This window comes from Arthrobacter sp. NPDC057259 (assembly GCF_042668995.1).
Classification (GTDB): domain Bacteria; phylum Actinomycetota; class Actinomycetes; order Actinomycetales; family Micrococcaceae; genus Arthrobacter.
Genome location: NZ_JBHUYA010000002.1, coordinates 130950 through 187917 on the forward strand (window position 1 = coordinate 130950; position 56968 = coordinate 187917).

Annotated in this window: 50 protein-coding genes and 2 pseudogenes; 17 read left to right on the plus strand and 35 right to left on the minus strand. The window is 69.2% G+C overall.

Translation table 11 applies throughout. The features are described from left to right. Window positions 1-127 precede the first annotated feature (127 nt). On the plus strand, window positions 128-748 hold the full coding sequence (locus ACFUCU_RS04445; protein WP_377970957.1) for a PadR family transcriptional regulator: 621 nt from the start codon (window positions 128-130) through the stop codon (window positions 746-748). A gap of 13 nt (window positions 749-761) precedes the next feature. Here ACFUCU_RS04445 and ACFUCU_RS04450 read toward each other — a convergent pair whose 3' ends face one another. From ACFUCU_RS04450 to ACFUCU_RS04480, 7 genes are all read right to left on the minus strand, one after another. Further along, window positions 762-2021, minus strand: a complete 1260-nt coding sequence (locus ACFUCU_RS04450) for an ABC transporter substrate-binding protein (protein WP_377970958.1) — start codon at window positions 2019-2021, stop codon at window positions 762-764. Beyond that, window positions 2018-3130 carry a branched-chain amino acid ABC transporter permease gene (locus ACFUCU_RS04455; protein ID WP_377970959.1) on the minus strand — a complete coding sequence of 371 codons (1113 nt, stop codon included), beginning with the start codon at window positions 3128-3130 and terminating at the stop codon, window positions 2018-2020. Before ACFUCU_RS04455 ends, ACFUCU_RS04450 begins: the two co-directional genes overlap by 4 nt. Before the next feature lie 56 nt (window positions 3131-3186). Further along, window positions 3187-4068 (minus strand): branched-chain amino acid ABC transporter permease, encoded by an 882-nt coding sequence (locus ACFUCU_RS04460; protein WP_377970961.1) that lies wholly within the window; start codon window positions 4066-4068, stop codon window positions 3187-3189. Between the two features lie 4 nt (window positions 4069-4072). Beyond that, the gene (locus ACFUCU_RS04465) at window positions 4073-4783 is read right to left on the minus strand and encodes an ABC transporter ATP-binding protein (RefSeq protein ID WP_290257168.1); all 711 of its coding nucleotides are present in this window, start codon (window positions 4781-4783) and stop codon (window positions 4073-4075) included. Continuing rightward, on the minus strand, window positions 4770-5525 hold the full coding sequence (locus tag ACFUCU_RS04470; RefSeq protein ID WP_364138170.1) for an ABC transporter ATP-binding protein: 756 nt from the start codon (window positions 5523-5525) through the stop codon (window positions 4770-4772). The genes ACFUCU_RS04465 and ACFUCU_RS04470 overlap by 14 nt, the downstream gene beginning before the upstream one ends. Window positions 5526-5673: 148 nt before the next feature. Further along, on the minus strand, window positions 5674-5961 hold the full coding sequence (locus ACFUCU_RS04475; protein ID WP_377970963.1) for a MoaD/ThiS family protein: 288 nt from the start codon (window positions 5959-5961) through the stop codon (window positions 5674-5676). 9 nt (window positions 5962-5970) lie between these two features. Next, complete coding sequence (locus ACFUCU_RS04480) at window positions 5971-7089, minus strand: WD40/YVTN/BNR-like repeat-containing protein (RefSeq protein ID WP_377970965.1); 1119 nt, start codon at window positions 7087-7089, stop codon at window positions 5971-5973. Window positions 7090-7411: 322 nt separating this feature from the next. Here ACFUCU_RS04480 and ACFUCU_RS04485 point away from each other — a divergent pair, with 322 nt between their 5' ends. The 4 genes from ACFUCU_RS04485 to ACFUCU_RS04500 all read left to right on the plus strand — a co-directional run bounded on the left by ACFUCU_RS04485 (window position 7412) and on the right by ACFUCU_RS04500 (window position 10964). Beyond that, window positions 7412-7819: a metal-sensitive transcriptional regulator gene (locus ACFUCU_RS04485; protein WP_377970967.1), complete on the plus strand. Its 408-nt coding sequence runs from the start codon at window positions 7412-7414 to the stop codon at window positions 7817-7819. Between the two features lie 93 nt (window positions 7820-7912). Next, the gene (locus ACFUCU_RS04490; protein ID WP_290257162.1) at window positions 7913-8143 is read left to right on the plus strand and encodes a heavy-metal-associated domain-containing protein; all 231 of its coding nucleotides are present in this window, start codon (window positions 7913-7915) and stop codon (window positions 8141-8143) included. Between the two features lie 136 nt (window positions 8144-8279). After that, a complete protein-coding gene (locus tag ACFUCU_RS04495) occupies window positions 8280-10538 on the plus strand; it encodes a heavy metal translocating P-type ATPase (RefSeq protein WP_377971331.1) in 2259 nt (752 codons plus the stop codon). Window positions 10539-10697: 159 nt separating this feature from the next. Further along, the gene (locus ACFUCU_RS04500; protein WP_290257160.1) at window positions 10698-10964 is read left to right on the plus strand and encodes a hypothetical protein; all 267 of its coding nucleotides are present in this window, start codon (window positions 10698-10700) and stop codon (window positions 10962-10964) included. Between the two features lie 69 nt (window positions 10965-11033). On the opposite strand, the gene ACFUCU_RS04505 is transcribed toward ACFUCU_RS04500, so the two are convergent. Further along, complete coding sequence (locus tag ACFUCU_RS04505) at window positions 11034-12047, minus strand: DMT family transporter (RefSeq protein ID WP_377971333.1); 1014 nt, start codon at window positions 12045-12047, stop codon at window positions 11034-11036. A gap of 202 nt (window positions 12048-12249) precedes the next feature. On the opposite strand from ACFUCU_RS04505, the gene ACFUCU_RS04510 reads away from it, so the two are divergent. Next, entirely contained in the window at window positions 12250-12792 is a 543-nt protein-coding gene (locus tag ACFUCU_RS04510; protein ID WP_364138161.1) for a CGNR zinc finger domain-containing protein, read from the plus strand. Window positions 12793-12877: 85 nt separating this feature from the next. Here ACFUCU_RS04510 and ACFUCU_RS04515 read toward each other — a convergent pair whose 3' ends face one another. From ACFUCU_RS04515 to ACFUCU_RS04525, 3 genes are all read right to left on the minus strand, one after another. Beyond that, window positions 12878-13186: a hypothetical protein gene (locus ACFUCU_RS04515; protein ID WP_377971335.1), complete on the minus strand. Its 309-nt coding sequence runs from the start codon at window positions 13184-13186 to the stop codon at window positions 12878-12880. A gap of 117 nt (window positions 13187-13303) precedes the next feature. Then, complete coding sequence (locus tag ACFUCU_RS04520; protein ID WP_377970969.1) at window positions 13304-13897, minus strand: hypothetical protein; 594 nt, start codon at window positions 13895-13897, stop codon at window positions 13304-13306. A 26-nt stretch (window positions 13898-13923) separates the two neighbouring features. Beyond that, window positions 13924-15273 carry an MATE family efflux transporter gene (locus tag ACFUCU_RS04525; protein ID WP_377970970.1) on the minus strand — a complete coding sequence of 450 codons (1350 nt, stop codon included), beginning with the start codon at window positions 15271-15273 and terminating at the stop codon, window positions 13924-13926. A gap of 93 nt (window positions 15274-15366) precedes the next feature. Between ACFUCU_RS04525 and ACFUCU_RS04530 the strand changes: the two genes are divergently transcribed. Next, window positions 15367-16350, plus strand: a complete 984-nt coding sequence (locus ACFUCU_RS04530; protein WP_377970972.1) for an acyl-CoA thioesterase — start codon at window positions 15367-15369, stop codon at window positions 16348-16350. Here the strand turns inward: ACFUCU_RS04530 and dnaB are convergent. Further along, window positions 16347-17732 carry a replicative DNA helicase gene (gene dnaB, locus ACFUCU_RS04535; RefSeq protein WP_290257154.1) on the minus strand — a complete coding sequence of 462 codons (1386 nt, stop codon included), beginning with the start codon at window positions 17730-17732 and terminating at the stop codon, window positions 16347-16349. The two genes, ACFUCU_RS04530 and dnaB, sit on opposite strands and share 4 nt — an antisense overlap. Window positions 17733-18321: 589 nt before the next feature. Between dnaB and ACFUCU_RS04540 the strand changes: the two genes are divergently transcribed. After that, on the plus strand, window positions 18322-18888 hold the full coding sequence (locus ACFUCU_RS04540; RefSeq protein WP_377970974.1) for a hypothetical protein: 567 nt from the start codon (window positions 18322-18324) through the stop codon (window positions 18886-18888). 38 nt (window positions 18889-18926) lie between these two features. Here ACFUCU_RS04540 and ACFUCU_RS04545 read toward each other — a convergent pair whose 3' ends face one another. From ACFUCU_RS04545 to rpsF, 6 genes are all read right to left on the minus strand, one after another. After that, entirely contained in the window at window positions 18927-19553 is a 627-nt protein-coding gene (locus ACFUCU_RS04545; protein ID WP_364138146.1) for an FMN reductase, read from the minus strand. Between the two features lie 111 nt (window positions 19554-19664). Beyond that, the gene (locus ACFUCU_RS04550) at window positions 19665-20519 is read right to left on the minus strand and encodes a PhzF family phenazine biosynthesis protein (RefSeq protein WP_290257150.1); all 855 of its coding nucleotides are present in this window, start codon (window positions 20517-20519) and stop codon (window positions 19665-19667) included. A gap of 145 nt (window positions 20520-20664) precedes the next feature. Further along, a complete protein-coding gene (gene rplI / locus ACFUCU_RS04555) occupies window positions 20665-21117 on the minus strand; it encodes a 50S ribosomal protein L9 (RefSeq protein WP_056736830.1) in 453 nt (150 codons plus the stop codon). A gap of 17 nt (window positions 21118-21134) precedes the next feature. After that, on the minus strand, window positions 21135-21374 hold the full coding sequence (gene rpsR / locus ACFUCU_RS04560) for a 30S ribosomal protein S18 (protein ID WP_003800144.1): 240 nt from the start codon (window positions 21372-21374) through the stop codon (window positions 21135-21137). A gap of 125 nt (window positions 21375-21499) precedes the next feature. Next, window positions 21500-22081 carry a single-stranded DNA-binding protein gene (locus ACFUCU_RS04565; protein ID WP_290257144.1) on the minus strand — a complete coding sequence of 194 codons (582 nt, stop codon included), beginning with the start codon at window positions 22079-22081 and terminating at the stop codon, window positions 21500-21502. A 54-nt stretch (window positions 22082-22135) separates the two neighbouring features. Next, entirely contained in the window at window positions 22136-22441 is a 306-nt protein-coding gene (gene rpsF / locus ACFUCU_RS04570) for a 30S ribosomal protein S6 (protein ID WP_290257143.1), read from the minus strand. 246 nt (window positions 22442-22687) lie between these two features. Here rpsF and ACFUCU_RS04575 point away from each other — a divergent pair, with 246 nt between their 5' ends. Beyond that, complete coding sequence (locus ACFUCU_RS04575) at window positions 22688-23374, plus strand: DUF1345 domain-containing protein (RefSeq protein ID WP_377970976.1); 687 nt, start codon at window positions 22688-22690, stop codon at window positions 23372-23374. On the opposite strand, the gene ACFUCU_RS04580 is transcribed toward ACFUCU_RS04575, so the two are convergent. The 12 genes and pseudogenes from ACFUCU_RS04580 to ACFUCU_RS04635 form a co-directional block, all read right to left on the minus strand. Further along, window positions 23371-24699, minus strand: a complete 1329-nt coding sequence (locus ACFUCU_RS04580) for a M18 family aminopeptidase (RefSeq protein WP_377970978.1) — start codon at window positions 24697-24699, stop codon at window positions 23371-23373. The genes ACFUCU_RS04575 and ACFUCU_RS04580 overlap by 4 nt on opposite strands. Before the next feature lie 77 nt (window positions 24700-24776). Further along, the gene (locus tag ACFUCU_RS04585) at window positions 24777-26207 is read right to left on the minus strand and encodes an amino acid permease (protein ID WP_377970980.1); all 1431 of its coding nucleotides are present in this window, start codon (window positions 26205-26207) and stop codon (window positions 24777-24779) included. A 311-nt stretch (window positions 26208-26518) separates the two neighbouring features. Beyond that, window positions 26519-27421 carry an ABC transporter permease subunit gene (locus tag ACFUCU_RS04590; protein WP_377970982.1) on the minus strand — a complete coding sequence of 301 codons (903 nt, stop codon included), beginning with the start codon at window positions 27419-27421 and terminating at the stop codon, window positions 26519-26521. 3 nt (window positions 27422-27424) lie between these two features. Beyond that, window positions 27425-28369 carry an ABC transporter ATP-binding protein gene (locus ACFUCU_RS04595; protein WP_377970983.1) on the minus strand — a complete coding sequence of 315 codons (945 nt, stop codon included), beginning with the start codon at window positions 28367-28369 and terminating at the stop codon, window positions 27425-27427. Window positions 28370-28506: 137 nt separating this feature from the next. Beyond that, window positions 28507-30009, minus strand: coding sequence for a bifunctional phosphatase PAP2/diacylglycerol kinase family protein (locus ACFUCU_RS04600; protein ID WP_377970985.1), 1503 nt, complete (start codon window positions 30007-30009; stop codon window positions 28507-28509). Window positions 30010-30066: 57 nt separating this feature from the next. Continuing rightward, window positions 30067-30819: pseudogene (locus ACFUCU_RS04605) on the minus strand (MFS transporter); the annotation flags it as partial. 114 nt (window positions 30820-30933) lie between these two features. Further along, a pseudogene (locus tag ACFUCU_RS04610) lies at window positions 30934-31236 on the minus strand (MFS transporter); the annotation flags it as partial. Further along, window positions 31233-32003: a DeoR/GlpR family DNA-binding transcription regulator gene (locus ACFUCU_RS04615; RefSeq protein WP_377970986.1), complete on the minus strand. Its 771-nt coding sequence runs from the start codon at window positions 32001-32003 to the stop codon at window positions 31233-31235. The gene ACFUCU_RS04615 and the pseudogene ACFUCU_RS04610, both read right to left, overlap by 4 nt. 56 nt (window positions 32004-32059) lie before the next feature. Then, window positions 32060-33799, minus strand: coding sequence for an ABC-F family ATP-binding cassette domain-containing protein (locus ACFUCU_RS04620; protein ID WP_377970988.1), 1740 nt, complete (start codon window positions 33797-33799; stop codon window positions 32060-32062). Window positions 33800-33856: 57 nt separating this feature from the next. Further along, window positions 33857-35872 (minus strand): penicillin-binding transpeptidase domain-containing protein, encoded by a 2016-nt coding sequence (locus ACFUCU_RS04625; RefSeq protein ID WP_377970990.1) that lies wholly within the window; start codon window positions 35870-35872, stop codon window positions 33857-33859. A 94-nt stretch (window positions 35873-35966) separates the two neighbouring features. Beyond that, the gene (locus ACFUCU_RS04630) at window positions 35967-36629 is read right to left on the minus strand and encodes a response regulator (protein WP_377970991.1); all 663 of its coding nucleotides are present in this window, start codon (window positions 36627-36629) and stop codon (window positions 35967-35969) included. Further along, window positions 36626-37900, minus strand: a complete 1275-nt coding sequence (locus tag ACFUCU_RS04635; RefSeq protein WP_377970993.1) for a sensor histidine kinase — start codon at window positions 37898-37900, stop codon at window positions 36626-36628. Before ACFUCU_RS04635 ends, ACFUCU_RS04630 begins: the two co-directional genes overlap by 4 nt. A gap of 186 nt (window positions 37901-38086) precedes the next feature. Between ACFUCU_RS04635 and ACFUCU_RS04640 the strand changes: the two genes are divergently transcribed. Together ACFUCU_RS04640 and ACFUCU_RS04645 are read left to right on the plus strand one after the other, a co-directional pair. Continuing rightward, a complete protein-coding gene (locus tag ACFUCU_RS04640; RefSeq protein ID WP_377970995.1) occupies window positions 38087-39178 on the plus strand; it encodes an ABC transporter permease in 1092 nt (363 codons plus the stop codon). A gap of 51 nt (window positions 39179-39229) precedes the next feature. After that, window positions 39230-39925 (plus strand): ABC transporter ATP-binding protein, encoded by a 696-nt coding sequence (locus tag ACFUCU_RS04645; RefSeq protein WP_377970996.1) that lies wholly within the window; start codon window positions 39230-39232, stop codon window positions 39923-39925. On the opposite strand, the gene ACFUCU_RS04650 is transcribed toward ACFUCU_RS04645, so the two are convergent. The 3 genes from ACFUCU_RS04650 to ACFUCU_RS04660 all read right to left on the minus strand — a co-directional run bounded on the left by ACFUCU_RS04650 (window position 39922) and on the right by ACFUCU_RS04660 (window position 43180). Next, a complete protein-coding gene (locus ACFUCU_RS04650; protein WP_377970998.1) occupies window positions 39922-41382 on the minus strand; it encodes a phytoene desaturase family protein in 1461 nt (486 codons plus the stop codon). The genes ACFUCU_RS04645 and ACFUCU_RS04650 overlap by 4 nt on opposite strands. Beyond that, window positions 41375-42850, minus strand: a complete 1476-nt coding sequence (locus ACFUCU_RS04655) for a glycosyltransferase family 87 protein (RefSeq protein WP_377971000.1) — start codon at window positions 42848-42850, stop codon at window positions 41375-41377. Before ACFUCU_RS04655 ends, ACFUCU_RS04650 begins: the two co-directional genes overlap by 8 nt. Before the next feature lie 189 nt (window positions 42851-43039). Next, entirely contained in the window at window positions 43040-43180 is a 141-nt protein-coding gene (locus ACFUCU_RS04660) for a hypothetical protein (protein ID WP_290257125.1), read from the minus strand. Between the two features lie 272 nt (window positions 43181-43452). On the opposite strand from ACFUCU_RS04660, the gene ACFUCU_RS04665 reads away from it, so the two are divergent. Beyond that, window positions 43453-43833, plus strand: coding sequence for a hypothetical protein (locus tag ACFUCU_RS04665; protein ID WP_377971002.1), 381 nt, complete (start codon window positions 43453-43455; stop codon window positions 43831-43833). A gap of 73 nt (window positions 43834-43906) precedes the next feature. On the opposite strand, the gene ACFUCU_RS04670 is transcribed toward ACFUCU_RS04665, so the two are convergent. Further along, window positions 43907-44491, minus strand: a complete 585-nt coding sequence (locus tag ACFUCU_RS04670; protein ID WP_377971004.1) for a histidine phosphatase family protein — start codon at window positions 44489-44491, stop codon at window positions 43907-43909. Then, the gene (locus ACFUCU_RS04675) at window positions 44491-45957 is read right to left on the minus strand and encodes a CCA tRNA nucleotidyltransferase (protein WP_377971006.1); all 1467 of its coding nucleotides are present in this window, start codon (window positions 45955-45957) and stop codon (window positions 44491-44493) included. The genes ACFUCU_RS04670 and ACFUCU_RS04675 overlap by 1 nt, the downstream gene beginning before the upstream one ends. A gap of 219 nt (window positions 45958-46176) precedes the next feature. Here ACFUCU_RS04675 and ACFUCU_RS04680 point away from each other — a divergent pair, with 219 nt between their 5' ends. From ACFUCU_RS04680 to trxA, 5 genes are all read left to right on the plus strand, one after another. Continuing rightward, window positions 46177-46680: an NUDIX hydrolase gene (locus ACFUCU_RS04680; RefSeq protein ID WP_377971008.1), complete on the plus strand. Its 504-nt coding sequence runs from the start codon at window positions 46177-46179 to the stop codon at window positions 46678-46680. A 62-nt stretch (window positions 46681-46742) separates the two neighbouring features. Then, complete coding sequence (gene murJ / locus ACFUCU_RS04685; protein ID WP_377971010.1) at window positions 46743-48866, plus strand: murein biosynthesis integral membrane protein MurJ; 2124 nt, start codon at window positions 46743-46745, stop codon at window positions 48864-48866. A 169-nt stretch (window positions 48867-49035) separates the two neighbouring features. Then, window positions 49036-50592: an ABC transporter substrate-binding protein gene (locus ACFUCU_RS04690; RefSeq protein WP_377971012.1), complete on the plus strand. Its 1557-nt coding sequence runs from the start codon at window positions 49036-49038 to the stop codon at window positions 50590-50592. A gap of 161 nt (window positions 50593-50753) precedes the next feature. Further along, on the plus strand, window positions 50754-51713 hold the full coding sequence (gene trxB / locus ACFUCU_RS04695; protein ID WP_290257118.1) for a thioredoxin-disulfide reductase: 960 nt from the start codon (window positions 50754-50756) through the stop codon (window positions 51711-51713). Between the two features lie 36 nt (window positions 51714-51749). Further along, the gene (gene trxA, locus ACFUCU_RS04700) at window positions 51750-52076 is read left to right on the plus strand and encodes a thioredoxin (RefSeq protein WP_290257117.1); all 327 of its coding nucleotides are present in this window, start codon (window positions 51750-51752) and stop codon (window positions 52074-52076) included. The last annotated feature ends 4892 nt before the right edge of the window (window positions 52077-56968 follow it).

Below are 56968 nucleotides of genomic sequence, written 5' to 3' on the forward strand. Positions count from 1 at the left end.
GGGGGGGCGGGGGCCGGGCCCGGGGGGGGGGCCCCCCCCCCCCCCCCCCCCGGGGGGGGGGGGGGGGGGGGGGGGGGGGGGGCCCCCCCCCCCCCCCCCCCCCCGCCACGCCCGGAAGGAGCACCGTATGAGCCTGCGCTATGCGCTGCTCGCGCTGCTGCGCGTCGGCCCGCTCTCCGGATACGAATTGCAGAAGCAGTTTTCCGCGTCCGTGGGCCACGTCTGGCACGCCCCGGACTCACAGATCTACCCCGAGCTGCGCAAGATGGAGACCGAGGGCCTGATCGAGGGCGAGGAACAGCCCCGCGGCCAGCGCGCCACCCGGCGGCTCTACCACGTGACTGCCGCCGGCGAGGCGGCGTTCCTGGCCTGGATGAAGACCCCGCTGGAGTACGCGCGGGTCCGCGACCCGGCCCACCTGCGCGCGGCCTACCTCGAGGCCGCCTCCCCCGGCGACGCCCGCGCCTTCTTCCGCCGGCACCAGGCCCAGTGGGAGACCGAACTCGCCCAGTGGGAGGGTGAACTGCAGCGGATCGCCGAGGTGGCCAACCCGATGCTGGTCCGCCGCCTCGCCGTCACCGACCCCGGCGACCGGGAACGCACCGTGGCCTTCAAGCGCTTCACCTACGAGGGCCTGGTGGACCGCGCCCGCACCGAGATCGAGTGGGCCCGGCGCGGGCTCCGGCTGGTCGACGAGCTGGAGTCCGCCGGCGGCGCCTGGCCCGGGCCGGGAATCCCGGCCCGGTAGGCGCCGCCTGCGCCTAGCCGAAGTTCTGCACCGTCGCGTAGCCCTTGCCGTCGTACTTCTGCACCAGCACCGAGGACACCGCGGGCTGGCCGTCCGTCGTCGTATCCACCGAGGTGCCGGAGAGCATCAGCGGCGCCTGCAGGCCCTTGACGTTGCGCAGCGCGGTCATGAAGCTGTCCCGCGTGGGCTCGGTCATGGTCTTGAACGCCTGCTCCAGCGTCGCACCCACCATGTAGCTCCACATGCAGTGCGGGAAGGCCGGCATGTCCGGGTACTTCGCGTATTGCTTGAGGTCGGCGAGGAACTTCACGACGTCCGGATCCTTGGCGAACGCCGGGCTCTGCGGGGCCTTGGCGAAGGACACCGAGTAGATGCCCGGGTACGCGGCGGCACCGCCCGGGCCCAGGATCGCGGCCGGGCTGGAGGTGTTCGAGGGCAGGAACCAGCTGGGCTTCCAGCCGAGCTGCTGGGCCTTCTGCAGCGAGGCGATGGCCAGCGGGGTGATGGACATGGCGTCGAAGAACACGTCCGCACCGGAGGAGGCCAGCTGGGTCAGCTGCGCGTCCACGGAGGTGTCCGTGGCCTCGTAGGTCTGCTCGCCCACGACCGAGATGTTCGAGGCGCCCTTGATGGCGTCCTTGAAGCCCTGGACGTAGCCCTTGCCGTAGTCGTCGTTCTGGGACAGGATCGCCACCTTGTGCGGCTGGCCGGAACCGGCGATCAGCTTGCCGAACGCGGCGCCCTCGTTCTGGTAGATCGGGACGAACCCGAGCTGCCAGGGGCTCTGCTTCCGGTCGCTGAACAGCGGGTCGCCGGTCATCACCAGCACCTGCGGGACCTTCTGGCTGATCGCCGCCTCCCGGAATGCCCGGTTGGTGGGGGTGCCGAGGCCCGCGGTGGCGGCGAAGACGTTGTCCGAGACCATCTGCTGGAAGTTGGCCAGCGACTTCTGCGGGTCGTAGCCGTCGTCGTAGGACTTGATGTTGACCGTGCGGGTCTTGCCGTCGCCGAATTTCACGCCGCCGGCGGCGTTGAGCGCGCCGAAGTAGGCGGTGACGCCGGCCACCGTGCAGGTGCCCTGGCCGGCGATCGCGCCGCTGAGTGGGGTGGTGATGCCGAGGGTGATGGAGGAGTCGGTGATTCCGGGCGAGGCGGCGTTGCTGCCGCCGCCCTGGTTGGTGCCCCCGCGGGTGCAGCCCGAGGCGGAGAGCGCAATGACCGCCGCCACCGCCACGATGCCGAGGACCCCGCGAGGCCGGGTGTTCTTTCTCATGCTTGGTCATGCCTCCCTGTCTGGTGCTGGACTGTCTGCTGCTGGTCTGTCTGGTTAGGAATGGCCTGGTGCTCTGTCTGGTCCTGGTCTGCCTGCTTTTCCGCCGCGGCCCCTGCGGCCCCTGCGGGAACGGAGCGCTGCGGGGCGCCGGGCCGGTCCCGGTTCCGGCCGGTGATCCGGCGGATCACCCGGGGCAGGCTGACGAGGCCCTCGGGCAGCAGGAACAGGACGATCAGCAGGATGGCGCCCTGGCTGACGGTGGTGAGGCCGGGGTCCACGGCGTTGGTCAGCAGCGGGACCAGGACGTAGTAGGCCCCGCCGATGAGGGACCCGGCGATGCTCCCGGCGCCGCCGATCACCATGGCGGCCAGGAGGCTGATCGAGTGCCCGAAGCTCAGGGTTTCCGGGGAGGTGTACTGCACGGCGGCGAGGTAGAGGAACCCGCTGGCGCCGCCGAAGATGGAGGCCACGGTGAAGGCCAGGACCTTGGTCCGGTACGGGGAGACGCCCATCGACGCGGCGACGGCCTCGTTTTCCTTGACGACGCCGAACGCCCGGCCGTACTTGCCGCGGACCAGGTTGCGGGCCAGCAGGAAACCGGCGGCTGTCACCAGCAGGATGATGTAGTACTGCCACTGGTCGTTGTAGAGCCCGGACCACTCCGGCGCGTCGGTGAACCGGGCGGAGATGCCCTGAGAGCCGCCGGTGAATCCCTCCAGCCGTTTGGCCAGCGGCACGCCAACGATCGGCAGGGCGATGGTCACCATGGCGATCGCGAGGCCGCCCAGCCGCGCCGCGGCCAGCGCCACCAGCAGCCCCACGATGCCGGCGATCAGGCAGGCCAGGACGAACACCAGCAGGATGTTCCAGCCCTGTTTGACCCCGTAGGCGGTGACGTAGGCGCCGAGACCCACAAAAAAGATCTGGCCGAGGTTGACCTGGCCGGTGTAGCCCATGACGATGTTCAGGCCCAGCACGGCCACCGCGTAGACGCCGATCCGCACCAGGGTCTGGTTGGCGAAGGGCGGCAGGTTCAGCGGCGCGAGCAGCAGCACCACGGCCACCAGGACGAGCACCACAATCCGGACGGTGCGGTTTCCGGTGGCCACGGGTTTTACGGACTGGGGTTCTACGGACAAGGGTTTTGCGGGCAGGCGGTTTCGCATCAGACTCTCACCACGACCTTCCGGCCAAAGAGGCCCTGCGGCCGCAGGATCAGGATGACGAAGATCAGCGCGAACGGGACCGCGATCTTCAGGTCGTGGCCGATGAACGGTACGTACACCGCCACGAGGTTTTCCAGCACGCCGATAGCCCAGGCGGCCACCACGCAGCCGATCGGACTGCTCAGCCCGCCCAGGATCACGGCGGCGAGGGCGTAGACCAGGGCGGTGTCCAGCATGCCGGGGGTCAGGGTCAGCTGCGGGGCCACCAGGACGCCGGCGACGGCGCCGAGCGCTGCGGCCAGTCCCCAGCCGACCATCAGCAGCCGGCCCACCGGCAGCCCGGAGAGGGCGGCCGACGCCGGGCTGTCCGCCACCGCGCGGAGGGCCAGGCCCAGCTTGGTGCGCAGGAAGAGCAGCTGCAGGACCACCATGATGACCACGATCGTCACCGTGGTGGCGAGTGACCGGACGCTGACCACCGCGCCGAGGATGTCGACGCTGGTGAGCGGGAACAGCGAGGGGAAGCCGAGGTTGTTGTAGCTCCAGATCACGGCGATGATGCCGGTGATCAGGGTCAGCAGGCCGATGGTGACGACGACGGCGGTGTCCGGGTCGCCGCGCTCGAACCGGCGGACAAGGAAGCGTTCGGCGAGGGCACCGAGGACGAAGGACAGCGCCACGGCCAGGATGATGGCCACCACGAGCGGCAGGCCCGCCTGCACGAAGGCGTAGGCGACGTAGCCGGAGAGGACCGCCAGGCCGCCTTGGGCGAAGTTGATCAGCCCGGTGGCCTGGTTGACCAGCACGATCGCCAGGGCCAGGGCGGCGTAGATGGATCCGGTCGACAGCCCGTCGACCACCAGCTGGATGAAGGTGCCCACCGGTTCAGCCCCCCAGGTACGCTCGTCGGATTTCGTCCATCCCCTTGAGTTCGGCGGTGGTGCCGGTCAGGGCGGTGCGGCCCGTTTCCAGCACGGTTGCCGTGTCCACCAGGGAGAAGGCGAGGTTGGCGTTTTGTTCCACCACCACCATGGCGATCCCGGACTCCAGCCGGAGCCTGCGGATCGCCTCGTAGACGGTCTTGGCGGTGCCCGGCGCGAGTCCCAGCGAGGCCTCGTCCAGCAGCAGCAGCCGCGGCCGGGCCATGAACGCCCGGCCGACGGCGAGCATCTGCTGTTCGCCGCCGGAGAGGGCGGCCGCCCGGGAGCCGATCCGGTCGCGCAGTTGCGGGAACAGGTCCAGGCAGTAGTCGACGTCGGCGGCGATCGCCTGGCGTCCCTTCCGCAGGTACGCGCCCACCATCAGGTTTTCCCGCACGCTCAGCTGCCCCAGCGTTCCGCGGCCCTCGGGCACGTGCGCGATGCCCAGCGCCGCGACCTGGTCAGGCCGCAGCCCGCGGATGTCGCGGCCCGCGAACCGGATGGTCCCGCCGGCACGGACGGTGCCGCTGATGGCCCGCAGGGTGGTGGTCTTGCCCGCGCCGTTGGCGCCGAGGATCCCGACGGCGCCGCCCTCGGGCACGCTGAGCGAGACGCCGTCGATCACCTGGATCGGCCCGTAGGAGGCGGTCACGTCCACCAGCTCAAGCAGCGTCATCCGCGGCGTCCTTCCCCAGGTAGGCCTCGATCACCCGCGGGTCGGCCTGCGCCTCCGCCGCGGTTCCGGCCATGAGCTTCCGGCCGTGGTCCAGCACCACCACCTGGTCCGTGAGCGCCGAGATGAGGCCCATGTGGTGCTCGACGACGATGATCGTGATGTCCTGTTCGGCGCGGATCCGCCGGACGGTGGCGATCAGCTCCTCCACCTCGGCGTGGGAGAGGCCGGCGGCCGGTTCGTCCAGCAGCAGCAGCGAGGGTCCGGAGAGCAGCGCACGCCAGAGTTCGATCCCCTTGTGCAGGCCGTGGGAGAGTTCGTTGGCCGGGACGTCGGCCGCCCAGCCGAGTCCGGCGCGCTCGAGCAGCCCGCGGGCCTCGGCGCGGATGGAGCGTTCGGCCCGGGCGGTCCGCGGCAGCCGGAGCGCCCAGGAGGCGGGGCCGCCGGGGAGGCGGAGGTGTCCGCCGAGGAGGACGTTCTCCAGCACGGTGGCGTTCAGCAGCAGGGCCGGGTGTTGGAAGGTCCGGGCGAGGCCCAGTCCGGCGAGCCGGGACGGGGCCGAGCCCTGGACCTCGGCGCCGTCGATGGTGATGGTGCCCGCGCTGGGTTTGTAGTGCCCGCTGATGCAGTTGAAGAGGGACGTCTTGCCGGCGCCGTTGGGCCCGACCAACCCGAGGATGACCCCGGGGTCGACGTCGAAGCTGACGTCTTGCAGCACCTTGACGCCGCCGAAGTGGAGGCTCACGTCCGTCAGGCTCAAGGTTGCGGCCACCGGCATCCCTTCCTGTCGCACCATTGCGGGGTGGGGCGCGACCGGCAGGGACGGCCCGGAACCGACGGTACGGATCGCTGACGAAATTGTCAACGATTTTGAGGTCAGAATGCCGCGGAGCTCAGCCGCCGGCGACGGACTGGATGATGAGCACCTCCTGGCCCGGCGAGACCTCGGTCCCGAGGCCCTGCAGGCGGCGGATTTCGACGCCGGAAACGTAGACGTTCACGAAGCGGCGGACGCTGCCGGTCTCGTCCCGGAGGCGCCGGCCGAGCGCGGGGTAGTTGCCGGCCAGCTCGTCGAGCAGCCGGCCCACCGGGAGCGGGCCGTCGGCGGCCATCTCGAGGCCGGACCGGCCGCCCGCCAGGGGTGCCAGGACGCTCGGCAGCAGCACGCTGATCTCAGCCACGGCGGCCCGTCATGCCGGGACCGGGGCGCCGACCACCTGCGCCGCGCGCACGCACAGCACGTCGGGCAGGTGCGAGGCGACCTCGGTGAAGTGCTCACCCTCGTCGGCACTGGCGTAGACGCTGCCGCCGCGGGTGCCGAAGTACACCCCGGCCGGCTCGGCGGTGTCCACGCAGGCCGCATCGCGGAGCACCGCGTTGAATTCGGAGCCGGGCAGGCCCTCGTCCAGCCGCTTCCAGGTGGCTCCGGCGTCGTCCGTCCGGTGCACTGCCAGCTTCCCCTCCGGGGGGATCCGCTCGCCGTCGGCCTTCAGCGGGATCACCCAGGCCGTCCCGGCGCGGTGCGGGTGCGTGAGCATGACGAAGCCGAAGTCCGCAGGCAGCCCCTCCGCGATGGATTCCCAGGTCTCGGCGTCGTCGTCCGTGCGGTAGACGCCGTGGTGGTTTTGCGCGTAAAGCCGGCCGTCGACGGCGGAATCGGCGGCGATCTTATGCACGCACTGGCCGAACTCGGGGTAGGGGTCGGGGTTGAAGTAGGCGGAGATGCCCTTGTTCCGGGCGTCCCAGGACTGGCCGCCATCCTTGGAGCGGTAGACGCCGCCGGTGCTCATGGCCACGTGCACCCGCTCCCCGTCAGGGTGGACGACGATCGAGTGGGCCGCCGCGCCGCCGTAGCCGGAGCCCCACTCGCTGCGGTGCGGGTGGTCCCAGAGGCCGCGGTTGAGTTCGAAGTGTTCCCCGCCGTCGGTGGACTTCCACACCGAGATCGGCTCGCAGCCGGCCCAGACGACGCCGGGCCGGGACTCGGCGTCGGGGTAGATCTGCCAGACCCGCTCCAGGGCGGCGCCGGTGTCCTCGGGGAAGCGGATGGCGCCCTGCTCGGGCTCGGTCCAGCTCGCCCCCAGGTCGTCGGAGTGGAAGACGGTGGGTCCCCAGTGCTCGGAGCGGACGCCGACCAGGATCCGGGTCTTGCCGTCCCGGGTGTCGATGCCGATGCTGGGGATCTCACTCATCAGGAAATGCGGTCCGGACAGGGACCAGGACCGGCGGTCGGGGCTAGTGGCCAGCCACAGCCCTTTTTTCGTGCCGATTGCCAGGACAAAGTTTTCCTCGGATGCCATGGCCCCCATCGAACCACCACGAGTGAAGGCCCGCAATGGTCTTTTCACCTTCGCTTGGAGAAATTCCCCGGGACACCGGCGGCGGCCCGACCGGCCGGGGCACGGGAAACTAAAGCGAAAGTAGTTATCCGAGGTGCTGGCAAAGCCGCCGCGCGCCCCGTAGAGTCGTGGATGTAGGCGGAAGAACGCCTACCCCAATGACTGCTCCGGAGTGCGTATCCCCCAATAACGCACTCCGGAGCTTTTTAACGCCCATTCTCCGGCGGCGTAAACCATCGATACCCCCTGGGGGTACTTGCGCCATACCCACCAGGGGTATATCTTGGTGGCCATGAGCGCATCCGATTCTTCAGTGGCCGCCGCCGGGGACCTGATTCCCGCAGGTGCGGACGCAGATACCGCCGCAGCGACAGACCAGCACGAGGGCCCCCACACCGGCTCCGGCCAGCACGGGTATTCCGCTAACAAGGATGCCTACCTCAAGCGGCTCAAGCGCATCGAGGGGCAGGTCCGCGGCATCGCCCGGATGGTCGATGAGGACAAGTACTGCATCGACATCCTCACCCAGGTCGCCGCCGTCACCAAGGCCCTGCATGCCGTCAGCCTGGGGCTGGTGGAGGAGCACATCGGCCATTGTGTCGTCGGGGCGGCCGCCGAACCGGATCCTGAGCTGCGGTCGGAGGCCATCGACGCCAAGGTCAAGGAAGCCACCGACGCCATCGGCCGGCTCCTGCGCTGACGCCGCGAGCCACGGCCCACCCTGCCACGAACCTTTCAGCACCCACCTTTTCGGCCACCAACAGGGCCGTCCCGGCCCACGAAGGAGAGCACCATGAGCACCGTTTCCACCACCATTGAGGTTTCCGGCATGACCTGCGGCCACTGCGTCTCCTCCGTCACGGAGGAACTCGAGGCCCTGGACGGCGTGGAGAACGTCGACGTCGACCTCAACGCCGGCGGGATCTCCACCGTGACCATCGGCTCCGCCCGGGAGCTCTCCCCCGCCGAGATCGGCGAGGCCGTCGCCGAGGCCGGCTACCTGGTGGTCGCCAACGAAGCCTGACCGGGCGGCAACCAGCCCTGAGCGCCAGAGCGGGCGCCCGCAGCATGAAGGAGCAAGGAAAGAGGCACGTACCGTGGAAAACGCCAAGCTGCTGGACCAGTCCGGGACGCGGGTGGTGGAACTCGATATCGAGGGCATGACCTGCGCGTCCTGCGTGGGCCGGGTGGAGCGCAAACTCGGCAAGCTGGAGGGCGTGGAGGCGGTGGTGAACCTGCCGCTGGAATCGGCCCGCGTGACCGTTCCGGCCGGCATCACCGATGACCAACTCACCGCCACCGTGAGTGCCGCGGGCTACAAGGCCACCGTGAGGACGCCCCCTGCAGCGCGCCCCGCCGTGGACGAGACTTCCGCCGGGGATGGAGCGTCCGACGGCGGCGCAACTGCCGGCGCAACCCGCGGCGCGGCGTCGGCCCTGAAGCCCCGCCTGATCACCGCCGCGGTCTTCACCGTGCCCGTCTTCGTGCTCTCCATGGTGCCGGCCGCGCAGTTCCCGAACTGGGGCTGGGTGGCCGGGCTGCTGGCCCTGCCGGTGGTCACCTGGGCGGCCTGGCCCTTCCACCGGGCAGCGGCGGTGAACGCCCGGCACCTGTCCTCCACCATGGACACCCTGGTTTCGATCGGCGTCACCGCGGCCTACGTCTTCTCCGCCTGGCAGCTGCTGGCCAATCCGCGGCTCACCGAACACCCCGCCATGGCCGGCATGGGACCGGAGGGCCTGTACTTCGAGGTGGCCTCCGTGGTGACCACCTTCCTGTTGCTGGGCCGCTACCTTGAGGCCAACGCCAAGCAGAAGGCCGGGGATGCGCTGAAAACCCTGCTGGATCTGGGGGCCAAGGATGCCACCGTGCTCCGCGACGGCCTCGAGGTCACCGTCCCGGCGGACCGGCTCACGGTGGGCGACGTGATCGTGGTCCGCCCCGGCGGGAAGATCCCGGCCGACGGCGTGGTGGTCGAGGGCAGCTCCGCCGTCGACGCCTCTCTGGTCACCGGCGAATCCGTGCCGGTGGAGGTCGGCCCGGACAGCCCCGTCACCGGCGCCACCATCAACACCTCCGGCCGGATCCTGGTCCGGGCCACCCGCGTGGGCTCGGAGACCACCCTGGCCCAGATGGGACGGCTGGTCTCGCAGGCGCAGTCCGGCAAGGCGCCCATCGCCCGGCTGGCCGACCGCATCAGCGGCGTGTTTGTCCCGGTGGTGCTGGGCATCGCCGTCGTGACGTTTGCCGCCTGGTTGCTGGCGGCCGGACCGGACATCACCGAGGCCGGCCTCCGCTCGGCCTTCACGGCCGCGGTGGCGGTGCTGGTCATCGCCTGCCCCTGTGCCCTGGGCCTGGCCACACCGGTGGGCCTGCTCACCGGCACCGGCCGCGGCGCCCAGCTGGGCATCCTGATCCGAGGCCCCCAGGTCCTGGAGGACACCCGGACTGTGGACACCATCCTGCTGGACAAGACCGGGACCGTGACCACCGGGCACCTGGCCGTCGCGGGCACCATGGCCTTCCCCGGTTTCGAGGCCGAGGCCGTGCTGCGGCTCGCCGGCGCCGCCGAGGCCGCCTCGGAACACCCGATCGCCCGGGCCATCGCGGCGGCCGCCCTGGCCGCCGGGTCCGCGGACCGGCTGCCAGCTGTCGCGGACTTCCACTCCGCCCCCGGCGGCGGCGTCCGCGGCAGGGTCGACGGGCACACCGTCACCGTAGGCCGCTCCAGCTGGTTGGAGGAGAACGGCGTCGCCCTCATCGGCGGCCAGCGCGAGACCCTCGCGGCGGAGGAAGCCGCCGGGGCGAGCGCCATCTGGGTGGCGGTCGACGGCGCACCGGCGGGGATCGTCAGCCTGCGCGACACCCTGAAGCCCGGATCCGCGGCCGCCATCGCCCGGCTCCGCGGGCTGGGACTGCGCCCCATCCTGCTGACCGGAGACAATGCGGCCGTCGCGGCCCAGGTGGCCGCCGCCGTCGGGATCGCCGCGGAGGATGTCTACGCCGGGGTCACCCCCGAGGGGAAGGTGGACGCCGTCCGCGCCCTCCAGGACGACGGCGCCACCGTGGCCATGGCCGGCGACGGCGTCAACGACGCCGCGGCGCTGGCGCAGGCGGACCTCGGCATCGCCATGGGCTCGGGGACGGACGTGGCGATCGAGGCCGCGGACCTGACCGTCATGGGCAACGACCTGGCCCAGGTGGCGCAGGCGATCGAGCTGTCCCGCCGCACGCTGGGCACCATCAAGACGAACCTCTTCTGGGCCTTCTTTTACAACGCCGTCGGCATCCCGGTGGCGGCCCTGGGCCTGCTCAACCCGATGATCGCCGGCGCGGCCATGGCCGCCAGCTCGGTGCTGGTGGTGGCCAACTCGCTCCGCCTCCGCAGCTTCGGGAAGCAAGGGCCGGCCGCAGCCTGAGCGGGGCCAACCCTATGGGCAGGGCTCCATGGGCAGGGGTCCCCATCGACGCTGGCGGAGGCGGCAGGGTAGGTTCTTGGCATAGGAACTTCCGGATCAGCCGGGGGCCGCTGGGGACGCCGAGAGGTTCGGGTCCGACGATCTAAGGAGATTTTTCGCATGGCTATTTGGGGTGCAGATGTTGATCAGCTGAAGGCGCTGGGGTCCAAGCTGCAGGCCGGGTCGCAGGAAATCGATAACCAGAAGTCGATGCTGACCAAGGTCCTGGCCGGCACGCAGTGGATGGGTCCGGACGCGGAGAAGTTCCGCAGCGAGTGGAACGGCGAGCACGTCGCGGCCCTGACCCGGGTGTCCCAGGCGCTGCAGCAGGCCGGCCAGCAGGCGGTCCGCAACGCCACCGAACAGCAGAGCGCCTCCGCCCGCTAAACGCGGCCGCGGAAACAACCCGCCCACTACGCAGCAGGTCCGGACGCACCGCGTCCGGACCTGCTGCTGTTAATCCGCCTTTTGTGACCCCGCCCGGCCTGCCCAGGGGACGGGTTCGACGTCGTTCGCGTGGTCCAGCGGCGCCGGAACCGCGGCGGCCGTCCGCAACTCGTCCAGCCGGACCAGCAGCACCCCGCCCACGATCAGCACGCCGCCCAGCAGCTGCACAGGCCCGGGAAGCTCGCCCAGCAGCAGCCAGGCCCAGAGCACCGCGAACAGCACCTCGGTCAGCGAAATGAAGGACGCCACCTTGGAGCCCAAGGCCCGGGCGGCCACGATCCCGGAGACGTAGGCCAGCACGGTGGCCAGCAGGACCAAGCCGCCGAGGGAGACCCACCACGGCGTCACCCAGGGACCCAGGCGGGTGTCCGCGGTGGAGGCGGCCATGGGCAGCAGACCCGACGCCGCGGCCAGCCACATCACGGCGGCGCCGGTCAGCAGGCCGCCGGAGGCCAGGACGATCGGCGGCAGGGTGTCGTTTTCCTTGGCGGTGATGAAGAAGTAGATGGCCAGGCAGACGGCGGCCGCCACGCCCCAGAGCACGCCGACCAGGTCGATCCGCACCGCCCCCGTGAGGTCCAGGACCAGCACCAGCCCCGCCAGCGAGAGCAGCGTCCCGCCGACGGTCAGCGGCCGGGGCCGGCGTCGACTGGCCACCCAGAGCCAGAGCACGATCATCACCGGGGCAAGGTATTCGAGCAGGAGGGCGACGCCGACCGAGAGCCGGGCGACGGCGTTGAAGTAGAAGAGCTGGCAGGCCGCCACGCCGATCACGCCGAACAGCACCACGGTGAGCCAGTTGTCCCGGAGCTGGTGCCAGCGTCCGCGCAGCGCGAGGGCCGCGGGGACGGCGAGGACCAGGGCGGCGCCGGTCAGGCGCGCGGTGACCGCGGCGCCGGGGCTCCAGCCGGTCTCCAACAGGGACTTGGCGAAGGATCCGGACAGGCCGAAGACCGCCGAGGAGAACAGCGCCACGCCCAGGCCGGAGGCGAGGAACGAGGAGACGCCGGTCCGCGCCGGGATGCCGGCGGCGGTTCCGGCGGCGGGCGTGCCTGGCGTGCCGGCGACGGTGCCGGTGCCCGGGCTGCCGGGGATGGGCCCGTCGTGCGGGGTGCTGGTGGGAGAGCCGGCGGGGCGGCGAGCGGCAGGCAAGGGTCTGCCTCCTGTCAGGAGTAAAGTCGGGTTATGGTCATGACAGTACGTGCGTCGAACGTAAGGAGTCAAGATGATTTTTGCCCCTGACACGGAGATTGCGCTCCGGTCCGTCGTCAACCTGATCAATACCGCGGCGAACGGGGAGGAACATCTCCCGGATCCGGCCGCCCTGGACCGGTTCCTCAGCGCTGAGGGCTTCAGCGGCGCCCGGAGCCGCGACGTGGCCGAACTGGAGAGCGTCCTGCGGTTGCGAACCGAACTCACCGCCCTCTGGCGGGCCGGGGAGTCCGAAGCGGTGGACACCGTGAACCGGCTGCTGCGTGAGGCGCGGGCACTACCGCAGCTGAGCAAGCACGACGGCTGGGACTGGCACCTGCACGCCACCGCGCCGGAGGCGCCCCTGGCGGACCGGATGAGCACGGAGGCGGCGATGGCGCTGGTGGACGTCATCCGCAGCAAGGAAATGGACCGGATGCTGGTCTGCGCCGCGGACGACTGCGACGCCGTCGTGCTGGACCTGAGCCGGAATCGCTCCAAGCGGTACTGCGACACCGGCAACTGCGCCAACCGGGCGCACGTGGCGGCTTACCGGGCACGGAAGGCCGCGTCCTAGGGGGCGGCTGAGGACTGCCTGCGCCGCCGGAGAGGGGACCGGCTAGTGAGCTGGGGCCGGGCTAGTGGAGCCGGACTGAGTGGGCCTAGTGGGCGGGGGTGCCGCCGTCGGACTCTTCCTGCTGCGGGGCCTGCTGGGGGGAGGACGCCGGGCGGCGGGAGCTGAGGTTCACGCCGGAGCCCTTGCCGAGGTGCTCGGCGTTCTCCTTGTAGCTCATGGAGAGCATCGCGGCGATCACCAGGGTGACGATGAAGGCGATGCCGGCGCCGGTGAAGGCCAGGTCAAAGCGGGGGGCCTTGGCGCTGCCGCCGGAGGCGAAGATGAGGACGGCGAAGAAGGCCAGCACCGCGAAGAAGGCGGAGAACATCAGCGGTCCCTTGACCGAAGTCCGCATCGTGCGGCGTTCTCCTGGGTTCTGCTGTGCCAAGGTGCTTTCCTCCTGCCGCCAGCGCCGTGGGGCGTGGCAGTCGCGATCGCGCAAATGTTCTACGCCGGGTAGAACCTGTCCTGTCTAGTTTACGGCCTCGGCGGAAACGCCCCGCGCATCGTGCCGCAGGGTCAGCCCGGCCAGCGTCCACAGCACGCCGCCGATAATGGCGCCGCCGCCGGCCACACCGAGGAGGGCGTGCGGGCCCAGGTCGATGAAGAACGGCAGCCCCACGGCCGTGCCGAGGCCGATGATGCCGGAGGTGATCCAGTCCCGGGCCAGCACCGACCGGCCGCGGGTGGCGATCCCGAGGATCAGCTCGGCCGCGCCGGCCAGTGCCAGGCCCAGGGCGCCGACGACGCCGAAGACCAGGTTGGAGGGCAGCAGCGCCACTGCGGCCCCGGTGCCGGCCAGGATGGCGCCGGCGGCGGCCAGGAGACGCGCTTGCGGGCTGCCGGCGGCCAGGCCGGTCCGGCGGGCGCCCCAGAGCAGCACCACGCCGGTGGCCAGCAGGTAGAGTCCGGCGGTCCAGCCCATCGCCGGGACCGGCGGAGCCGCCCAGAAGACGGTGACGGCGCCGAAGACCAGGGCGACGGCGGCGCGCAGCAGGACCGGCTTCCAAAGGTCCGGGGCGGCGGTCGGGGCGGTCGAGGGGCTCGGGGTGGCGGGGAGAGTCACCCGTCCAGTTTAGGCGCTGGCGGGCCTCAGGCGTCGCCCAGCCGCATCCAGCGGTCCGTGCGGGCCCGGAGCCCCAGGGTCACGGCCCGGGCGCCGAGGTAGCCGAAGGAGAACGCGGCCCAGAGCCAGAGCAGCCCCTCTCCCCCGGCGGCCCCGGAAAGCCGGACCACCAGCAGCAGCGGCAGGTACACCAGCAGATTGACGACGCCGGCCACCGCCAGGTACGTGGCGTCCCCGGCGCCGATCAGCACGCCGTCCAGGACGAACACGTAGCCGGCCAGCGGCTGGCCCGCGGCGAGGACCCACAGCGCCAGCGCCAGGGTGGAGCGCACGCCGTCGTCGGCGGTGAACAGCAGGCCCGCCCACGGGGCAGCCACCGCCAGCAGCACCCCCGTCAGCACGCCGAAGCCCAGGCCCCAGCGGACCATGGTCCGGGTCAGCTCCCGGGCCGCCGCCGGGTGTGAGGCGCCCAATTCCTTCCCGATCAGGGCCTGGGCGGCAATCGCCAGGGCGTCGAGGGCGAAGGCGAGGAAGGTGAAGACGGTCATCGCGAGCTGGTGGGCGGCCAGGTTCACGGCGCCTTGGGCGGTGGCCACGAGCACGGTGGCGAGGATCGCGACGCGCAGGCTGAGGGTGCGCAGCATCAGCCAAGACCCCACCTGCGTCAGGGCGCGGATGCCGAGCCAGTCCGGCCGCAGCGGGACCCCGTGCCGGCGGGCGGTGCGCTGCACCATCACCACATAGACCAGCGCCATGCCCCATTGGGCGATGCTGGTGCCGAGCGCCGACCCGGTGACGGACAGCCCCAGCCCGTAGACCAGGAACGCGTTGAGGCCGATGTTGACGGCGAACCCGGCGGTGGCCACCACGAGCGGCGTCCGGGTGTCCTGCAGCCCCCGGAGCACCCCGGTCCCGGCGAAGATCAGCAGCATGGCGACCAGGCCGGGCATCGACCAGCGAAGGTAGTCCACGGCGAAGGTGCGCACCTCGCCATGGGCCCCCATCAGGTCCAGCAGCGGCCCGGCGGCGAGGGCGCCGGCGGCGGCCAGGGCTGCGCCAAGGAGCAGCGCCAGCCAGAGTCCGTCGCGGCCGGACGCCAGGGCGCGGGCCAGGTCGCCGCGGCCGACGGCGCGGGCGACGGCGGGGGTGGGGGAGTACGCCAGGAACACCATCAGCCCGACGGCGGTGTGCAGGACGGCGGAGGCGAGACCGACGCCGGCCAGTTCCGCGACGCCGAGGTGGCCAACGATCGCGGAGTCGGCGAGCAGGAACAGCGGCTCGGCGATCAGCGCGCCGAAGGCCGGGACGGCCAGGCGCAGGATCTCCCGGCGCTGGTCCGGGCGGGCGATAGTGGTGGTGGTGGGTTGCGCGGGCACGGCTCCACCCTAGCCGTCCCGTGTGGCGCGGGTGCGCGCGAATGTGTCATTGCGCCTGTGTCCGCCCACGGCCGCGTCAGTACACTCGCAGGCATGGATGAGTCCCCCGACAATGCCGTCACCCTCCGCTTCCTGGCCGCGCCCACCGACGTCGGCCACAGCGGCTCCGTGGACGCCGGGACGGTCCTCGAATGGGTGGACAAAGCCGCCTATGCCGCGGCGGTCGGCTGGGCGAAGTCTTATTGCGTGACCGCCTACGTGGGCAACATCCACTTCGCGGACCCGGTCAACAGCGGGGACATGGTGGAGGTGGAGGCCACGATCGTCTACACCGGCCGGTCCTCCATGCACATCCGGACCGTGGTGTCCTCTGGCGATCCGAAGGGCGGCCCCGCCACCATGCGCAGCCAGTGCCTGGTGATTTTCGTGGCCGTGGGCGCGGACGGCAAACCCATCCCGGTGCCGCAGTTCGAGCCCGCCACCCCGGCGGAGATCGAGGAGCGGGACCATGCGCTGGCGCGGATCAAGGTCCGCGAGGAGATCGTCGAGACCATGAACCGGCAGGAATACACCGCCGCCGGCACGGCCGAACGCGTCACGCTCCGCTTCATGGCCGCGCCCACGGACGTGAACTGGGGCGGCAAGGTGCACGGCGGCATCGTGATGAAGTGGATCGACGAGGCGGCCTACGTCTGCGCCTCCCGGTACTGCGGGATGGACACGGTGGCCGTGTTCTCCGGCGGGGTGCGGTTCTACCGTCCGCTGCTGATCGGTCACATCGTGGAGGTCGAGGCGCGGCTGGTGTACACCGGCACCAAGGGCATGCACATCGCGGTGCACGTCCGCTCCGGGGACCCCAAGGGCCACGAACTGAACCTGACCACCTACTGCCTGACCGTGATGGTGGCCCGGGACGCGACGGGCACCTCGGTCCCGGTACGGCAGTGGGTGCCGGCCTCGGACGAGGACCGGCGGCTGCACGCCCACGCCCGGGAGCTGTTGGAGATCCGCGGCCGGGCCCCCGGGAACCGGCTGCCCAACCACCTGCTCCCCGACCGGCCGGCGGGTCCGGCCTAGAAGCCCCCGCCGCCGCCGGCGTCGCCGGCCATGTTGGCGAACCGGGAGTAGTGGCCCTGGAAGGCGACCACGATGTCCTTGGTGGGACCGTTACGGTGCTTGGCGATCAGGATGTCCGCCTCGCCGGCGCGGGGGGACTCCTTGTCGTAGACGTCTTCGCGGTGCAGCAGGATGACCATGTCGGCGTCCTGCTCGATGGAGCCGGATTCACGCAGGTCGGAGACCATCGGCCGCTTGTCCTGGCGCTGTTCCGAGCCACGGTTCAGCTGCGAGAGGGCGATCACCGGGACCTGGAGTTCCTTGGCCAGCAGCTTCAGGGCACGGGAGAACTCGGATACTTCCTGCTGGCGGGATTCGACCTTCTTGCCCGAGCTCATCAGCTGCAGGTAGTCGAGGATGACCAGCTTGAGGTCGTGCTGCTGCTTCAGGCGGCGGCACTTGGCGCGGATTTCCATCAGGGACATGTTGGGACTGTCGTCGATGAACAGCGGGGCGTCATTCATCCGGCCCATCGTGGTGGCGATCTTGGACCACTGTTCGTCCTTGATGGTGCCCTTGCGCAGGTCCTGCAGGCCGATCGTGGCTTCCGCGGAGAGCAGGCGCATGGCAATCTCGTTCCGGCCCATTTCCAGGGAGAACATGACGGTGGCGAGGTTGTTCTTGATCGCGGCCGAGCGGGCAAAGTCCAGCGCGAACGTGGACTTACCGACGGCGGGGCGCGCGGCGATGACGATCATCTGGCCCGGGTGCAGGCCGTGCGTCAGCTCATCGAGCTCGTAGAAGCCGGTGGGGACGCCCACCATGCCCTCGCCGCGGTGGCCTGAGGCCTCGATCTCGTCCACCGTGGATTCCATGACGTCCTTGAGGACCACGTAGTCCTCGGCGGTGCGGCGCTCGGCCACGGCGTAGACCTCGGCCTGGGCCTGGTTGACCAGGTCCTCCACCTCGCCGTCCTGGCCGTAGCCGAGCTGGACGATCTTGGTCCCGGCGTTCACCAGGCGGCGGAGCACGGCGCGTTCGGCCACGATCTCCGCGTAGTACCCGGCATTCGCGGCCGTGGGAACGGTCTGGATCAGCTCGTGCAGGTAGGCGGGCCCGCCGATGCGGTTGATTTCGCCGCGCTTGGTCAGTTCATCGGAGACGGTGACGGCGTCGGCGGGCTCGCCCCGGCCGTAGAGGTCGATGATGGCCTCATAGATGGTCTCGTGGGCCGGGCGGTAGAAGTCCTGGCCGCGCAGGATTTCGACGACGTCGGCGATGGCATCCTTGGAGAGCATCATGCCGCCCAGCACGGACTGCTCGGCCGGAATGTCCTGAGGCGGCTTGCGGCTGCCCTCTGCTCCCCGGGTTCCCTCGATCGAGTCCAGATGCGTAACTGACAAAACTGCCGTCCTTCGTTGTGTGCCGTGGGGCGCCGCCGCCGGCGGCTTCCGTCCCATGCGTCAGGTGTATCAGCGGGCACTGACAGGATGGCGGTGTGGGGCCCGGCTGCCGCTGGTCTCCCGCCACGCTATCCCCCCGGGGGCCTGGCTCCAACCCGGTTGTCCACCGGGGCTGTGGATAAGGTGTGGAGCACCGCCCCCTGCTTGTGCACAGCCTGTGGGAAGTTCTGTGGAAAAGAATATTGTTTCGCTCATACATCGCCTCTGACCTGCGGAAACACTGCGTTCAGGCTGTGGACGCAAAAGAATTTTGGAAAACTTTCATCCACAGCCGCGACGGCTGTGCTGGGGAAACTGCAGCACATTCCGGCCGGAAAACTCCGCACATATGCCTATTCTGTGATGCATATCACCGATTCCGCGCCGCTCCGCCCCCGATCCCGGGTTCCGCCATACGGCGGGCGGAATATGCTGTGGATAACGGTGCGCGACAGTCTACAAACCGCCGGCCCGTCCGGCCCCGACCGGCCTCCGGCCCGCACCCGCATCAAAACCCGCACCCGCACCCCCAAGGATTGGTCCAGAACGTATGGAAGCCCTACTCATCCCCCTTGCCATCCTGGTGCTCGCCGCCGTCGTCGTCATTCTCGTGGCGCGGGCGCTGGGCCGGCGGCGGAACGCCGGGGTGGATTCGGGCCCCACCGGCGCCCCGTCCTCTCCGGAGGCCGCCCGTGCCGCCGCGCAGGGCCTGGACCAGAACCAGCACCGCCGGGTCTACGCCCTCATTGCCCGCGGGCAGGCGGTGGCCGCCATCCAGGCCTACCGGGAGGCGACCGGGACGGGCCTGCGCGCCGCACGTGACGCCGTCGCGGCGCTGGCGGCCCATCCCCAGCCGTTCCGGGAGGCCGCCCCGGCGGACGCGCCGACCGAGGACTCCGAGGCGCCGCAGCACTTCCCCTACCGCTACCGTGCCATCGCCAGCAGGGGCGAGGTCACCCGGGAAGTCAGCAGCACCATGCTCAACGACGAGATCTACGGCCGGATCCGCCGCCAGGCCGCCGAAGGCGACGTCGAGGGCGCCGCGGCGGCGCTCTGCCGCCACTCGGATATCACCCTCGACGAGGCCCGGGAGTTCATCGCCCTCCTGGACGACTGACACCCGGCGCTGACACCCGGTCCGGGCGCCGCTGCTCCCTAGTGTCCGCCCGAGATGCCGGCCAGCAGCTGCTCGAAGGGCAGCGACGCCGCGGGTTCCTGCCGGCGGCCCGGCTGCGGACCCTGAAGCAGGGCCGCGAACTCCCCCGCGGCCCGTTCGATCCGTGACGAGAGGGGCGAGCCGCCGTCGCCCGCGGTCCCCCAGTCCTGGGGGCCGGCGAAGACGCCGGTGGCCGCCGTACGCGTCCGGAGGTAGCTGAAGAGTGGCCGCATGGCGTAGTCCAGCACCATCTGGTGCCGGTCCGTGCCGCCGGTGGCGCCCAGGAGCACCGCCTTGCCGTCGAGGGACTTGGGGTCCAGCACGTCGATGAAGGACTTGAACAGACCGCTGTAGGAGGCGCTGAAGACCGGGGTGACGGCAATCAGGCCCTCAGAGGCCTCGACGCCGGCGATCACTTCCGCCAGCCGCGGGCCGGCGTACCCGGTGACGAAGTTGTTGGCGATGTCCACGGCCAGGTCGCGCAGTTCCACCACGTCGACAGTGACGGCGTAGCCCTCGCGCTCCAGCCTGCCCTTGGCGGCGGCCGCCAGCTGGTCGGCCAGCAGGCGGCTGGAGGAGGGGACGCCGAGTCCGGCGGAGAGGACGGTAATGCGGCGGGTTTCCACGGTGCGCTCCTAAAATCGAGGTACATGCATTTGCATCTACCTATAGAAGCCGGTGCCGTGGCGCTTTATTCCCCTCCGCTTCCCATGCCTCCAATCGTTCAGAGGAGCCGTTCAGAGGAGGACGAATCCCTCGATGCAACTCACGGAGCTTCCGCCAACCCAGATATCGTCACCGGCAGCCTCGATGTGGACGCGCCCGGCACGGCCCAGCACCGTCCCCTGCGCCGCCAGGTAGGAGCTGGGCGCCCGGCCGGTTCCGATCAGCCACTGGGCCGCCCCGGCGTTGAAACTTCCCGTGACCGGGTCTTCAGCGGCCGCGTCTCCGGGGATAAAGGTGCGGACCTCGAAGCCCGGCTCCGATCCGTCCGGGTGGGGGCCGATCACGCCGACCTTCAGCCCGGCCAGCGCGGCATAGTCGGGCCTGATGGCGAGCACCTGCTCCGCGGATTCCAGCAGGACACCGATCCATTCCGGCCCGTTGACCAGCCAGGACGCGTCCAGGAGTTCGTGCCGGGTCAACCGCAACCCGGCCGCGATGCGGCCCAGGTCCGCCTCCGCCACCGGCCCCGAGCGGGTCAGCGGTGGTGCCGCGAAGGCCAGGCGGCCGCCGTCGCGCCTCACGCGCACCAGACCGGCGGCGCATTCCTGCACCAGCTCCCCGTCCCGCCGGGGGATGCCGCCCGCCTCGAGCCAGGCATGGGCAGACCCCAGGGTCGGGTGGCCGGCGAAGGGAAACTCCTCGCTGCCGGTGAAGATCCGGACCCGGTAGTCGGCACGGGGATCCGTGGGCGGCAGCAGGAAGGTGGTCTCCGAGAGATTGGTCCAGTTGGCGAATCTCTGCATGGCCTGGGCGTCGAGGCCGTCTCCGTCGAGCACCACTGCCAGCGGATTCCCGCGGTAGGGTTCGGCGGAGAAAACGTCGACCTGGGCGAAGGGGCGAAGCCGGGGTGCAGGATTATCGGTCACCTGCCGCAGGCTATCACCGCCGCCGGTCCCGGGCGTGCGGCCCGGTCCTCTGCGGGGAGTTAACGCAGAAGGCCCCCGCTCCCGGTTCCCTGAGGGGATCCGGAGGCGGGGGCCTCCCCGTCGTGCAGTCAGTCAGTCGTAAAGACTACTTCCCTGCGACGACGTCGAGTTCGATCACAGCGGAAACGTCGTCGTGGAGACGGACGTTGGCCTGGTAGGAACCGGTCGACTTGATGTGAGCCGGCAGTTCAACCTTGCGCTTGTCGATGCGGCCGAGGCCAGCGGCCTCAACGGCGTCGGCGACGTCGCCCTGCTTGACGGTGCCGAACAGGCGGCCGGTTTCGCCGGCCTTGACGACGAGCTTGACCGGCTTGGCCTGCAGAGCCGCAGCCTGCTTCTGAGCGTCTTCCAGGGAAGCGTGCTCGCGGGCGGCGCGGGCGGCCTTGATGGACTCAACCTGCTTCTCGCCACCCTTGGACCAGGTCAGGGCGAAGTTGCGGGGCAGCAGGTAGTTACGGGCGTAACCGTCCTTGACCTCGACAACGTCGCCAGCAGCACCGAGACCGGTGACTTCGTGGGTCAGAATGAGCTTTGCCATGTTAGTTAATCCCTTCCTTAGCCGCGGCCAGCGCCGGAGTAAGGCAGCAGAGCAACTTCGCGGGCGTTCTTGATTGCCTGTGCGATCTTGCGCTGTTCCTGGACCGTGACGCCGGTGACGCGACGGGCGCGGATCTTGCCGCGGTCGGAGATGAACTTGCGCAGCAATGCTACGTCCTTGTAGTCGATGACAGTGATGTCAGCGGCCTTCAAGGGGTTGGACTTTGGTTTGGGCTTACGGAGTTCAGCCTTAGCCATCGTGGAGCTCCTATTCGATGGAGCCCGTGGATATTGATCCACGGGATGGTGGTGATCCGCCGCCGTTCTCTCGCGGCCGCCCTGGGGCGCCCGTGCGGGTCCGGCGTCGGACCTTTATATGGTGTTTAGAAGGGAGGTTCGGAATCCGGGCCGTTGCCCCAGCCGCCGGCATTGCTGACCCCGGGCGTTGCCCACGGATCATCCTGCGCAGCCTGCTGGCCGCCGCCCCAGTTTCCACCCGAGTTGCCGCCCTGGTTTCCACCAGAGTTGCCACCGAAACCGCCGCTGTTGCCGCCGCCGAAGCCACCCTGGCCGCCGTTTCCGGCGCCACCCCCGCCGGAGCGCTGGGTGCGGTTGACCTTGGCATTGGCGTAGCGCAGGCTGGGGCCGATCTCGTCGACTTCCAGCTCGATAACGGTGCGCTTCTCGCCTTCCTTGGTTTCGTAGGAACGGCTCTTCAAGCGGCCGGAAACAATCACGCGCATGCCCTTGGTCAGGGACTCGGCGACGTTTTCGGCTGCTTCACGCCAGACCGAAGCGCGGAGGAACAGGGTTTCCCCGTCCTTCCACTCGTTGGACTGGCGGTCGAACGTGCGGGGCGTAGAAGCGATGGTGAAGTTCGCTACTGCCGAACCTGACGGGGTGAACCTCAGTTCGGGGTCATTGGTGAGATTACCGATGACCGTAATAGTGGTCTCGCCTGCCATCTACTGCCTCCTTGTTCGTTCCTACGGGGTTAAAGATTGAGGGGTGGAGCTGAATTACTCAGCAACAACCTTCTGCTCTTCGGGGCGGATGATCTTGGTGCGCATGATGGTCTCGTTAAGACTCAGCTGGCGGTCAAGTTCCTTGGCGGTAGCCGGCTCAGCGGTGAAGTTCACCACGGCGTAGATACCTTCGGACTTCTTCTGGATTTCGTAAGCCAGTCGACGACGGCCCCAGATGTCAACCTTTTCGATGGTTCCACCATCGTTGGTGATGACATTCAGGAACTTCTGAAGCGACGGCTCAACGGTACGCTCTTCGACCTCGGGGTCGATGATTACCATCAATTCGTAAGGACGCATATGTGAACCCACCTCCTTTGGGCTAAGCGGTTACGGCATTTCCGTAACAGGAGGTTCATTTGCGGTGACTGCACGGCCGCGCACCCGGAACGGGGGCGTGACGCAGCACAGACTTCAACAGCTTAGTGCATCCGGGGCGTTTTCGGCGACTCTGCACCCACCGTAATCCCCCGCGGGGCGGCGGGGAAGCGGGCCCGCGGCGGTGTGGATAACTTCCGGCCAAGGTCCCTGTGCCATGATCTGCTCATGACCCCGGCCACCGCTCCGCAGTCCACCGGCTTCCCCATCCGCCGCAGCCGGCTCCGTTTCGTCGTCATGCTCGCCGCCGGACTGGCGTCCGGCGTCGCCGCCGGCCTCGGCGGGCGGTGGGTTGAGGCTCCGGCGGTGGGCTGGAGCGTCGCGGCCTTCATCTATGTCGCCTGGGTGTGGATCGTGATCGGACGGCTGGATGCGGCGGGGACGCGGGCCCATGCCACCTCGGAGGACCCCTCGCACCGGGTGACGGACCTGATGATCCTCGCCGCCAACCTGGCGAGCCTCGCAGCGGTTGCCGCCGTCGTCATCGATTCGCACAGCGGCAGCGGCGGATTCCGGCTGGCCGGCGGGCTGCTGGCCCTGGCCTCCACGGCGCTGTCCTGGATGCTCGTGCAGACGCTCTTCACCCTGCGCTACGCCGCCCTGTACTTCAGCACCTCTGCCAGGGCGGGTGCCGCAGTGGGCGGCATCGACTTCAACCAGCCGGAGCCGCCGCAGTACACGGACTTCGCGTACCTCGCCACCAGCCTGGGCATGACCTACCAGGTCTCGGACACCGCGTTGAAGAACCACGCCATCCGGGCCGAGGCCCTCAAGCACAGCCTGCTCTCCTACCTTTTCGGCACCGTGATCCTCGCCGCCACCATCAACGTGGTGATCGGCCTCGCCAGCTCCTAGCCGGCCTGACCGGCGGCGGTGCGGAAGAAGGCGCCCGTGACCGTGGCCAGGCGGTGCGGGTCCTCGACGCCGCAAAGTTCCCGCGCGGAGTGCATCGAGAGCAGCGGGACGCCGACGTCGACGGTGCGGATGCCCAGGCGGGTGGCGGTCAGCGGCCCGATCGTGGAGCCGCACGGCATCACGTTGTTGGAGACGAATTCCTGGTACGGGACGCCGGACTCGGTGCAGAGCCGCGCCCAGAGGGCCGCTCCGGTGGCGTCGGTGGCGTAGCGCTGGTTGGCGTTGATCTTCAGCAGCGGTCCGCCGTTGAGGACCGGCCGGTTGGCCGGATCGTGCCGTTCCGGGTAGTTCGGGTGCACGGCGTGGCCGGCGTCGGCGGAGACGCAGAAGGACGCGGCGAAGGCCTGCCGGCGCTGGCTGGCGGTGGCGCCGAGGCCGTCGGAGATGCGGACCAGGACGTCCTCGAGGACCGGGCCGCAGGCGCCGGAGCGGGAGGCGGAACCGATCTCTTCGTGGTCGAAGGCGGCGAGGACGGCGATCGGTCCGTCCGCCGGGACCGGCCCCGCGGCGTGGTCGATCAGGGCGATGAGGCCGGCGTGCGTGGCGGAGAGGTTGTCGAGGCGGCCGGAGGCGAAGAACTCGCCGCGGGCGCCGAAGACGGCGGGGGGCTGGGTGTCGGCGATGACGACGTCGTAGCCGCCGATCTGCGCGGGGTCCACCGTGGCGCCTTCGACCCGGTCCGCGAGGAGGGCCAGGAGGTCGGAATCTGCCGGGTCACCGAGGCCGTAGACCGGGTTCATGTGCTGCTGCTTGTCCAGGGCGAGACCGTCGTTGACGGCGCGGTCCAGGTGGATGGCGAGCTGGGGGAAGCGCAGCAGCGGGCCGGTGGCGGTGAGGTGTTCGGTGCCGTCGAGCATCACCAGGCGGCCGGCGAGCTGCAGTTCCCGGTCCAGCCAGGAGTTCAGCAGCGGGCCGCCGTAGACCTCGACGCCGGCCTGGAGCCAGCCGAACTTGCCGGTGCTGGGCTTGGGCTTGAGCTTGAAGGACGGCGAGTCGGTGTGGGCGCCGAGGATGTTGAAGCCAGTGACGGGGCCAGCCCCTTCCGGGACTACCCAGGCGATCAGGGCGCCGTCGCGCAGCATGTAGAACCGGCCGGTGCCGGCGTCGGATTCCGCGGCGGTGGGCCAGGGCTGCAGTTCGTCGAGGGCGGTGAACCCGGCCTCATCCAGGCGGCGGGCGGCCTCGTGGACGGCGTGGAAGCTCGACGGGGAGGCGCTGACGTACGCGCCGAGGTCCTGGATGTGCTCTGCTGCGGTGGAAGACATGGCTCCGAGTCTAACCGGAGCCCGTTCCTCCCCCGCCGGCCCGCGGAGACGCGGCGGCGGGGGAGGAACGGCGGGATTTACTTGGCCGGGCCGGTGACGGCGGGCTCGGCGTCGGTGACCTCGGCGGCGTTTCGGGCGGTGGCGTCACCCGCGGGGGCGTGGCCCCGGCCGCGGTAGCGGAAGAGCCCAATACCGACGACGACGGCGGCGAGGGCCAGCGAGAGCAGCAGCGATTCGCGGGTGCTGTCCAGGATCACCATGCCGATCAGCAGCGCCACGATGCTGATGATCGCGGCCCAGGTCAGGTACGGGAAGAGCCACATCTTCAGCTGCAGTTCGCTGGCGGCGGCGCCCATCCGGCGGCGCAGGATCAGCTGCGAGACGGCGATGACGAGCCAGACGAACAGGGCGATCGCGCCGGAGGTGTTGACCAGGAAGAGGAACACGGTGTCCGGGGCGATGTAGTTCAGGCCCACGGTGATGAAGCCGACCACGGTGGAGGCCAGCACGGCGCCGGCCGGGACGCCGCGCTTGGAGATCCGCATCCAGGACTTGGGGGCGTCACCGCGGCGGGAGAGGGAGAAGAGCATCCGGCTGGCGGTGTAGAGGCCGGAGTTGAGGCAGGACAGGACCGAGGTGAGCACCACGATGTCCATGATGGTGCCGGCGCCGGGGATGCCGAAGAGTTCGATCACGGCGACGTACGGGCTCTTGGCCACGGAGGCGCTGTTCCAGGGCAGCAGGGTCACGACGATGGCGATGGAGCCGATGTAGAAGACCAGGATGCGCCACACCGTGGACTTCACGGCCTTCTTGACGGCGTCGACCGGGTTCTCGGATTCGCCGGCGGCGATCGTGGCGATTTCGGCGCCGAAGAAGGAGAAGACGACCACCAGGATGCCGGCCAGGACGGCGCCCGGTCCGTTGGGCATGAAGCCGCCCTTGTTGACCAGGTTGTCCAGGCCCGGGGCGGGGACGCCGGGGATCAGGCCGAGGATGGCGGCGACGCCGAAGAGCAGGAAAAGGACGATCGCGGCGACCTTGATGGAGGCGAACCAGAATTCGAACTCACCGTAGGACTTCACCGAGCCGAGGTTGGTCAGTGTCAGCAGGATCATCAGGGCCAGGGCCCAGACCCACTGGTCGATGCCGGGCACCCAGCGGTGCATGATCGCGGCGCCGGCAGTGGCCTCGATGCCGAGGACGATGATCCAGAACCAGGCGTAGAGCCAGCCGATGCTGAACCCGGCCCAGCGGCCCAGGGCCCTGTCAGCGTAGGTGGAGAAGGAGCCGGTTTCCGGGTTTGCCGCGGCCATTTCGCCAAGCATCCGCATGACGAGGATGACGACGAGGCCGGCGGCCAGGTAGGCGACCAGGATGCCCGGGCCGGCCTGCTGGATGGCGGCGCCGGAGCCGACGAAGAGCCCGGCGCCGATGACGCCGGCGATGGCGATCATCGAGAGGTGCCGGGGTTTGAGGGACTTGGAGAGTTGCTGGTCAGCCTGCATGAAGCGCCGTCCTTTGTGGGTGGTCTAGGTCCGGGCCCGCACGCCGGGCTCAGGGGCCGGGGGGCGTGTGCTGCGGACCACAAGGTCGTTTCACAGTAGACCGGCCGCGGAAGGCGGTGTCCTGTGCAATCCCACAGATTACGGTGCGTGATTTCGGGCGCGATTCCAGCCCGGGCGCCCGGCGGTCAAAGCCTGTTGCCTCTCAGGCAATTCTGAAATGTGCCTGAAACCACTGCTTCAGGCTCTGCCTGGCCCCGCGTCGGAGCTACCCGCGGGTACCCCTGGCGGGGGCACCGGCGGGTAGCCCCGGTTTAGACGTCGCGTTTCTTCAGCAGGAAGCCGGCCAGGACCAGCGGGATGACCACCCAGGCGCCGAGCACCAGCGCGGCCTGCCACGCCTCGAGGGTGTCCGGGAGGTGCTGGGACGCGGTCATCGGGGTCAGGGTGCTGTCCGGGGTGTACTTGCGCAGTTCCTTGACCACGTCGCCCTGGATGATCTGCAGGGCGATCGGCAGCACGAAGAACAGTCCCACCAGGGCCATGATGCCGCCGGCCGAGTTGCGCAGCAGGGCCCCGAGCGCCAGGCCGATGGCGGCGACGGCTGCCACGTAGGCGCTGTTGATCAGCAGGGTGCGCCAGTAGTGGTCACTGGAGACATCCAGGGTGTGGCCGTACTGCTCGAAGATCGGCACCGCCACGACGCCGGAGATGTACAGCGACACCGCGGTGACAACAAACGCGGAGACCGCCACGACGATCAGCTTGGCCACGAAGGCCGGGATGCGGCGCGGTACGGCCGTGAACGTGGAGCGCGCCATGCCGGTGGTGAACTCCGAGCTGATGATCAGGACCGCCAGGGAACCGAGGATCAACTGGGCGAAGGAGATCCCGGCACCCGGGGCCGACGCCGCGATGTCACCCTGGGCGGCCAGTGCGGCGGAGCGCTGGGGATCGGCGCCGGAGGACTGGAGGGCCTGGCCGATGCCCCAGGACGCGAGGGCGCCGATGCCCACGATGACCGCGGCGGTGGCGACCAGCAGGATCACGGTCGAGAGCAGGGAGCGGAACTTGATGAATTCGGCGTTGAGGACCCGCGGGAAGCTGGGGCCGGGTCCGGTGCTGAGGCCGGCGGGGCGTCCGCTGCCGCCGGCGGCGTGGGCCGGGCCGCCGGGTTCGCGGCGGGAGGGCGTGGGGTCGATGGTGGTGGAGCTCATGGTTCAGTTGCCTCCGGCCTGGGCGTGGGCGGTGTCGCCCGTGGTGATCAGCGAGTGGTATTCGACCTCGTCCTTGGTCAGCTCCATGTAGGCCTCCTCGAGGCTGGCGCGGAGCGGGGTGAGTTCGTAGATCATGACGCCGTGCTCCAGCGCGGTCCGGGCGATCCGGCGCGGCTCCAGGCCGGTGACTTCGAGCAGTTCGTTCTCCTGGCCGTCCACGGTGGCGCCGTCGGCGGTGAGCAGGCGCGTCAGTTCGGCGGCCTGGTCGGTCCGGACCCGCACCCTGCCCCGGTCCTTGCCGGTGATGATGTCCTGGATCGGCGCGTCGGCGATGATCCGGCCGCGGCCGATCACGATCAGGTGGTCCGCGGTGACGGCCATTTCGCTCATCAGGTGGCTGGAGAGGAACACCGTGCGGCCCTCCGAGGCCAGGTACTTGACCAGGTTGCGGACCCAGACCACGCCCTCGGGGTCCAGGCCGTTGACCGGCTCGTCGAGGATGACGGTACGCGGGTCGCCCAGCAGGGCCGCGGCGATGCCGAGCCGCTGACCCATGCCGAGGGAGAAGCCGCCCACCTTCTTGCGCGCCACCTCGCCGAGGCCGGTCATCTCGATGACGTCCCGGACCCGCTGCTTCGGGATGCCGTGGGTCGCGGCCATGGCGAGCAGGTGGTTGTAGGCGGACCGGCTGGTGTGGACGGCCTTGGCGTCGAGCAGGGCGCCGACGTCGCGCAGCGGCGCGGCGTGCCGGGCGTACGGGACGCCGTCGACGGTCACGGTGCCCGACGTCGGGCGGTCCAGTCCCATGATCATCCTCATGGTGGTCGACTTCCCGGCCCCGTTGGGGCCCAGGAAGCCGGTGACCCGTCCCGGCTGGACGGTGAAATCAACTCCGGCGACGGCGGTTTTGTCGCCGTAGACCTTCGTCAGGCCTCTGGCCTCGATCATAGAAGCGGTCCTTTGCGTAGCGGTGGCTGTGTGCTCCCCACGCTACCCATGCCGTCCGCCAACCGGACCGGTTTGGCAACGGTTTAAGGGATGTTTCAGGGTCGACTCAGGGTCCCGGCACGGTGCCGGGACCCCCGTCAGTCCTGCTCCCGCGGCGTGTAATAGACCAGGCCGCCGGGCTGGACCGAGAACTCCACGGCCCGGACGCCGGGCATGACCTCCCCGTCGACGGCCAGCACCATGGTGGGTCCGGCGGGTTCCACCCGGATCCGCGTGGCCTCGCGCAGGTGCGTGATGCCGGAGGTCGCCACCGTCCCGGTCAGCACCGCCCAGAGCAGGCGGAGCCGGGCAAAGGACTCGTCCGCGGTGATCATCCGGAGGTCCAGGACGCCGTCGTCGAGCACCGGGCGGACCAGCGGGGCGTGATCGCGCGGGTAGTAGCGGCCGCGGCCCACGTACAGGATCCAGAGCTTGTGCCGCACCCCGTCCACCACCAGGGTGCTGGGCGTTCCGGCGGCGAAGGTCCGGAACATCGCCACGACGCCGGCCAGCGGCTTGCCGAGGGCGGGCTGGAGCTGTTCGCGGCGCCGGACCAGGTTGGGATAGAGCCCGATGCTGGCGGTGTTGAGCATTGTCAGGTGCTGCCGGACCGGGTCGTCCGGGAGGCCGCGTTCCACCGCGACGTGGCCGATGTCGGCGCGGGCGGCCTCGCCCCGGGTCGCGGCGTCGACGGCGGCCTGCAGGGTAGGGGTGCCGGCGTCGCGGGCGAAGTGGTTCAGGGTGCCGCCGGGCAGGACCAGCAGCGGCAGGGAGTGTTCGACGGCGGCGGCCGCGGCGGTGCCGACCGTGCCGTCCCCGCCCCAGACGCCGAGGGCCTTGATCCCCTCCCGCCGGGCCACCGCCTGAATTTCGGCGTCGACGTCCTCGCCGGCCTGGACTTCCTTGATATACGCCTTGGGGAATACTTCCTGGAGGGCGGCGGCGGTCTGGTCGGCGTAGGAGCCTCCGAGGGTGTTCACGGCGATGCCGAGCCCCTCGCCGTCGGGCAGCCGGTTGGCCTCCACGGGGGTGCGTCGGACGGCGGGAAACGGCGGCCGGACCGGCCACCAGCGCCGGGTCACGAGGGCCGCCCCGGCGCCGATCGCGGAGCCGAAGAAGACGTCCGAGGGCCAGTGCGCCCCGGTGTGCACCCGCGAATAGGCCACCCCCGCGGCGACCGGGGCCAGGGCGGCGCCCAGGGCCGGCCGGACCAGGCCCACCCCCACGGCGAACGCCACGGCGGAGGCCGAATGCCCCGACGGCATGGAGGAGCTGGTGGGCTGCGGATTCACGAACCGGAAGGTCGGCAGGTGTTCGGGCAGGGGCCGCTGGCGGGGCAGCAGCGACTTGAAGACCACGTTCGTCACCGCGGACGCCACGCCCTGGGCCAGCAGTCCGTGCAGGGCGGCCCGGCGGGTCTTGCCGGGAACCAGGGCCAGTCCGGCGGCGATCCCGATCCAGAGCTTGCCGTGGTTGGCGGCGGCGGACAGGTTCCGGAAGAAGTCGTCGTGGCTGCCGTGGGGGAGCCGCGAGACCTTCCGCACCAGCCGGCGGTCCAGCTTCTCAAAGTGGCGCGGGGTTTTGGCCAGCATGCTTCGCATCTGCCCACCTTACTGCCGGCCCGGCGGCGGCGTGCCCTACCCGGCGCGGAGCGGCTTCGCGGCGCCCGCCAGCAGCAGCGCCAGCAGGATGGGCGCCCCGATGGCCAGCAGGGCCAGCCTGATGCCGGTCAGGTCGCCCAGGTAGCCGAGCAGCGGAGGCCCGGCGAGGAACGCGACGTAGCCCAGCGTGGACACCACGGAGACCCGGACGGCGGCGCGGCGCGGGTCGTCCGCCGCGGCGGACATCCCCATAGGGAAGGCCAGGGCGGCCCCCACTCCCCAGAGTGCCGCGCCCCCGGCCGCCACCCAGAGGTTGCCGGCGAAGACGAACAGGGCAAGTCCCGCGGCCGCGGCGCCCATGCTGGCGCGCAGCACCGGCACCCGGCCGTAGCCGTCGATCAGCCGGCCGCCGAACAGGCGCATGGCGGTCATGGCGAGGACGAAGACGGCAAACAGCAGCGCCCCCGTCGATTGCGGGGCGCCCAGGCCGTCGACGGCCGCCTTGGCGATCCAGTCGTTGCCGGCGCCCTCGGTCAGGGTGGCGCCGAGGACGACGACGCCGATCAGCACCGTGCGGCCCTCCCGCCAGGCCGAGCCGGCGCGCGGCGCCCCGGCGTCGGCGTCGTGCGACCCGTCCGCTCCCGCCGCATGCGGAAGGAAGTAGCGTGGCGCCGTCAGCGCCGCGACGACCACGACGGCGGCGATGACCAGCAGGTGGCTGGGCAGGCCGATGCCCAGCTGGGAGAGCCCGGCACCGATCAGGGCACCCACGAACGCCCCGCCGCTGAACGCGGCGTGGAACTGCGGCATGATGGTGCGGCCCAGTTGGTGTTCGACGTCGGCGCCTTCGATGTTCTGCGAGACGTCCCAGAGCCCGATCCCGATCCCGAAGAAGAACAGCGAGACGGCGGTCCCGGGGATCGAGACGGCGTTCAGGGAGATGGCGATGCCGGCACCGGCGACGGCCGCGAGCAGCCCGGCGGCCCGGATGGTGTTGGCCGTGCCCAACCGGTTGACCACCCAGCCGGCGGTCGGCAGGGCGATCAGCGACCCGACGGCCACGCAGAGCAGCAGCGTTCCCATCTGGCCCGAGGTGATGCCCAGGATGTCGGTGACCGCGGGGATCCGGGCGGCCCAGCTGGCGAAGACCAGCCCGTTGATGCCGAAGACCAGGAAGGTGGCCGCGGCCGCCGCCCTGAGGGGTTGGCGGGTCTGAAGCTTGCTCATACGGTTACCACTTCCACACAATGACGGGCGAGTTCGGCGCGGTCCGCCGGGGTCAGGTCTTTGTCGGTCACCAGGACGTCGACGGCGTCCAGGGCGGCCACCAGCGCTACGGCTCCGGCGTCCCATTTGGCCGCCGAGCAGGCGGCGATCACGCGACCGGCCGACTCAAGTCCGGCGCGCTTGACGGCGGCATCCTCCAGGTCGTGGGCCAGCAGGCCGTCGCGCAGGCTCACCGCGCAGGGGGTGACGACGGCGGTGTCGAACCGGAGGGCCCGGACGGTGGACTCGGTCAGCGGGCCGCGGAAGGAGAGTTCCCCGGGGCTCAGGCTGCCACCGGGCAACAGCAACCCGGCGCGCCGGCCGGCCGTGGCGCCACCGGCGAGGGCGTTGACGGCGGGCAGGGACATGGGCATGACGGTCAGTTCACGGTGTTGCAGCTGCCGGGCCACCTCGGTGGCGGTGGTGCCGCTGTCCAGCCAGACGTGGGTCCGGTCCCGGAGGAGTCCGGCCACGCCGGCGGCGATCCGCGCCTTGGCCTCCTGGTCCTCGAGTTCGCGCTGGCCGTATTCGGGGTGCTCGCCGCCCGCGACGAGGCTCTGCGCCCCGCCATGGACCCGGCGGAGCACGCCGTTGAGGGCCAGGACGTCCAGGTCGCGCCGGATGGTGGCGCCGGAGGCGCCGCACTCGGCGACCAGTTCCTCCACGCTCACGCGGTCGCGGCCGCGCAGCAGTTCGCCGATGCGGCGGTGCCGCTGCTCAGTGTTCATGAGCAAACAGTAGCGTTAAACGATCAAATGATCACGCGCAACGCTCATGTGCGCATTCAGCGGACCCGGTCGACGCGCTTTTCGTCCCAGACCGGCTCCGCGGATTCGTAGACCTTGCCGTCGGAGCCGAAGACGAGGAAGCGGTCGAAGGTCCGCGCGAACCAGCGGTCGTGGGTGACGGCCAGGACGGTGCCCTCGAAGTGGCCGATGGCGCGTTCCAACGCCTCGGCCGAGTGCAGGTCCAGGTTGTCGGTGGGTTCATCGAGCAACAACAGGGTGGCGCCGGAGAGCTGCAGCAGCAGAATCTGGAACCTGGCCTGCTGGCCGCCGGAGAGGGACTCGTACTTCTGCTCGGACTGGCCCGCCAGGCCGTAGCCGTCCAGCGCGCCGGCGGCGGCCTCGCGGGCCAGGCCGGAGCGGTGTTCGTCGCCGCGGTGCAGGATCTCCAGCAGGGTCTTACCCAGGAGGTCCGGGCGGACGTGGGTCTGGGCGAAGAAGCCGGGCCGGATCCGGGCGCCGAGCTTCACCGTGCCCTCGTGTGGGACCTCGGCGATCTCGACAAGCGGCTGCGGCGAGGGCCCCTCCCCGAGCTTGCGAGGGGTGGGAGCCGCAGGCAGCGCGGAGACGGGCAGGTGTTCGCGTTCCGGGTCGGTGCCGCCGGTCGCCAGCAGACGCAGGAAGTGGCTCTTGCCGGAGCCGTTGGAGCCGAGCACGCCCACCCGGTCACCGAACCAGATCTCGGTGGAGAACGGCTTCATCAGCCCGGTGAGCTCCAGCTTTTCGGCCACGACGGCGCGCTTGGCGGTCCGGCCGCCCTTGAGCCGCATCTGCACGTTCTGCTCGATCGGCAGGGCCTCGGGCGGGCCGGCCTCGAGGAACTTCGCCAGCCGGGTCTGCGCGGCGTGGTACCGGTTGGCCATGTCGGAGCGGAACGCGGCCTTGTTCTTGTACATGTTGACGAGTTCCTTGAGCTTCACGTGCTCCTCGTCCCAGCGCTTGCGGAGCTCCTCGAAGCGGGCGTTGCGGTCCGCGCGGGCCTCTACATAGGAGCCGAAGCCGCCGCCGTGGACCCAGGCGCCGGCGCCGTTGATGCCCGGTTCCAGGGTGACGATGCGGCCGGCGGCGTTGTTCAGCAGCTCGCGGTCGTGACTGATGAAGAACACGGTCTTCTTCGACTCGTTGAGCTTCGCCTCGAGCCAGCGCTTGCCGGGGACGTCGAGGTAGTTGTCCGGTTCGTCCAGCAGCAGCAGTTCGTCCGGGCCGGCGAAGAGGGCCTCGAGGACCAGCCGCTTCTGTTCGCCGCCGGACAGGCTTGAGGCCGGCCGGTGCTGGGCGCGGTCGAAGGGGAGTCCCAGCGCGGCCATGCAGACCTCGTCCCAGACGGTTTCGACGTCGTATCCGCCGGCGTCGCCCCAGTCGACGATCGCCTGGGCGTACTTCATCTGGGTCGGCTCGTCGTCGTGTTCCATCATGGCCAGTTCGGCCTCGTCGACGGCGCGCGCGGCCGCGGCCAGCGCGGGCGGCGCGGCGGAGACCAGCAGGTCCCGGACCGTGGAGTCGTCGCGGACCTGGCCGACGAACTGCCGCATGATGCCCATGTTGCCGGAGCGGCCGATCACGCCCTCGTCCGGCGTGAGGTCACCGGCGATGATGCGGAAGAGCGTGGTCTTGCCGGTTCCGTTGGGTCCGATCAGCGCCGTCTTGGTGCCGTCGGGGACCTTGAAGGTCACGCCGTTGAGCAGCTGGGTGCCGTCGGAGAGGAAGTAGTCGATGCCGGAAACGTCAATATGGGCCACGCTTCCATCCTCGCACGGAGCCCCGCGGTCACGGCCGCGGGGCTCCGTGGTGCCGGCCTAGCCGGCGCCGGTCAGGAACTCCTTGAGCAGCGGCCCGGAGGTGGTAGCACCCAGCCCGCCGTCCTCCACGAAGACGGCGACGGCGAGGTCGCCGTGCGTGGCCACGATCCAGGCGTGGGTCTTCGGCGGGTTGTCCGAGCCAAACTCGGCCGTTCCCGTCTTGGCCCCCACCGGGGCGCCGGGGACGGAGGCGAGGAAGCCGGCGTGCCCGGAGGTGATGACGGCGCGCATCATGTCGGCCAGGGACGCCGCTTCGGCCGGGGTCAGCGGGGTGCCGGAGGCCGTCGGGGCAGCGGTCGCCGTGGAGGTCGCACCCGGCGACCCGCTGGCGGAAGCACTTGAGGCTGCCGTCGCCGCGGGAGACGCGGAGCCGGTGGCGCCCGGCGTGCCGGCGGGTGCATCGGGGTTGGTGACCAGGACCGGCGACACCGGGGCGCCCTTGGCCACGGAACCGGCCATCACGGCCGCCACAAGCGGGGACAGCAGCACCTTGCCCTGGCCGATCATCGAGGCGGCGTGTTCGGTGCCGCCGGCCTGGCCGGGAACGGACCCCAGGAACGCGGCCGCGCCGAGCTTCGGGGCGTCGACGCCCACGCCCAGGGACGCCGCGGTGCTTTCCAGCTGGGCCTGGCTGACCTTGTCCCGGGCGTTGATGAAGGCGGTGTTGCAGGAGTGCGCGAAGGCATCCCGCAGGGCCACCGAGCCCAGCGAGGAGGCAGGGTAGCCCTCCGCGTTCTTGAAGGTCCGGCCGTCCACCTCCAGGGTGGCGGGGCAGTCGACCTTGCTGTCCGGGGTCATGCCGCCGCGGATCAGCGCCAGGGAATCGACGATCTTGAAGATGGATCCGGGGGCGTACTGTCCCAGCATGGCGGTGTCGTAGCCGTTGCTGCCGGGTCCGGAGGCGGCGGCAAGCACGGCGCCGCTGGAGGGCCGGAGCGCCACGATCGCGGACGCCGGTCCCACCTTGGCCAGGGTGTCCTCGGCCAGCTGCTGCAGCTTCGGATCCAGGGTGGTCTTCAGCGGGGCGCCCGGCTTCATGGCGACCTGGAAGAGCATCCGGCGGCCGGCGTTGGGCTGGGCCTGGCGTTGTTCCGGAGTGAGGCCGGGGACCTGGGCGAAGACCTGGACGCCGTCGGTGCCGCGCAGCCGGGCGTCGTACTGCTGCTGCAGGCCGCCGGTGCCGGTGCTGTCCCCGTTCTTGAGCGCGCCGCCGGACTTTTCGATCTGTTCGGCGCTGGCCTCGGCCACGGAGCCGAGGACGGCCCGGGCAAAGGTCCGCGTGGGTGCCAGCGGAAGCGCGTCGGCGATGGCCCGGGCTCCGGGGATCGCGGCGATCTGCTCGTCCGTGACGGTCCGGCCGTCCTGCCGCAGCGTGATGGCGGCGACGAAGGCCTGCGGGCCGGCGGCCTGGACCTGCTGGGTGTACCCGGCCGGGTCCACGCCCACCAGGGCCGCGAGCTTCGCGGCGGAAGCCGCCGGGTCGGCTCCGCCGAGGGTGGTCTTGTCGATGCCGACGTTGACCACCGCGCGGGAGGTCACCAGCGGCACGTCCCCGGCTCCGAGGATGTCGGCCCGCTGCGGCGCCTGCGTGGAGGTGGCCAGCACCTCGATATCGGTCAGCCCCGGGGCCAGCAGGTCCGGCTTCCAGACGGTCTGCCAGGTGTCTCCGGCCTTCTTCAGCTGGGCGGACACGGTGTACTTCCATTCGGATCCACCGATGGTCCAGCTGATGTCCAGCGGGAGGGTGGCGGTGTCCTTGTCCACGGTGAGGTCGCCGCCGTGGACCGTGGGCTTGGCCGGTTCGAGTGCCTTGAAGGCCTCGTGCAGCCGGTCATTTGCGGCGGAGGAGTCCTTGCCCTGGAACGGGACCGCGCCGACGTCGAGCGCGGAGAGGCCGGAGGCGAGCTTGTTGGCGGCGTCCTGGGCCCCCGAGCGGCCGTCGTCGCAGGCCACCAGCGAGGCGGCGAGCACCAGTCCGGTCAGGCCAAAGGTCAGTATGTGTTTTTTCCCCATTCGCGCCATTATGCCCTGAGCCCCGGACATCGCCGTGTCACGCGGCGTTCCCCGGGGTCCCGGCGTTCACCCATGGGGCAATCCGAGGGCAGCGTCACCCGCCGCCGGGGCGGATGATCCGGCGTTGCGTCGCCGTGGCGATGGCCGCCGTCCGGCTGTCGACGCCGAGTTTGGCGTAGATATGCGCCAGGTGGGTCTTCACGGTGGCCTCGGAGATGAACAGTTCCTTGGCGATGGCGCGGTTGGCCAGGCCGGTTGCCAGCAGTTCCAGCAGTTCCAGCTCCCGGGCGGAGAGGGCCGGTTCCGGATTCCGGATCCGGCCGAGCAGCCGCGCCGCAACCTCGGGGGCCAGGGCAGTGCGGCCAGCGGCGGCGGCCAGGACGGCGTCGCGGAGCTGCTCGGGCGGGGCGTCCTTGAGCATGTAGCCGCTGGCGCCGGCTTCCACCGCGGCCAGGACGTCGGCGTCGGAGTCGAAGGTGGTGAGGATCAGGACCGGGGGCGGGGGAGTCCCGGCCGCGCCGGCGCGGATCCGGCCGGTCGCGGTAACGCCGTCCATGCCCGCGCCCATCTGCAGGTCCATGAGGACGACGTCGGCCGGTTCGCCGAGTGTGTGGAGACGGGAGAGTTCGGCGATCGCGGCGGCGCCGTCGGCGGCTTCCGCGGCGACGGTGATGCCCTCGCAGCCGGCCAGCATGGCCCGCAGACCGGCGCGGACCACGGGATGGTCATCGACCAGCAGGACGCGGATGTCGTTCACGCGGCCGCACCGCCCAGCGGCAGGCGGAGCGCCACCACGGTGCCCTCCCCGGGCGCGGACTCGACGGCGAAGGATCCGCCGAGCGCGGCCAGCCGGTCCTGCAGGGAGCGCAGGCCGAAGCCGGAGCCGTCCGTGCGGCCCGCGGTGGCCCGCGGGTCGAAGCCCTGCCCGTCGTCGAAGATGTCCATAGTGACCTCCGTGTCGAGGAATCCGAGCGTGACCACGGCGGTGCCGGCGGCGGCGTGGCGGCGGACGTTGGCCAGGCTGGCCTGGGCGGCGCGCAGCAGGGTGGCCTGGTAGGGCCGGGGCAGCTCAACGGGTGTACCGGTGAGCTCAAGCCGGCAGGCCAGGGGCATTCCCTGCGCGGCGGCCTCGGCCTCCGTACTCTCGCAGAGCCGGCGCAGACTGGTGGGCAGCGACTCGCGTTCCAGGACGGGCGGCTGCAGCCCGCGGACGAAGTTGCGGGCCTCGGCCAGGTTTCCGGCGGCCGTGGCCTGGACCGTGTGCAGCCGCGCGGCGGCGAGGTCTGTATCTCCCGCGGCCAGCGCCTGCTCCGCGGAGCGTCCCATCAGCACGATGCTGGAGAAGCCCTGGGCCAGGGTGTCATGGATTTCGCGGGCCAGCCGGGCGCGTTCGGCGAGGATGCCGGCGTCGTGTTCGCTGCGGGCCAGCTCGGCGCGGGTGCACCGGAGTTCCTCCGCCACGCGGCGCTGCTCCTTCGCCTCGGTGTAGAGCGCCCGGTAGGCAAGACCGGTGACGACGGCGAACGCGGCACCGAAGCTGGGTCCCAGCACCATCGGCAGCTGCAGCGGCGTCCCGGCGGCCCCGCCGCCGTGGAACCAGAGCGCGGCGATCACCAGGGCGGTGCTGGTGGCGATCGCGGCGGGGGCACCCGCCCGGGGCAGCACCTGCAGCTGAAGGAAGAACAACGGGAAGGCGAGCCAGACAAAGTCGGCGCTGCCGGCGATCAGCGCCAGCCAGAGCAGGCACACAAGCGCGAGCCACCAGCGGGCGTGCGGACTCGGGTCGAAACGCCCGGGCAGCGCCGCGTGCCGCTTCTCCAGGACCGTTCCGGCCAGGTAGACCCCGGCGAGGGCGACGGCCAGGACCAGCTGCAGCCAGGCCGCGCCGGTGCCCAGGCCGCCGGCCAGCAGCCGCGCAACCGCCACCAGCAGGAGCACCGCGAAGCCGACGTGCAGGCTCACGCGCAGCACACGCAGGATCACCGCCGTGCCCGCCGCCTGCCGGGTGTCCCCCGCCTCGCTTTCCATGTCCTCAGCCTAGCTTTGGCACCCTGCCCGGGAGCCCGCCCAGGGCCCGCGGGACACCGTAATCATCCTTTTGGATGATCCCGCGCCCCTCCGATCGTCCCGCCGGGATCATCCGGGCACCCGATGGCATTGCCGCCGGCCCCGGCCAGAGTGGAAGAAAGGCTTTTCAACCCGCAAAGGACACCCATGTTTCTCGCTCTCCGCGACATCCGCTTCGCCAAGGGCCGTTTCGCCCTGATGGGCGGCGTCGTCGCCCTGATCACCCTGCTGCTGGTGATGCTCTCCGGCCTCACCGCCGGCCTCGGCAACCAGTCAACCTCCGCCATCGCCGCCCTCCCGGCGGACCACATCGTGTTCGGCGCCCCCGCCGGGACCACACCCACCGCCTCCTACACGGAGTCCTCCGTCACCGCGGTCCAGCTGGCCCGCTGGAAGAACCACGACGGCGTCACCAGCGCGGAACCGCTGGGCATCAGCCAGACCCGGTTGCAGGCCGTGGCCCCGGGCGGGGAACCGGCCGGCTCGGCGAACGTCGCCGTCTTCGGCGTGACCGGGGACGGCGCGCTGGCCCCCGCGCCGGTGGCCGAGGGCACCGTGGTGGTCGGAGCTGGCCTGGCCAAGGACCTGGACCTCGCACCGGGGCGCCGGGTCAGCGTGGGCGGCAGCTCCCTGGCCGTCGCCGCGGTGGTTCCGGACCAGTGGTACTCGCACACCGCCGTCGTCTGGACCTCCCTAACGGACTGGCGCACCCTCTCACATCTCACCGACCCGGCCGCCGTGGCCACGGTCCTGGCGGTCGGCACCTCGGACAAGACGGACCTGAGCGCCGCCGACGCCGCCGCGGGAACCGTCAGCACCACCCGCAGCGGCTCCTTCCAGGCCCTCGGCTCCTACCGCAGCGAAAACGGCTCCCTGCTGCTGATGCAGTCCTTCCTCTACGGCATCAGCGCCCTGGTGGTGGCCGCCTTCCTGACCGTGTGGACCGTCCAGCGGACCCGTGACATCGCCGTCCTCAAGGCGCTCGGCGGTTCCACCCGGTACATCCTCCGGGACGCCATGGTCCAGGCCGCCGCCGTGCTGGCCGCGGGGGCCCTGGCCGGCGGCGCGGCGGGCGTTGTCGGCGGACTGCTCGCAGGTAAGGCCGCGCCGTTCCTTACCGGCCCGGCCACCACGCTTCTGCCCGTCGCCGGCGTCGTGCTCCTGGGGCTCGCCGCCTCCGTCCTCGCGGTCCGCGGCGTCACCCGGGTGGACCCGCTGCTGGCCCTCGGCGGCAACTAACGCGGCCACCGCCGGCACCCGCATCCTAAACATTCCCCGAAAGGCATATTCATGAAGTCTGTCCTCAGCCTCCGCGACGTCACCCTCGACTACCCCGACGGCGGCAGCACGCTGCGCGCCATGGACCGGGTCAGCCTGGACCTGGCCGCCGGCACGTTCCTGGCCTTGCTGGGTCCGTCCGGATCCGGGAAGTCATCGCTGCTGGCGGTGGCCGCCACCCTGATCCGCCCGAGCTCCGGCACCGTCCTGGTGGCCGGCCAGGACGCGGGGGCCCTGTCCGACGCGGGCCGCTCGGCGCTGCGGCGGGACCGGGTCGGCATCATCTTCCAGCAGCCCAACCTCTTGCCCTCCCTGACCGCCGTGGAACAACTCCTCCTGGCCGCGCACCTGCGCGGAGAACAGCCGCGGCAGGCCCGGGAGCGTGCGGGGACGCTGCTGGACCGGGTGGGCCTGGCCGCCGCCGGGGACCGCCGGCCGCACCAGCTCTCCGGCGGCCAGCGGCAGCGCGTCAACATCGCCCGGGCCCTGATGGCCGATCCCGTCCTGCTGCTGGTGGACGAGCCGACGGCGGCGCTGGACCAGCAGCGCAGCGGGGACATCGTCCGGTTGCTGCGGGAGGTCACCGATGAATTCGGCGTCGCGACGCTGATGGTCACCCACGACGCGGACCTGGTGCCGCACACCGACGCCGTCGCCACGATGGCCGACGGTCGGCTCTCGCTCGGCGCCCTGCAGGGCGCGCACTAGCCGGCGGCCGCGTCCCCCACCGGGCCCAGTGCGGGAACCGGGAGACCAAAGACGTCCCGGAGCGCGTGCCGGGCGGCGTGGAAGCCGGGCATCCCGGTCACGCCGGGCCCGGGAGGGGTGGCCGAAGAGCAGAGATAGAGCCCGCGGACGGGGGTCCGCCACGGGACGGGCCGGAACACCGGACGGGCCAGCAGACCGCGCAGGTCCATGGCCCCGGCGCTGAAGTCCCCGCCGACATAGTTCTCGTTGTAGGCGCCGAGGTCCGCCGCCGTGGTCACCCGCTGGTCCACAATCAGGTCCCGGAAGCCGGGGGCGAATCGCTCCAGCTGGGCCGTGACCGCGTCGCCCATGTCCACGGTGGAACCGGCCGGGACGTGGCAGTAGGTCCAGAGGATGTGCCGGCCGGCGGGGGCGCGGCCGGTGTCGAAGGTGGAGGGCTGGGAGACCAGGACGTAGGGCCGCTCCGGGTGCTGCCCGGCGGCCACCAGGTGCTCGGCCTCGGCGGTCTCGGCCCGGGTGCCGCCGACGTGGACCGTGCCGGCCCCGGCGAGCTCCGGGGCGCCCCAGGGGACGGGGCCCGAGAGGATGTAGTCCACCTTGCAGGCGCCGTTGCCGAACCGGTAGTCCTCCAGGGCACGGCGGTAACGGGCCGGGAGCCGGTTGCCGGCGATCCGCAGCAGCCCGGGCGGCGCCACGTCGAACAGGGTGGCCCGTGACGGCGGCAGGTCCGTCAGGGCATCGATCCGGGTCCCGGTGCGGATCCGGCCGCCGTGCGCTTCGATGTCCGCGATCATCGCCTGTGCGATGGCGGCGGAACCGCCGACCGGGATGGGCCAGCCCCCGGCATGTCCCAGGGCACCGAGGACCAGGCCGGCGCCGGCGGCCGGGAGGGTGGGCAGCGGGGCGACGGCGTGGGCGGCCACCCCGGTCAGGAGCGCGGGGGCGAGATCCTCACGGAACCGGGCGCCCCACAGCCGGGTGCCCTGTTCAAGAGTGCGCAGGCCGAAGACGGCGGCGGCGACGGGATCGCGGGGGACCCGCAGCAGCTGGTTGAGGGCAACGTCCATGACTCCCTCGAGGCGTTGCAGCAGCGGGGTCATCAGCCGCCGGTACGCAGCGCCGTCGCGGCCCAGCGCGGCTGCCGTGCGCTCCAGGGAGCGGTAGCCCAGCGCGGCCCCGCCACCGTCCAGCGGCGCGCCGTGGGAGAGTTCGGGGGTCACGACGTCGATCCGCCGGGAGAGCCCGAACTCGTGGAAGAACGGCGAGGCCAGCGCCATGGGATGGACGGCCGAGCACACGTCGTGCAGGTGGCCCGGTTCCATCAGTTCCATGGTCCGGAGGCCGCCGCCGGGGGTGGGTGCGGCCTCGTACACGTCCACGGCGAGGCCGGCGCGGGCCATCGTCACGGCCGCGGCGAGGCCGTTGGGGCCCGCTCCCACCACCGCGACGTCAGGCATCGGAGCTCACCTTCGCCGTCCGCCACGGCACGACCGAGGACGCCGGGTGCCGGAGGTCGATCCGCAGCCGGTCAGCGGCGCCGTCGAAGGGACCTCCGTGAGGATCGTCCACGCGCTGCCGGCGGATGATGTCCCTGTCCGGCTCGACGATGTCCCAGGCCACCCGCGCCATCAGGTATGCCGTGGCCAGCATGTGAGCGACGACGGCCAGGACGTAGTAGGGCATGTCGATGTTGTGCTGGGAGGGGCCGCCGCTGGTGACCTGGCCCAGGAACATCCACACGGCCGCCCAGTGCAGTCCCTCGATGGCCTGCCAGATGAGGAAGTCGCGCCACCGCGGCCGGGCCAGGGCCAGCAGCGGAATCAACCAGATGACGAACTGGGGCGAGTAGACCTTGTTGGTCAGGATGAAGGCGGCCACGATCAGGAAGACCAGCTGCGCCAGGCGGGGACGGCGCGGCGCGGCCAGTGCCAGCAGCGCGATCAGCACGCAGGCGGCAAGGAACAGGTCCATGGCCAGGGAGTTGATGACGGCCGCCTCCAGCGGCTTCCAGCCGAGCCGGCCGGCCACCAGGTTGTATGCGAACCAGGGTGAGCTGTAGCCGGCGGGCCGGGACTCGGTGAACTGGTAGAAGTACTTCCATCCGGCCGGGTCTGCCAGCAGGGCGGGAAGGTTCACGGCAAGCCACGCCGCCGCGGCCGCCCCGGCGGTGGTGAGGAACGCCCGGATCCGTCCGGTGCGCAGCGCGAGCACCAGGATGGCGCCGAGGATCAGCAGCGGGTAGAGCTTGGTGGCGGTGCCCAGCCCGATGCAGATGCCGGCCAGGACCAGGTGGTTCCGGGAGAAGAAGTACATGGCCAGGGCCAGGAAACCCACGGCCCACATGTCCCAGTTGATGAATCCGGCCAGGATGATGCCGGGGGCCAGCGCCACCATGGCGGCGTCCCAGGGCCGCCGGCCGGCCGTGCGGGCGGTGACGAGGACGACGACGATCCAAACGGCCACCACCAGGGTGGCATTGACGTCGAAGTACGCGAGGACCCGGCCGGCGCCGGTTCCCGAGCCGGGTACCAGAAGGGCGGTGGCTCCGGCGATGAAGCCCATCAGGACCGGGTATTCGAAGTAGCTTCCGGCGGTGACGAACGGGAAGGCGCCGTTGCCCAGTCCGCGGTTTCGAAAGAGTTCGGGGAAGTCGGAGTAGCAGGTGGCGTAGAACTGGCCGGGGGATTCCCAGCCGTTGTTCCGGCAGTAGCCCTTGACCAGGAGTGCCAGCACCGCGGCCAGGACCGTCAGGATTCCAAGCACCCGCGGGACGGTGAAGAGGCCGGGAGAGACGACGCCGGGCGCGGCGCGGTGCCCCATGGGTCCGCCGATCAGTTCGGTGAAGTTCCGTAGCAGCCGGTCACTGCGGGTGGGAACCACCAGTCGGCTCCTCCGGTGCTGGTCCGGCGGCATTGTCTCCTGCATGCCATGAGCTTACCGGGGGTTCGCGGCGGCCGGACGTGGCCCTGGGGACGACGGGCGGCCGGTTAAACGGGGGAGCCCACGCGTTGCCGCGTGGGCTCCTGGCGGGTAGCTCGGAATGGTCAATCTCATGGGTCCTCCTCTGATGGCTGCTGCGGTGTGCGTGACCTGGACGGTCGGGGCAGCAGCGAATCAGCGGATCAGGCCCATCTGGTGCAGGGTCAGGTAGACGTCTTCACGCCGCTGTTCCAGCAGCTGGGCGTTGAACTGCGTCCGTTCCTTACGGCCGGGCCGCGGACGGAAGACCGGCACGCGGGGGAGCTGTCGTTTCATGGGTTTCACCTCCTTCCGGAAGGTCGGGATGGAAGTCTGGGCGGGATCCGGCCGAAGCGGCAGGGCTCCGGGGTGCGGTGTGGGGCGGGTCAGGGACGGAACGACAGACACGTGTACTCCTGGGGTGAAGAGGGAAGGAATTTCCGGGATATTTGGGCATGACAAATAGGCCCCGGATAAATTACAGATAATTTCACTAAAAAGGGCAGCAAAAGGAGCCGTTTTTGTGCGTGAATTCGCCAAGCGAAGAATGCCGGCACTGAGCGTGAAAGATGCACCGCCGGGAAGCAGAGTTCCGAATTGTGGTGCCGCGCATTGTGATGGCCTGGCAGGGCGAAGGTGATGAAGAAGGAGGCTTCACCGGCAACTGTCCCGCCGAAGCCCGCGCCGTCCCTGATGCGGGAGGATTCGGGCTAGCGGCGGTTCTGCAATCCCGGCATGTGGCCGGCGATCAGCGGAATCAGCAGGTGTGCATTCCAAAATTCGGGCGCCAGGCAACAACGGAGGCCGGGTTGGCGGTGAGGGTGAACATCCATCCGCGAGTCAAAGTAATCATTTTCCCAACCTCCTTTTCTGTTGTGCCATCGCTCCGGCTGACAGGCCGGGCGGTGAGCGCCGATACCCCGGCGGGACGCCTCTGGGGTTGGAAATAAAACTACATGATGAATGCAGGGGTTGACCACTTAATCCATAAAGTTTTATGGAAAAACTTTTAAGGGACCGGGTTTAGAGGCCCCAACGCACTACTGCGGGGGTCTTCTTATCCCAGCCGAGCGTGCAGACCTTGGCTGTACCCAGGACGAAATGCCGTCCCTCGAGGGCGTCCAGTCCCAGCCACCGGGCGGTGAGGATGCGGGAGAAATGCCCGTGCGCCACGACCAGGACATTGTCGAGGCCGGACTCCAGCACCCTGGCCACGATCTTGTCCGCCCGGGCCGCGACGTCGTCGAGCGCTTCACCGTTTGGCACGCCGTGGGTCCAGATCAGGTAGTCCGGGTTGTCCTTCCGGATCAGGTCCGAGCTGATGCCCTCGTAGTCGCCGTAGTCCCACTCCACCGCCAGCGGTTCCAGCCGTGCGTCGGGGAAGCCGGCCAGTTCGGCCGTGCGGCGGGCGCGGCGTAGCGGCGAGGTGAGCACCAGGTCGAAGTCGACCCCGTCAAGGACCTTGCGGGCCTCCACGGCCTGCTGCTCGCCCTCCACCGTGAGGGGAAGGTCCGTCAGGCCCGTGTACTGGCCGCTCTTGGACCATTCGGTCTCGCCGTGGCGGAGGATCCAGAGCTGGGGGCGGGGGCCGTTGGCGGGTGCGGGCATTAGGACTCCTCAGAGGGTGCGACGGCGGCGGATTCCGGCTGCGCCGCCCACCATTCCAGCAGTTTGGCTTCGGCGGCGGCGGGCTCGAGCGGCCCGTTCTCCATCCGTTCTTCCAGCAGGTACTTGTAGGCGCGGCCGACGACGGGTCCCGGCTTGAGGCCCAGCAGGGCCATGATGGCGCCGCCGTCGAGGTCCGGGCGGACCGCCTCCAGCGATTCCCGCTCGCGCAGCTCGGCGATCCGCGTCTCAAGGTCGTCGTAGGCGAAGGCGAGGCGTTCGGCCTTGCGCTGGTTGCGGGTGGTTACGTCGGACCGGGTCAGCCGGTGCAGCCGCTCCAGGAGGGGGCCGGCGTCGGTAACGTAGCGGCGGACGGCGGAGTCGCTCCAGCCGGCGTCGCCGTATCCGTAGAACCGCATGTGCAGTTCCACCAGGCGCGCAACGGCCTTGATGGTGTCGTTGTCGAAGCGGAGCGCCTTCATCCGCTTCGCGGTCAGCTTCGACCCCACCATGTCGTGGTGCCGGAAGCTCACCGCGCCGCCCGCCTCGAAGCGCCGCGTGGCCGGCTTGCCGACGTCGTGCATCAGGGCCGCGAACCGCAGCACGAAGTCAGGGCCCGGGACGGGGCCGTCGGCGCCGGTCTCCAGGCCCGCGGCCTGCTCCAGGACCTGCAGCGAGTGCTGGTAGACGTCCTTGTGGCGGTGGTGTTCATCCGATTCGAGCCGAAGCGCGGACACCTCGGGCAGCACGTATTCGGCCAGGCCGGTGTCCACGAGGAGGTCGACGCCGGTCCTTGGCTGGGCGGCGCAGATGAGCTTGACCAGCTCGTCGCGGACACGCTCGTTGGAAATGATCTTGATCCGCTCCGCCATGGCGGTCATGGCGCGGCGGACGTCGGGGTGGACGGTCACACCCAGCTGCGCGGCGAAGCGGGCGGCCCGCATCATCCGCAGCGGGTCGTCCGAGAAGGAATCCTCGGGCGACCCGGGCGTGGACAGCGTGGAGGCGTGCAGGTCCCGGACCCCGCCGAACGGGTCCACCAGTTCCATCGAGGGCAGCCGGAGGGCCATGGCGTTGATGGTGAAGTCGCGGCGCAGCAGGTCATCGGTCAGGGAGGATCCGAACGCCACCACAGGTTTCCGTGACTCGGGGTCGTAGGCCTCGGCGCGGTAGGTGGTGATCTCGATCTGGAAACCGGCCTTGCGCATCCCGATGGTCCCGAAGGCGCGTCCGATCTCCCAGAAGTTGTCGGCCCATTTCTTGATCAGCGCGACGGTCTGGTCCGGGGTGGCGTCGGTGGTGAAGTCCAGGTCCGGCGATTCACGGCCCAGGAAGAGGTCCCGGACCGGGCCGCCGACCAGGGAGAGTTCGTGGCCGGCGTCGGCAAAACGCCGCCCCAGCTCAAGGACCACCGGGTCAACCTGGAAATCGACGGGGTGGGACTCGGTCTGGTGATGTGGGTGCGACATAGTCTCTTAAGCTTGTCAGAAATCCCCGCCAGCACCACACCGGGACGGACCGGGGACACCGGCCCGTCCGCGGCGGCCCGCGGGGGCGGGCCGAATCCGATTTTCCCGCCGTCCACTTTCCCGTCACGTTTAGGTCATCAAGTCCGGGCAAGAGTAGTTAGAGTGGACTTTATGGCCCACCCCGTACCGAGCGCTCCCGGCAGGAGGACGAACGCACCGTTGCCCTCGGCAATCGGTGGCAACGTCGCGCCGGCGCAGCAGCACGCGGGCCAGGCCTCCCTGCCTACCGTGGAGGAAGTTTCCGCGGGCGGCGTCGTGGTGGATACGTCCGACGCCGAACTGCGCGTGGCGATCATCGCCCGGCTCAACCGCGGCGGCCGCCTCGAGTGGTGCCTGCCTAAGGGCCACCCGGAAGGCAAGGAAAGCAACGAGGAAGCGGCCGTCCGCGAGATCGCGGAAGAGACCGGCATCGAGGGCAAGATCCTCGCCCCGCTGGGAAGCATCGACTACTGGTTTACCGTCAGCGGGCACCGGGTCCACAAGACGGTCCACCACTATCTGTTGCAGGCCACCGGCGGCGAACTGACCATTGAGAACGACCCCGACCAGGAAGCCGTGGACGTGGCATGGGTGCCGCTGACGGAACTGGCCCGGAAATTGTCCTTCCCCAATGAGCGCCGCATCGCCGACCTCGCCCGCGAAGTCCTTCCCGACCACCGCTAGGACCTCGTCCGTACGGGCCGCGGTTGCGCCTATTCGGCCGCCCGGGTGAGACGATGAGAAGGATGTCTGCCGCCCAGCCCCAGCCCGAGAAGTCCGCACCCTCCGAAGCCGCCGCCCCCCAGGCCGCCCGCGCCGGAGAGGCCCGGTCCAGCGCCGTCATGGCCGTCGGGACCCTGGTCTCGCGGTTCCTCGGATTCGCCAAGACCTGGATGCTGGCGCTGGCCCTGGGCCTCGGCTCGACGGTCACCGACACGTTCATCAATGCCAACAACCTTCCCAACCTGATCTTCCTGTTGGTGGCCGGCGGCGTCTTTAACGCCGTCCTGGTCCCGCAGATCATCAAGGCCAGCAAGGGCCCGGACCGCGGCGCCGACTACATCAGCCGCCTGCTCACCCTGGCCGTCGTCGTGCTGTTGTCCCTGACGCTGGTGGTGACGCTGCTGGCGCCCACCGTGATTGACCTGACCACCCAGGGGTATTCACCGCAGCAGAAGTCCCTGGCCGTGGCGTTCGCGTTTTGGTGCCTGCCGCAGATCTTCTTCTACGGCCTCTATGCCCTGCTGACCCAGGTCCTGAACGCCAACGGCGCGTTCGGGCCCGCCATGTGGGCACCGATCCTGAACAACGTCGTCGCCATCGCCGGCCTCGGCATGTTCATCTGGATCCTCGGCACCAACGAGGCCAACCCGCACACGCTGGACAACTGGGGATCCTTCCAGACGTTGCTGGTGGCCGGGTTCTCCACCATCGGCGTGGTGGCGCAGACGGCCATCCTGATGATTCCCGTGCTGCGGCTCCGGCTGGGGCTGCGTCCCCGTTTCGGCTGGCGCGGCGTGGGGCTGGGCCAGGCCGCCAAGCTCAGCGTGTGGACGCTGGCGACGGCGGCTGTGGGGCAGCTGGCCTTCCTCTACATCATGCGCATTGCGACCATCCCCGGCGCCGAACGCCTCCGGCTCCGGGCCGAAGGACAGACCGAGGCGGCCGCCACGCTTCCCGGCAACGCCGTGCTGGAGGTGGCCAGCCAGCTGTACCTGCTGCCGCACTCGATCATCGCCCTCTCGCTCGCCACGGTGCTCTTCAACCGGATGACCCGCGCCTCCCAGGACGGGGACCGGGCCGGACTCCGCCGGGCACTCAGCCACGGCCTGCGCACCATGGCGGTGGCGACAGTCTTCGGTGCACTGGCCCTCTTTGCGCTGGCCGGCCCGCTGGGCATGTTCTTCTCCGGCGGCGACCGGCAGGACGGAGTCATGCTGGCCCAGACCCTGACCATCCTGGCCCTCAGCACCCCGTTCATGAGCGCCAACTTCATGATGTCGCGGGTGTTCTACGCCAACGAGGACGCCCGCACCCCGTTCTACATCCAGCTGGTCCTGGCCCTGGTGAACGTGGTGGCGGCCTTCTTCATCCAGTTCCTGCCCTACGACCGGATCATCTTCGCCATCGCGGTTCTCTACACCGGCGGCAACATCCTTTCCGTCATCGTCAGCGCCGGCTTCCTGCGGCGGCTCCTGGGCCACTTGGACGGCCCGCGCGTCGCCAGTTCCTACATCAAGATGGGCTACGCGGCCCTCGGTTCGGCCATCGCCGGGACCGGCGCCCTCTGGCTGCTGGGCAGCTACAACCCGGACGGCTTCGCCTGGAGCGGCCGGATCGCCGCACTGGTGACCGTCGCCGTCGTCGGCCCCATCATGCTGGCCGTCTACTTCGTCCTGCTGCGGGTGCTGCGGGTGAGCGAGCTCCAGGACCTCCTGCAGCCGCTGCTGGGCAGGCTGCGCCGCCGCCCGGCCGCCGCGGGTGCGGCAGGCGCCGCAGGGACAGGGGCGGACGCCACGGGCGAGGCTGGTGCCGGCTCGGGCGAGGAAGTAGCCGGGGAGGTTCCGGCGGCACGGACCGCACCGGTCCGGACGGTCCCCCAGCGGGCCACCACCTCCCTGGACACCGGCCTCATCCCGCGGATCTCGGGAGAGTTCGATTCGGCGTCCTTCCGCGTGGGTCCCGACGTCCGCGAGGAGGACACCAGTGGCTGGGGCCCCGACGGCGGCTACCTCCCCGAGGAGGAACGGCCCGCCACGTCTCGGGGCGGGGCGGGCCAGACGGAGATTCCACTGCCGGGCCGCCGCACCTACCAGGGCGACCCCGGACGCAACCCGTACTTCCCGGACGGGCAGGGCAACAAAAAGTAAGCCGCACCCCGAACGGAGGCCGTGGTCACCGGGCGCAACACCAGCATCAGTTAGGATCGAAGACTAACAACGGGAGTTGCAGACCTGGGGTCCACCGGCTTTACCGGGGGCCGGCGTTGACCGTTAACGTCACCGGGGCCGGCAGTTCCGGACAGCCTAGGAGGAACACGTGTCCCACCCGATCGATGTCGGATCAGTACTCGGCGGCCGCTACAAGGTGACCGCCACGGTTCTGACCTCGCATGACGAGGATCTGGTGCTGGACGGCGTGGACCAGGTGCTGAACCGTCCCGTGAGCATCCTCGTTGCTGGCCCGGGAAACGCCGACCAGGTGGCCCAGAGCGCCCGCGAGGTGGCCACCGGCGAACGCCCCGGACAGGTGCAGATCCTGGACCTCGGAGTCAGTGACGACGCCACCTACCTGATCACCAACCACACGTCCGCGGCTGACCTGCTGGACCTCGTGGTCAGCTCCAACCCGCCCTACGTGGAACCGTTCTTCACCGACACGCTGGGCAGTGAGATCTTCGGCCAGGCCCGGTCGAACGAGCCCGAAACCTATGACGGCCTCTACGACGACGAGGAAGTCGACGCCGGCTACATCAACTACGGCGACCAGCAGCAGCGGCCAGCCACCCAGCCGGTGGTTCCGCCGCGGCAGGCCCCCGCCCCGCCGGCAGCAGCGCCGAAGACGGAGCACCGGGGAGCCGGAGCGGCCGCCGCCGCAGGTGTTGCCGGAGCAGCCGCAGGCGCGGCCGCCGCGAAGGCAGCGAAACCGTCGAAGTCCCCGAAGACCGCGCCGCAGGACGCCGCGCCGCAGCCGACCGTGGCCAACCCGGTCCAGCCGGCACAGTCCGCGAAGTCCGCTCCGACGTCGTCGAACCCCAAGGTTTCCCTGTGGCAGGACGACGATTACGACGACGCCGTCCCGGACCAGCGCATGATGGCACGGGAGAAGTCCTCCGGCCCAGCAGCCGGCCGCGCCGCCGCAACCCTGCCCGCCTTTGCCCGCAAACCCGCCGCGGACGGCCCGGGGGACTACGACGACGAGGACGACGAGGCACCCCGACGCGAACCCCGTTCCATGCGGTGGCTGGTCGGCGCGTTGCTGGCCGCCGTCCTGGTCATCGGCCTGATCTTTGCGGTCACCAACCTGGGCGGCCTCTTCAAGGGCGGCACACCGCAGGCAGCGAAGACGACCTCCACCTCCACGGGCACGGGCACGCCCGAGCAGTCCGGCACGCCATCGACGAGCCAGAGTGCCCCGCCTGCCGCGGTTCCGCCGGCGATCGAATCCGTGTCCCGCCAGGGCAACTTCGACTTTGCGGCCACCTACGACGGCGACCTGGTCAAGACGTACGACGGCAACGCCGCCAGCTACTGGTCCGACATGGAATTCGCCACCGACGCCTGGGGCGGCTTCGCTCCGGACGGCGTCCCGCTGGTGGTCAAGCTCAAGGGCCCGGCCAAGGTCTCCTCCGTCACGCTCAGCCAGCTCGGTGCCTCCGGCGGCAACATCAGCGTCTACACCGCCGACCAGCCCTCGCTCGACGGCGCCAAGCTGGTGGGGAGCAACAGCTTCACCTCGCCGGAGTTGACGCTGCCGTTGCAGGAACCGGTGACCGCGCAGTACGTCATCATCCAGATCAAGAACCTGCCGAAGCTGGCCGCCCCGAAGACCCGCTACGGCTTCGGCCTGCGGCTCGCGGAGATCAAGGTCCAGTAGCCGTTCCGGGCCGTCCCGGCGGCCCCACACCGGTACCCTAGAAGGACGGGGCTAGGCCCCGTCCAAAGGCGTACGCGGAATATTCACCCGGTGCGCTTAGTTGTGCCATGTGGCCGGCCAACCTGGCGGGTGCATCGACAAAGGAAGAGGTTCACCGTTCAGTGAGCAACGCAGAAAACACCGCGTCCGAAGTACGTGATGTCATCATCGTCGGCTCGGGGCCGGCCGGCTACACCGCCGCGGTGTACACGGCACGCGCCAACCTGAAGCCGCTGCTCCTGGCGGGCTCCGTCACCGCCGGTGGCGAACTGATGAATACCACCGACGTCGAGAACTACCCAGGGTTCCCCGAGGGGATCATGGGTCCTGACCTGATGGAGAACTTCGAGAAGCAGGCTGCCCGGTTCGGCACGGAGATCCAGTTCGAGGACGTCACAGAGCTGGACCTCGACGGCGACATCAAGACCGTCACCATTGCGACGGGGGAGACCTTCCGCGCACGGTCCATCATCCTGTCCACCGGGTCCGCCTACCGCGAACTGGGCCTGGCCAACGAAAAGCGCCTCTCCGGCCACGGCGTCAGCTGGTGTGCAACCTGCGACGGTTTCTTCTTCAAGGATCAGGACATCGCCGTGATCGGCGGTGGCGACTCCGCCATGGAAGAGGCACTCTTCCTCACCAAGTTTGCCCGCTCCGTCACCGTGGTTCACCGCCGCGATACGCTGCGCGCGTCCAAGATCATGGCCGACCGCGCCCTGGCCCACGAGAAGATCAACTTCGTCTGGAACACCGGCGTCGAGGATGTCCTCGGTGGCGACAAGGTCACCGGACTCCGGGTGAAGAACCTGCTGGACGGCACCGAGTCCGAGCTGGCCGTGACCGGCGTCTTCGTCGCGATCGGCAACGATCCCCGCACTGACCTGGTCAAGGGCAAGCTGGATCTCACCCCGGAGGGCACCATCGCCGTCGAGGGCCGGTCTTCGAAGACCAGCGTCAAGGGTGTCTTCGCCGCCGGCGACGTCATCGACCCGACCTACCGCCAGGCCATCACCGCCTCCGGTTCCGGCTGTGTCGCCGCCGTCGACGTCGAGCACTACCTCGCAGACCTTCCGGTCGCCTAGAACAGCACGCTACCCCTCCACGAAAAGGACAAGGTTATGAGCAACGCAAAAGACGTAACAGACGCAAGCTTCAGCACCGACGTGCTCGCTTCCGACAAGCCGGTCATCGTCGACTTCTGGGCCGAATGGTGCGGCCCATGCCGCAAGCTGGGCCCCATCCTGGACGAGATCTCGGTCGAGTACAGCGAAAAGGTCGACGTGGTCAAGGTCAACGTCGATGACAACCCGGCCATCGCGGCTGAATACGGCATCACCTCGATTCCGGCCGTCTACCTCTTCCAGGGTGGCGAAGTGAAGGGCAGCGTCATCGGCGCCCGCCCCAAGCAGTACTTCGAGAAGGAATTTGCGGACGTCCTGTCCTAGTTCCTCCTGACCGGCACCGGCCGGTCTCAGCACGACGACGGCGGCTCTCCCCACTAGGGGAGGGCCGCCCTTTCGTTTCTGTTCCGATGAGAGAGATATCGCGGTTCGCGCGACTGTTTTCTCCTGGCTGCTTGGTTTCACTCAGCAGAGTGAGCGTTCTACCGGTTGGATATCAACCGAATACGAAGGTATATGCAGAGTAAATTTCCTTAGAGCCCCAGAAACCCAATGTCACGGGGGCTGCGTACTAGAGTCACCAGGAGTACCTCGACAAGCAGGTCAATTTTTTCGGTGAATCAAGGAATTGATCCATTTGGTTGTCCAACACCTTGGCGCTATTACCCGTCCTGCGGAGTGCCGACACCGTCGTGTTTCACGTGAAACATGCAGTAGCAGCACTGGGCTCCGGCGGACGAAAACCGACTCACCGCAACTGAACTCATATTGCCGCAACCTTCCGGAGCATCACTTGTCCGGAACTGGAGTGACAATTCACTGTTTCACGTGAAACATGACCAGGGCTTGTGCGTACATTTCGAGTCACCCTGAACTAGCTGGTGGCACTCCTGGCGGCATTCCTTGAGTCTCGCATACCAGGGAGTGAGTTCGCCGCAGATTGGACCCATCTCAGCCACGTTTGGGCTGAGGTCGCCTGGATCGAAGCCGCTGGACTGCCTTCTGACATCTTAATCCGGTTCGTCCATCTGCTCCAGTCCTCTAGAGAAGTGATCAGCCCCGCAGAAGAACTGAATCTTTGATTCAGGAACCCCGATCACTGCCATGCCAACCACATTCTAAGCTCCGAAATAATTATCATCTAACAAATACGGTTTAGATTCTTATCGGAGAGCAATCTACCCTTAGTCATCTCTACTCACTTCTTTCATCAGGGCATAACTGCCGCCCCACTAGTCACGCACGGCCAGGGTGTACGCGGCGGCTGCTGGCGCGCGAGACGAGTCAATTCATCTGTTTGGGCCTGTTTCACGTGAAACGTCCAATGCCAGTAGTGGGAAGCCCTGTGGAGGTAGGCCTCCGGAGGCAGGACATCAAAGCAACCCCACCGCGGTCGCAGGTACCGGGGATCAGGTTCCGGAGTGAAAATGACCATCCAGACCATGCCCGATCCTTGTTTCACGTGAAACCCTCACAACCCTTCCCAGTCACCACCTCCACCCATCCCAGTGCCCAGAGGGGGGTGGGCGGCGAGAGGGGCAGAGCGAGTCTCCCAGCAGACGACGAGGGTGATACGAGGGCAGTGCTCCCAGTGGCGAATCCAACGGTCGGCCCGAAACCGGAGGATCAGGGAGGCCATTGTAAGTGTGGGAGTACGCTACCCAGGCTGAAGCGCTAATCCTCAGCCTTGCTTCGGGTGATCCACCTATCCAGGCCCGATACTGCTCAGGGACCTTCAAAGGCGCGAGTTGTGGGCCGCTTCGACCTACGACGGTCCACCTCATGACACCGGGCAGTCAGCTGGAAATGATCAGGTATTCAAGCCGACGGCGGTAACCGTCAGTTACGGGATGATCAGGTGAAGTTGAGAAGCTTCGGCGGGGTTGGGTTAGAGGGACGCGTACGCCCACGCACTTAGCGAATGGCCCCAGGTGGGGGATCGGTAGCCATGAGCATTCACGGCCGTGCTCCACTTTCCCGCCCTGCTGCGGTGTAAAGGTGTTGGAGGGACCCCAACATCTTGGTATCGACAACTAGCCTGTAGAGCCCCCAGGTCGATGGCGGCTATGAATTCCTTGCGCAACCGACTTCCGACAGGGACCCACCTGACCATAGGGACCTACGAGAAAAATCCTGCTACGCGCTCGATTCAGGGAATGAACGGAACCACAGTGCTCTCTGGGGAGGACAGCAGGATGGGTCCGTTCAAGCCGAGCCGAGGTTGGTCGCTTGTCATCCAACCTGGGTGCCCCTCACCCTTATAGGTCGGCTGCGCCAGTTGGGCACGTAGTGTTCTGCTAGCGGCATCAGTGTGGGCCTGGCGCCCGCGCGAGGCACTCGTCCCCAGGGCCAGATCATCCTGAGCAACACACGACAAGCCCCCATGAGAGCGGCCGACTGCCATTCCGGGGGAGCCCGTCCTGGTCGTGGCTAACCCGAAGCGCCATGTACCTCAGCAGGACTGGCGCATCCCAACGGAACTTGCCTGAGGCGACGCATCGGACTGAGGACGCCGTCCATTCGTCTGGCCCTTACCGAACCATCTCTTGCTGGTCACTCTGCGTCGCAGAGGGGCCAGTTCGGGCAATTGATCTCAGGCGCCATCGACATTGCCGGTAGCAACTAGATTGCCGTCGCTCACTCGACTGTATTGACCATTCCCTCCATAGACACAGGGGGCGTGCAGGAGCATCTGCGCCGGCAGCCCTATGCTCGAATCCCTCAGCCCAGAGGCCCCGAAACCCTACGGCGAAGTCTTGGGGCCGCCCCGCTGTAACGGTGACAGCCGTGGATATCAGCGCCAACGGGCGCCAGCATTCAATCACCATGTCCATTCTCGGGCGTCTCCAAGCGTGGATATCCAGTGTGGCTATCCACAGCGATATCCACAGTCCTCCGAGAGATTGCACACAGTCTTATCCACAGCCTTGCGATGCCTCATCAACAGTTCCCCTTGAGGGCGGGTCGGCCCGGACCAATCTCGCAGATGAGGAGAGGGCCGTCTCGTGGAGAAACGGAGTTGTTTGTTTTGTTAGATGGCCGAGCCGTCGGCGGAAAGTTAACCCATTTGTGGCGAGATTTCGGCCAGTTCTGGGGGTATTCGGCCGCACTCTGCCCGGCGGCAGTGTTTCACGTGAAACAAGCGCTGTCGCGGCTACTCCCACCGCTTACTTCACCCCAAGCAATATTCTCGGGTACTCACATCTGAGACCCATTTGACCACGATGTCCGCCGATCTTTCCACAAAGTTATCCACAGCAATATCCACCGGCAAATTGGCTCTCAGAACCTGTGGTGATGGCTGCGAAGTTCGCCCTCGGCCGGTACCGATTCAACCCACTCAGGAAAACGCGAAACCGTCGCTACCGAGTTCTGGAAATCACTGGCGACTCATCGATGACATCCACCCTCCGACGGCACGCCGTTAGTCGTCGTTACCTGCTCACCGTCTTGCCGGTATTGATATTGGCCATGCCTTACAAACCTGACGAGCAACTCCCATCCAGATATCGTCGGCCCCGGTTACGAGTTCAGCCGCCGCGGGCAGGGGAGCCGGCTTCCGGGGTGTGGAGTCCGCCGTGTGGCTCGGCCGTCCACGTGCTTGGGTCGAAGATCCGCACTCGGTTCTCCCCGGGCCGGCGTCCCGGGGCCGGTGTCCGTGGTCCGGTGTCCGTGGTCCGGCGTCCGGCGTCCGGGGGCAAGTGTCCGGGGGCCGGCATCCGGCGTCCGGGGGCCAGCGTCCGTGGTCCGGCATCCGACTCTGGGTTTCGGTTTCGGAGCTCTGAGGTCCGAGGTCCCAAGTCGGAAGTCGTGGGGGAGACTCTCCATTGCGCGGCCCTGAATAGACCTTGCCTATTAGGAGCCGACATCCGTCAACTAGCCTTGGGACTCCAGCAAGCATGTTGTCCCAGGCTGCCTGCTCTATGCGCCTCTTCGAACATCACCAGTCAGGACTGGGCAGCTGACCCCGATACCTGGCGCTTGCCGCAGATCAGTACCGCACATGAGAACAAAAGGCCACGACCTAGCCACGGGCAGTCTGTACAAGCCACTGATGCACCCGCCGAGCACGATGATCCCATCGAGAGCACTTTGGCGAGAACAAGCAGGGGGAGTGCGGCGCGGAACGAGAGTCGGCTAGTCGGAAGATGCTCTGCGGGATCCGCTCTCGGTCGCTGAGGCAATCTTCAGTAGCCGGAGCCCACTGATGCCGCAGTACATTAATCAGACTCGAGGTGGCACCCATAGGTTCAGGAGCGCACAACACTCAGGGTTGGGCGTCAGAGCGTCGACGAGCCCAGGAGCTCGCACACCTCCTTGAGCGCCCTGCAGACCCAAGTCTGAAGCCAGGTCGCCCTAGTACTAAAGGTAGCGCCGTGGCTATCCCGGGAGACCGTCAGTAGGCGGCCCAGCCTCCCCGCCCGGACAGCACCTCAGCCTCCCGTCGGGACGGATGCCTAGGACCTGGATTCTAGGACAGTAGCATCGAGCCGACGCAAACCGTTTCACGTGAAACATGTACACAGATCCATGATTGATTTGTAGGCTCCAGGCCTTTCATCCACGGTCTTCGCGCTTGTAGTCGAGACCTATCCTTCGCGGAACTGCGACGTTGTTTGCGGAACGAAGAGAGGTGGATCCACCTGTCCAAGGAGGCCACAGCACATCGCGCCTGCAGACCTTTCGGAACTCTGAGGGAGGACCTACATCGCAATATGTACGCCGACGTCTCGGAACCTGGCCCATTAAGCATCAATCCACTCATCAGGCTCATGGGCGGGGACCTTGTTTCACGTGAAACAGCATCGAAAACAGCAGCCCCAAATGGAGGCAAGCCGAAGGCTGCCTTGGTTGATCCCTCAGTATCTCTTGATCGCCACTAAGGCCCCCTAACATCAGAACGCCTAGGCGCCCCAAACAGGGGATGAGCACCCGAGCAACAACAGCAAATCTGCCGCAGACTACCGAGCGCGAATAGCGACCAATCACCCGGAAGCGCCTCAAGAAAACCAGACGCACACCTCACCTCAGAACAAGTTCAAAGCTAAGTGGCATGAGATGAGTACTGCCGAGGCCGCCCAACGAGCTTTTGGCCTGGCCAAACCGACGAATAGCGGGGTGCGGGGGCCAACGGTGGACTGTAATCGCCTCGACCCCGCCCGGAGAACCACAGTCGGGAGGGGAACCCAATGCTCCTCGGGCAGGCTCAGGAGGCG

Coding starts and splice junctions, on each gene's coding strand:
- ACFUCU_RS04445 (WP_377970957.1), top strand. CDS start 128: ATGAGCCTGCGCTATGCGCTGCTCGCGCTGCTGCGCGTCGGCCCGCTC.
- ACFUCU_RS04450 (WP_377970958.1), bottom strand. CDS start 2,021: ATGAGAAAGAACACCCGGCCTCGCGGGGTCCTCGGCATCGTGGCGGTG.
- ACFUCU_RS04465 (WP_290257168.1), bottom strand. CDS start 4,783: ATGACGCTGCTTGAGCTGGTGGACGTGACCGCCTCCTACGGGCCGATC.
- ACFUCU_RS04480 (WP_377970965.1), bottom strand. CDS start 7,089: ATGGGGGCCATGGCATCCGAGGAAAACTTTGTCCTGGCAATCGGCACG.
- ACFUCU_RS04485 (WP_377970967.1), top strand. CDS start 7,412: ATGAGCGCATCCGATTCTTCAGTGGCCGCCGCCGGGGACCTGATTCCC.
- ACFUCU_RS04490 (WP_290257162.1), top strand. CDS start 7,913: ATGAGCACCGTTTCCACCACCATTGAGGTTTCCGGCATGACCTGCGGC.
- ACFUCU_RS04495 (WP_377971331.1), top strand. CDS start 8,280: ATGACCTGCGCGTCCTGCGTGGGCCGGGTGGAGCGCAAACTCGGCAAG.
- ACFUCU_RS04500 (WP_290257160.1), top strand. CDS start 10,698: ATGGCTATTTGGGGTGCAGATGTTGATCAGCTGAAGGCGCTGGGGTCC.
- ACFUCU_RS04510 (WP_364138161.1), top strand. CDS start 12,250: ATGATTTTTGCCCCTGACACGGAGATTGCGCTCCGGTCCGTCGTCAAC.
- ACFUCU_RS04515 (WP_377971335.1), bottom strand. CDS start 13,186: ATGCGGACTTCGGTCAAGGGACCGCTGATGTTCTCCGCCTTCTTCGCG.
- ACFUCU_RS04530 (WP_377970972.1), top strand. CDS start 15,367: ATGGATGAGTCCCCCGACAATGCCGTCACCCTCCGCTTCCTGGCCGCG.
- ACFUCU_RS04540 (WP_377970974.1), top strand. CDS start 18,322: ATGGAAGCCCTACTCATCCCCCTTGCCATCCTGGTGCTCGCCGCCGTC.
- rplI (WP_056736830.1), bottom strand. CDS start 21,117: ATGGCAAAGCTCATTCTGACCCACGAAGTCACCGGTCTCGGTGCTGCT.
- rpsR (WP_003800144.1), bottom strand. CDS start 21,374: ATGGCTAAGGCTGAACTCCGTAAGCCCAAACCAAAGTCCAACCCCTTG.
- ACFUCU_RS04565 (WP_290257144.1), bottom strand. CDS start 22,081: ATGGCAGGCGAGACCACTATTACGGTCATCGGTAATCTCACCAATGAC.
- rpsF (WP_290257143.1), bottom strand. CDS start 22,441: ATGCGTCCTTACGAATTGATGGTAATCATCGACCCCGAGGTCGAAGAG.
- ACFUCU_RS04575 (WP_377970976.1), top strand. CDS start 22,688: ATGACCCCGGCCACCGCTCCGCAGTCCACCGGCTTCCCCATCCGCCGC.
- ACFUCU_RS04580 (WP_377970978.1), bottom strand. CDS start 24,699: ATGTCTTCCACCGCAGCAGAGCACATCCAGGACCTCGGCGCGTACGTC.
- ACFUCU_RS04585 (WP_377970980.1), bottom strand. CDS start 26,207: ATGCAGGCTGACCAGCAACTCTCCAAGTCCCTCAAACCCCGGCACCTC.
- ACFUCU_RS04590 (WP_377970982.1), bottom strand. CDS start 27,421: ATGAGCTCCACCACCATCGACCCCACGCCCTCCCGCCGCGAACCCGGC.
- ACFUCU_RS04595 (WP_377970983.1), bottom strand. CDS start 28,369: ATGATCGAGGCCAGAGGCCTGACGAAGGTCTACGGCGACAAAACCGCC.
- ACFUCU_RS04600 (WP_377970985.1), bottom strand. CDS start 30,009: ATGCGAAGCATGCTGGCCAAAACCCCGCGCCACTTTGAGAAGCTGGAC.
- ACFUCU_RS04615 (WP_377970986.1), bottom strand. CDS start 32,003: ATGAACACTGAGCAGCGGCACCGCCGCATCGGCGAACTGCTGCGCGGC.
- ACFUCU_RS04625 (WP_377970990.1), bottom strand. CDS start 35,872: ATGGGGAAAAAACACATACTGACCTTTGGCCTGACCGGACTGGTGCTC.
- ACFUCU_RS04635 (WP_377970993.1), bottom strand. CDS start 37,900: ATGGAAAGCGAGGCGGGGGACACCCGGCAGGCGGCGGGCACGGCGGTG.
- ACFUCU_RS04640 (WP_377970995.1), top strand. CDS start 38,087: ATGTTTCTCGCTCTCCGCGACATCCGCTTCGCCAAGGGCCGTTTCGCC.
- ACFUCU_RS04645 (WP_377970996.1), top strand. CDS start 39,230: ATGAAGTCTGTCCTCAGCCTCCGCGACGTCACCCTCGACTACCCCGAC.
- ACFUCU_RS04650 (WP_377970998.1), bottom strand. CDS start 41,382: ATGCCTGACGTCGCGGTGGTGGGAGCGGGCCCCAACGGCCTCGCCGCG.
- ACFUCU_RS04655 (WP_377971000.1), bottom strand. CDS start 42,850: ATGCAGGAGACAATGCCGCCGGACCAGCACCGGAGGAGCCGACTGGTG.
- ACFUCU_RS04660 (WP_290257125.1), bottom strand. CDS start 43,180: ATGAAACGACAGCTCCCCCGCGTGCCGGTCTTCCGTCCGCGGCCCGGC.
- ACFUCU_RS04665 (WP_377971002.1), top strand. CDS start 43,453: ATGCACCGCCGGGAAGCAGAGTTCCGAATTGTGGTGCCGCGCATTGTG.
- ACFUCU_RS04670 (WP_377971004.1), bottom strand. CDS start 44,491: ATGCCCGCACCCGCCAACGGCCCCCGCCCCCAGCTCTGGATCCTCCGC.
- ACFUCU_RS04675 (WP_377971006.1), bottom strand. CDS start 45,957: ATGTCGCACCCACATCACCAGACCGAGTCCCACCCCGTCGATTTCCAG.
- murJ (WP_377971010.1), top strand. CDS start 46,743: ATGTCTGCCGCCCAGCCCCAGCCCGAGAAGTCCGCACCCTCCGAAGCC.
- trxA (WP_290257117.1), top strand. CDS start 51,750: ATGAGCAACGCAAAAGACGTAACAGACGCAAGCTTCAGCACCGACGTG.